Raw genomic sequence first — 57,671 nt, 5'->3', positions numbered from 1 at the left:
CAACATTTTCTATTCAGGATAAAGTCTATGTTTTTGTAGTGGATCAACAGAATAAAGTCAAGATGAAAAACATCACCATTGGCAATACATTCCGGGATTCTTACATGATTGATGGTGGCCTGAAGTCTGGCGACAGAATTGTTCTGGAAGGGACACAGTCTTTGCGTGATGGTCAAACAATCCGTATTAAATCTTAATAAACATTCTAAAAAAATAAGATTATGGTAGAAATGTTTATTAGACGAAAGGTTCTTTCGTTGGTAATTTCGATAGTTATTGTGTTGATGGGGCTTTTGGCATTACTACAATTACCGATTACACAATTTCCGGATATTGTTCCGCCTTCCGTTACGGTAACGGCAAAATATACAGGGGCTAATGCCGAAGTATCTGCCAATGCGGTGGCTTTACCTTTGGAACGTGCGATCAACGGTGTGCCGGGCATGACGTATATGTCCACAGTAACTTCTAATGATGGTTTAACATTAATTCAGGTTTTTTTTGAAGTTGGTGTCGACCCCGATGTAGCGGCAGTTAACGTACAAAACCGTGTGACGACCATTTTGGACGAACTTCCCGAAGAAGTTATTCGTGCCGGCGTTACCACAGAAAAAGAAGTTAACAGTATGTTGATGTATCTTAACATCACTTCCACAGACGATAGTCAGGACGAGCAATTTATTTACAACTTTACGGATATTAATGTTTTACAGGAATTAAAACGTATTGATGGTGTTGGGCGTGCCGAAATTATGGGGCAGAAAGAATACTCGATGAGAATTTGGCTAGATCCTCAAAAGATGACGGCGTACAAAGTTTCTGCAGAAGATGTTGTTAAAGCTTTGCAAAAACAAAACATCTCTGCGGCACCAGGTAAAGTTGGTGAAACTTCTGGTAAAACCACGAGTCAATTGCAATATGTTATCAAATACACAGGGAAATTTTTTGAGCCTGAACAGTATCAACAAATTCCGATTCGCTCGGATGCTAACGGTACGATTTTAAAACTAAAAGATATTGCTGAAGTAGAATTTGGCGCGATGAACTACGGAATGGTTTCCAAAACAGATGGTCGACCTTCGGCTTCTATTATGATGAAACAACGTCCAGGTTCTAATGCTTCCGAAGTTATTAAAAATGTGAAAGACAAAATGGCGGAACTCAAAGAGACCTCTTTCCCGCCAGGTATGGAGTTTAATATGGCTTATGATGTGTCGAGATTTTTGGATGCGTCGATTAGTGCGGTTTTAATTACATTAATAGAAGCCTTTATCCTTGTAGGAATTGTGGTTTTCATTTTCTTACAAGATTGGCGTTCCACTTTAATTCCTGTGCTTGCCGTACCTGTTGCCCTTATCGGGACTTTCGCTTTTATGCAAATGTTAGATTTCTCGATTAATCTTTTGACTTTATTTGCTTTAGTATTAGCCATCGGAATTGTCGTTGATAATGCGATTGTTGTGGTAGAGGCGGTTCACGTAAAAATGGAGGAAGGCATGGCGCCACTTCATGCGACAATAGAAGCGACAAAGGAAATTGCTGGAGCAGTTATTGCGATAACCATTGTAATGTCCGCGGTGTTTATTCCAGTTGCCTTTTTGGATGGTCCCGTGGGAGTATTTTATCGACAATTCTCTTTGACCTTAGCGATTAGTATTGTGATTTCAGGCGTTAATGCGTTAACTCTAACGCCAGCCTTGTGTGCCATTATTCTTAAACCGCATAAGCATGATAAAAAGAAAAATGCAGTTGACAGATTCTTTACCAAATTCAATATAGCTTTTGAAAAATTAACCAATGGCTACACCAATCTTTTATCCAAATTTGCGACAAGAACAACAGTTACGTTCGGAATGCTGTTTTTATTTATTGGATTAATGGTCATTACCGCACGTTTTTTACCATCTGGATTTATTCCAATGGAAGATCAAGGGATGGCTTATGTCAATGTTACGACACCACAAGGTGCCACTGTTGAGCGTACCGAAAAAGTTTTGGACGAAATTACAACGATTGCTAAAAAAATTGATGGTGTCGAAAACGTGACGACTTTGGCTGGTTATAGTATTGTTACTGAAATTGCTGGCTCTAGCTACGGTATGGCAATGATTAACCTTAAGGATTGGAAAGAACGAAACATTTCTGTTGACGAGCTTATCGCTGAATTATCAGCAAAAACGAAAGATATCTCAGACGCGCAAATTGAAGTTTTCGCGCCGCCAACAGTTCCTGGATTTGGTAACACGAGTGGTTTCGAACTTCGTCTTTTGGATAAGTCGGGTGGAAGTATCAGCAATACTGATAAAATCACCAAAGACTTTGTTAAAAAACTGAATGAAGCGCCTGAGCTACAGAATAACTTTACAAGTTTTGATGCTACTTTTCCGCAGTATTTAATTACAATGGATTATGATATGGCCGCGAAAAAAGGTGTTTCGGTTGATAATGCTATGTCAACTTTGCAGACTTTATTGGGCTCTTATTACGCGACCAATTTTATTCGATTTAGTCAAATGTATAAAGTGATGGTACAGGCGAGTCCAGATCAAAGAGATACGCCAGAAAGTATTTTGCAACTTTTCGTTAAAAATGATGCTGGCGAAATGGTGCCATTTTCAACATTTATTAACATCGAAAAAGTATATGGTCCCGAGGTTTTGACGCGATATAATATGTATATGTCTGCTATGATTAATGGAGAACCAGCACCTGGTTATAGTTCTGGCGATGCCATCGCTGCAGTGGAGAGAATTGCGAAAGAAAGCTTGCCGAGAGGTTTTGATATCGAATGGTCGGGGATGACTAGAGAAGAAATTTTATCAGGAAATCAAACCTTTTATATTTTTATCATTTGTTTAATATTCGTGTACTTGCTTTTAGCGGCACAATACGAAAGCTTCTTATTGCCTTTGCCAGTTCTGTTAAGTTTGCCAACAGGGATTTTTGGTTCTTACATCGCTTTGATGTTGGTTGGTTTAGAAAATAATATTTATGCTCAAGTAGCACTTGTCATGCTTATCGGTCTCCTTGCGAAAAATGCCATTTTGATTGTTGAGTTTGCGATACAGCGTAACAAAGAAGGTTATGACATTATTCCAGCAGCTATAGAAGGAGCGCGTCAACGTCTCCGTCCAATTTTGATGACCTCATTTGCGTTTATTGCGGGACTTATTCCGTTGGTGATAGCTTCTGGGGCAGGCGCCATTGGTAACCGCTCGATTGGTACGGCCGCAGCGGGAGGCATGTTGATTGGGACTATTTTCGGATTGGTAATTATTCCTGGTCTTTACATCTTCTTTGCAACACTTGAACAAAAGAAAGAACGAAAAAAGAAACAACATGTACAATAAACAATTAAAATATATAACATTAGGGATTGCAACTTTTTTTCTGGTGTCTTGTGCTACACCGCAAGTTACACCTCTGAAAAAGGCCAAAGATATACCTGCGCAGATTAGTGAAAATTCGATTCCACTTAATGTTAATGAACAAGTTGGGCTGCGATCTTATTTTAAAGATCCCGAATTGTTAAATCTTTTTGATGAGGTTGCGAAAGCTAATCCGGGTTTCCAAATGGCGCAACAGCGTGTGGAAATTGCTAATAGTTTTTTACAAAGATCCAAGATGTCCTTGTTGCCTTCTTTGGAAATTGGCGCAATAGTAAGTGGCGATCATTACGGAAAATATACGATGGAAGGAGTCGGAAATTACGACACCAACTTGTCGCCAAATGTTGCTGATAATCAAAAAATCAATCGTGATATAACACCCAATTATTGGTTGGGTGCGCGCTCTTCGTGGGAAATCGATGCTTGGGGAAAACTTAAAAATCAAAAACTAGCGGCACAAAAAAGATATTTAGCGTCATCCGAAGGACTCAAACTAATTCAGCTAGAGTTGTTTACGGATATTGCCAATCTTTATTATCAATTGGTTTCTTTGGATGTCAAATTGAAGATTTATCAGGAAAATTATAGACTTCAGCAGCGTGCTTACGAAATTGTCTCTGCACAACGCGAAGTCGGAAAAGCTACAGAATTGGCAGTGCAACAATTCCGAGCGCAAAATAACAATTGGCTTGCAGAGATTGAACATATAAAAGCCGAAATAGTTGCAGTAGAACAGGCGATCACGACATTAACAGGACGGTACGGTGGCGAAGTGAAACGCGGTGTAAAACTGCTTTCAACCAATATGGAACTTCTTAATCGTGCTATTGATGTTAATACGGTTATCCATTCTAGACCCGATGTTATCGCTACCTATTATGTTTTGGAAGCGTCACAAGCGGATGCCAAAGCAGCACGAGCGGCTTTTTATCCAAAACTGGATTTGAGTGGGGGCCTAGGATTTAATTCTTTTTCGGCGGAAACTTTTTTTAAACCAAGTTCTCTTGCTGGGCAATTGTTGGGTGGTTTTATGGTGCCTATTTTCAATAAAGGTCAATTAAAACACGATTTTAATGTGGCAAATAAAGAACAGGAAATCGCTTTTATCAGCTATCAAAAAAGTGTGACAACAGCTTATAATGAGCTGCAAGCTATTTTGAAACAAACGGAAATTTTCCAAAAAGTTTTGAAATTAAAAGCCGATGAGGTTAAGCATCTTGATAATGCGATAGAAGTGTCAAATGACTTGTATCTTACAGGTTATGCTAATTATATGGAATTAATTAGTTCTCAAAAAAGTAAACTCAATGCGGAATTGGACTTGTTGGAGTTTCATTTCCAGAATACCAAGAATAATGTTCTTCTTTTCAAAGCCTTAGGCGGAAAGTTAGAATATTAATATGTGATTTGGGGAGCCTAGTCGAGAGACTAGGCTTTTTATTTTTAGACATTTAATTTTTTTAGCATACATCAATATTTTAATGCAATAACTCGCGTATTTTTGAAGTGTTAAATAATTTTTAAACCGAATTTAAGTCGTTATTTAATCATTAAAATTTTAGAACTTTAAAACATTAAAATCGAAGTTTTATTTTTCAATGAATTTATAAATACTTCCTGATGGAGTTGTATTTTTGTTTAATTTAAATCAAAATAGATTATGTCAAATATTGGAATTATTGTCCCAGAAAGAGCTGCAGATATTGGAAACTTCATGGTTGGTAGGCTTCTGCCTTTTATCGAAAAACGATCTGTTGGACCTTTTGTTTTCATCGATCACATGGGACCAGCCGAGCTGAAAGATTATCAAAATCTTGATGTTCCACCACATCCACATATCGGATTGTCCACGCTAACTTACCTTTTCGAAGGTTCTATTTTTCATCGTGACAGCATCGGTTCGGCAGTGGAAATACAGCCTGGCGCAGTCAATTGGATGACGGCTGGCAAAGGTGTTGTACATTCGGAAAGAACTCCAGAATATCTCCGTCATACCGATAAAAAACTTCATGGATTGCAAATTTGGGTTGCCTTGCCAAAAGATTTGGAACAGTCAGAGCCTAGTTTTCACCACATCGAAGCGAAGGACATCCCAACTTGGGAAGAAGATGGTCTAAAAATAAAACTGATTGCTGGCAAAGCTTTTCATAAAGAATCTCCAGTGCCTGTCCACAGTCCTTTGTATTTTATTGAAATCATTAATGATTCTAACGAAACTAAAGAATTAAAAATTGGAGAACATCTTTATGGTGAAAGTGCACTTTATATTTTGGAGGGACAAATTAAGAATGACGGAAATGTTTACGATCCAAAGCAAATTTTGATAGCAAAAGATACGAAACTCTGTGCATTTGAGATGGCACCACATACGACGGTTTATATTTTTGGAGGCGAGGCTTTTCCTGAAGAACGTTATATACATTGGAATTTTGTGAGCTCTAGCAAAGATATTATTGAACAGGCTAAACATGACTGGAAGGATCAAAAGTTCCCGAAAGTTCCTGGAGAAACGGAGTTTGTGCCGTTGCCAGCATCATCTTTGAAATAGATGTATTACCCCAAATATAAAAAGCTGCCTTTTTTGAGCAGCTTTTTATTTTAAAATTTAACTTCAGAGTTTAATCCATCACTTGAGTGGTGGTGCCTAATTTCTGGGCTAGAACGAATTTCTGATTTTGCGATAATTTCGATTTCTTTTTTTAAAACATCAAACGATTTGGCCTCTTCGATGTTTATATTTTGAAAGAAATATGATTTTATGGCATTGTATTGTTTTAAAATTTCTTCTCCTTTAGATTTTTGCGTATCATTATCAGCTGCAAAGCTTGCCCAAAAGTTGTCCCTTCCTTCATTACTTTTGTAAATAATGTAATCCGAATCTCCAAATCCAGATTGTTCTAATGCATTTTTAAGATTTTGAAAATCATTCTGTTGGGACATAAGTCCTACGATAATATTTCCCATAGCAGTTGTTTTTGATAATTAAAATTAATCTTTTTTTTAATACAAATTCAAAATCTTTTTATAATTTGTGTAAGAATACATTTATGATGAAAAATTACGCATTATTACTAGCTTTTGTCATTGTTGCGTGTAACTCTTGTACGACGCAAAAGACTAAAAATATTAACGCCAATATCATTACCCTTCGCGATAGTTATTGTAAGGCGCCAACCAATTATGACTACGAGAAGGTTAATCTTCATGTTAATGCAGATTCGTTACTTAATGAAAAACAATACCTTAGGTCTATTTTTAACCAACAAAGTATTTTGATTCTTAATGCCTTAAACTCACTTGAGGATGTTGAAAATATTTTAGAATTGAAAAAAGATACAAGCATCGAGTCACAACTTAAAATCATGAAAATTAAGGATAAAATAGATGGCAGAATTACTTTAGCGCTAAGTGAAGTAGATGCTGTCGCTGCCGAATTTGACTGCGAAGGCGAACGTGTTTCGCAAATGGCAAACTATGTGAGTAGCCTTAATAGCAAGAAAAATAACAAGATGATTGTATATTCCATCGCTGTGGGAGCACTGGGTTCTATCGCTGGCGGATTTATAAAAAGTGATGGCTGGGACAAAGCCGTGGATATTGGTGGAGGTCTTATTGGTGCGGGTTTTGGTCTTGCTTTACTCAATCCGAAAGGTAAGAAAGTCGAGTTTATCCATGCTCGAAACATCCTTCGTGATATTTGGCAGGAGAAACTACAGTCGCGGAATTTTCCGCCATTTATTTGGTATATGTATACAGAGAAAAAATTTTCGAATATTAATGAACATTCAATTATACAGAATATGAAGCAACGCTGGATTACGTACCAATTCGATGGAGATGTTGATGCGGCCAACAATTCTCCGATCTTTAACGACGGCGGAAAGTACGACAGCGAGGCGCTTAACAATCGTGCGGCGATGCTTAACCAGATGCAATCGGCAACAAGAACTATTAACCAAAATATCAATTATCTTCTTATCGACCTTAACAAGTTGACGCGATAGTTTTTTTGTTTTTTAATTTTATATAAATAAAACTATTTCTCAAAAACCAAGTAATCATAAGCTTTTAGCGTAAATCTGCTATCGTCCATTAATTTTTGCTGAGTTTTTTTAAAAACATTTATATATTGACCTTCCACATCTTTTGAGTGGATGTTAAAGTCAACATCATTATCAGACATATTTAAAAATACTACAACTTTTCTATCGCCATTTTTTCGAAGATAAGCCATGACTTTGTCGTCTGCAGAAGTTTCTATCCAATGGGTGGTAGCGTTAGAATCACCACCCCGTAAAGCAGAGTTTTCGGATTTTAAAGTCAATAAAGTTTTATAAAAATCATCTAACTGATTTTGACCGTCCCAAGGAATTGGATCTTTCTCAAAAAATGCAAGACGTTTGGTTTTCATGGGAAGTTCTTGCCCATTATACAATAAAGGAACGCCATTCCAAGTGACAGAAAAAACAGCTAGCGCAGGAGCGAGATTGCCATATTTTTCATATTCGGTGCCGTTCCAAGTATTTTCCTCGTGATTGGTCGTGAACCAAGCTCTCATCGATTGATCTCCGATGTTAGAATAATGTTGAAGAAGATTTTTAAGATCCTGAAGGGATGCCTTTTTTTGATAAAAATCTTTGGTTAGGTGCATCCATTTCCAGGAATAACTAGCGTCAAAAATTTTTCCATATTCTGGAGAATCCAACTCATCGAATTCGCCTAGTCAAAACAAAGGTTTTATTTTTTCAACCTCTAGTCTGGCTTGTTGCCAAAAGTCAACTTTTACCCAATTGGCAAGATCGCAGCGGAAGCCGTCGATATTGGTTTCTTTAACCCAAAAGGTCATGGCATCAATCATGGCTTGGCGCATTTTGGGATTGCTATAATCCAGTTCGATGATATCGTCCATGCCTTCGGCAATATGGAATTTTCCATCGCGATCTTTTAGGTAAAATTCTGGATTGGTCTTGGTCCAATTGTGGTCCCAACCTGTATGATTGGCAACCCAATCTATGATAACATTTAATCCTAAAGAATGCGCTTTGTTTACAATGTCTTTGAAATCCTGTAAGTTCCCGAATTCTGGATTGATGCTGGTGTAATCTTGTGCCGCATAAGGACTTCCAAGACTTCCTTTTTTGTTTTGTTGCGCAATCGGCGTAATGGGCATCAACCAAATTGTTGTAACGCCCATAGCTTTGAGACGCGGAAGATCTTTTTCCACCACTTTTAAAGTTCCTTCTTTAGAATATTGCCGTATATTGATTTCGTAGATATTGGTAATATGTTTCCAGTCTGGTGGTTGCGCCATGGGTTTTCTAGTTTGGGTTGTACACGAGATAGCAAGGAGGCTAATGATGTTAGTAATAAAATCTTCTAATATCAAAAATAAACAAAATTAAAAAAGCCTGATGTCGTATCAGGCTTTTTTAACAGTATCGTTTTACTAATTTTTAATCTTCATCATCATCGAAGACATCATCATTGTAGCCTTCTTCTTCCTCTTCGTCGTCAAAATCGTCATCATCAAAATCAACAGATTTGAAATCATCATCGAATCCAAAATCATCATCCATAAGTGGCATTGTCGATTTTTTGGAACTGCTTCCAGCCGCATTTTTGCTCGGCGCTTTCAATGGGACATTTCCGAAACGATAAGCGGTAATAGGATAATTAACAGCTGGTTTTTCGTCAATAACATCGACCAATTCGCAGAAAAACTCCCAAAGATCTAAGAATCCGTACTGGAATCTCATCTTGTCACCTTTTTGCGAAAAGCCTTCGTTAACATATACGTCAGACATAATTTCTCCATCGCCGTCATCGCTCATATCTTCTAGCGGTACAGCACGCCCTTCTGACCAATCTTCATCAGAAAAATAAAAACTAGAAAGTTCATCTCCAGGAAGACTAAAGGCACTTTTGATGCCCAAATGCAAATTCCATAAAGTTTGTTTGTCTTTGATTTCGATGTCTCTAAAGATGCTTTCTTTGGCGTCTAGAATAACTCTAATTTTGTAAACCATTTTCTTCTTCTCTAAAACTACTTTTACATTAATTTTGCTGCAAATATAAAACAATTGAGAAAGGATAAAAACCCAAAAAAAGAATTTTTTGAAAAAATATTTTATTACCTTTTAGCCCCAATTCAGTGTTTTTATTTGTACTTTTTTGTTGCGATAAAACTAATATTTTTTTCTAAATTACAAAGCAATTTTTTCTAATCTGAACTTAAATTTTGTACCACTTAGATAAGCGCTTTCTACAGTAATGTTTTGGTGATGGGCTTCCAGAATGTGTTTCACAATGGCAAGTCCTAGTCCGGATCCGCCGTCTTTGCGATTTCTACTAGATTCTACGCGATAAAAACGTTCAAAAATTCTGGCAAGATTTTCAGGTCTTATTCCCATTCCGTTGTCTTCAACGATGATAACGACATGCATGGCTTCTTCCTTGGTGGTTACGTTGATGTGGGCGCCTTCGCGGTTGGCGTATTTTATAGCATTGGAAATAAGGTTGGTAAAGACTTGCGATATTTTGTTTTTGTCGGCGTGGACCATTAGTTTCTTCTGCGTCGTTTGCAATTCCAACTTCATTTGGTGACGGTCGGCTTCCAAATCGAGAAGGTCAAAAACTTCTTCTATTAATGCATTGATGTCAAAAGAGGTTAAATTTAATTCAATTTGTCCCGCTTCAAAGCGGTTAATCATATCCAAATCCTGGACAATGTTGAGCAACCTTTCGACTGAGTTTTCGATGCGTTGGAGGTATTTGTCGCGTACGTTAAGGTCTTCCACACCGCCGTCCAACAAGGTCGCTACATAACCTTGTATGGAGAATAAGGGCGTTTTCAGTTCATGAGAAACATTGCCGACATATTCTTTTCGGAAATGTTCCATTTCCTTCATCATATCCATTTCTACATCGTTTTTGGAACTCATCAAAGAGACACGTTCTCCTAGCTCTCGTAAGCTCAAATCGGGTTCGTGATCCAAAACAATATTGTCAGGAAGTATTTTTTTTATCCGTCTAATTTGTTTTTTACTATTATAATTAAATAAAAATTCAAGGATATAATAATTAAGTACCAATATTAAAGTCAGCGTGAAAATAATGAAGATGTTAAAATCTCGTGTTTTGAAATATTGGTCGTGGGTTTTGGTTTGGAAAATAATAACAACAATGCCAATAACCGCTACCAAAACGAAGGAAGCTAAGGCGGATACCCAATTTATTTTCAAGTTTTTTTTCGGCGTAGAATACATAAGATAAATTTATAAAAAAAAGATTTTCGTTTGAAAATCTTAAACAACCAATTTGTATCCTATACCTTTTAGGGTTTGTATGCTGTTGATACCTAGCTTTTCGCGAAGTCGTCGGATGTGAACATCGATAGTGCGCTCGCCGACAATAACATCGTTACCCCAGACTTTTTCCAAAATTTCTTCTCTTTTGAAAACTTTGTCCGTATTTGATGCCAATAAAAATAAAAGATCGAACTCTTTTTTTGGGAGTAAAAACTCTTCCTGACCTTTGCTAACTTTAAAATTATCTTTATCAATAATGAGATCGCCTAATGCAATATAATTGGTGTTTTCATTAGCTTTTGCGCCCAGTTGTAGAAGGGCAGCGACTTTCGATACCAAAACTTTAGGTTTTATTACTTTAACAATATAGTCGTTAGCACCGGCTTGGTATCCAGCGAGTTGCGAAAACTCTTCGCTTCTGGCAGATAAGAAAACAATTAAAGTCTTTTGTAATTCTTTTATTTGGCGCATTTCTTGACAGGTTTCGATACCGTCTTTCTCAGGCATCATCACATCGAGAAGAATAAGATCCGGAACAATTTCTTTAGCTTTGCTAATGCCTTCTTGCCCATTGGATGCGGTGTGGACTAGGTAACCTTCTTTTTCTAAGTTATAGGATAACATTTCTAGAATGTCCTGTTCATCGTCAACCAAAAGGATTTTTTTACGATTCATTTTTAGATTTTATGTTTCTCAAAATTAATAAAAATTGAATGGAATTTTAAGTAGTTTACATAAAATTAATATCAATGCAGGTTTGTTACGTCAAGTGTTAAATTCTTATTAACTCAAACTTAAATAATATTTTTAAATTTAAAATAATACAAATTTTAGTTACAAACAAAGTCTTGTTGTTAATATTACTAAAATATTTTGAAAGCTCTGCATTTTTAAGATTGGAATAATAGGACAAAGGCCTTTGCAAAATACAATTTTACCAAAAGACAAATTGTAGAATTTAACTCTAAAGTCGTAAATTTGTCGACTCATTATACAATTTTATGGAAGAAGAAAAAAAATCACTTAACTTTTTAGAACAAATTATTGAAGATGATTTGGCTAATGGTTTGGGAAAGGACAAATTGCGATTCCGTTTTCCGCCAGAGCCTAACGGTTATCTTCATATTGGTCATACGAAAGCTATTTGTATCAATTTTGGTCTTGGAGAGCGTTACGGCGCACCAGTTAATTTGAGGTTTGATGATACCAATCCAGAAAAAGAAGAACAAGAATTCGTAGATTCTATCAGAGAAGATGTGAAATGGCTTGGCTTCAACTGGGCGGAAGAGCGTTACGCGTCCGACTACTTCCAGCAATTGTATGATTGGGCTGTTACTTTGATTAAAGAAGGAAAAGCTTATGTTGATGAGCAATCCTCAGAAGATATTACGGCCCAAAGAAAAAATCCTTTCGAAGATGGTATCGATTCGCCTTTCAGAAATCGTCCAATCGAAGAAAGTTTGGATCTTTTTGAGCGTATGAAAAACGGGGAGTTCGAGGAAGGTACCATGAGTCTTCGTGCAAAAATCGACATGAAATCACCTAATATGAACATGCGTGATCCTGTTATGTACCGTATTCTGAAACGCCCACATCACCGCACTGGCGATACTTGGAAAATCTATCCAATGTACGACTGGGCGCATGGTGAGAGCGATTATTTAGAACAAGTTTCGCATTCTTTATGTTCATTAGAATTCGAAAATCACCGACCGCTTTACGAATGGTATTTGGAGCAAGTTTATGACCCAGGAAAAGTAGCGCCAAAACAACGCGAATTCGCTCGTATGAATGTGTCTTACATGATTACTTCAAAACGTAAATTACAACGATTGGTTGCTGAAGGGGTTACCACAGGTTGGGACGATCCAAGAATGCCAACCATCTCGGGACTTCGTAGAAAAGGTTATACCGCGAAAGCGATTCGTAACTTTATCGATAGAGTAGGTGTGGCAAAACGTGAAAATCTAATCGAGATCCAATTGCTAGAATTTTTCGTAAGAGAAGATCTTAATAAAATAGCTACTCGTGTGATGGCTGTTGTCGATCCCGTTAAACTAATCATCGAAAATTATCCTGAAGATAAAGAAGAATTCCTAGAAACTGAAAATAATCCAGAAGATGAAAATGCAGGTTCTAGACAAATTCCGTTTTCTAGAGAGTTGTATATCGAAAGAGAAGACTTTATGGAAGAAGCGCCAAAGAAATTCTTTAGATTAAGCCTAGGTAACGAAGTTCGTCTGAAAGCGGCTTACATCATCAAAGCATCACGCGTTGAAAAAGATGCTGACGGAAATATCACAACCATATTTGCAACTTATGACGAAGACAGTCGTTCTGGAAGCGGTACAGAAGCTAGCCAAAGAAAAGTGAAAGGTACACTGCACTGGGTTTCTGCAAAGCATGCGTTGCCGATTGATGTTAATATCTACGACAAGTTGTTCACTACAGAGCAGCCAGACGCCGAAAAAGACGTGGATTTCTTAGATTTTGTAAATCCAGAATCTTTGGTTGTTAAAAAAGGATTTGCTGAGCCAAGCCTTAAAAACGCAAGTTTGGAAGATCATTTTCAGTTTCAAAGAATTGGATATTTTATTAAAGACAAATTATCGACAGATGACAATTTGATATTCAACAGAACGGTTACACTTAAAGATAGTTTCAAACCACAATAACAAGAAAAGGTTCTCAATATGGAGAACCTTTTTTATTTTCTTTAAAATCGAATTTAATGTTTAAAACTATTTCTTAGCACCAACTTTTTGCCAAGTACTCATAATGTAAATAACGATAATACCGATAATAGAAGCAGCAATAGAAAACATAAACTTAGAATTTTCGTCCTCCAACATGCCCACATTCCAATTGATTCCATAGATGTTAATCCCGATAAACACTACGAATAAGACTAAGAATATTTTATAAAAAATCTGCATAATATTTTATTTTAAAATTGTACGTAATTCTGAACTAATTGTGCAAAGTTAGCAGTAAATAATTTAATAGAGATTGCTAAAAGGATAATTCCGAAAACTTTTTGTAAAATCTGTAAAGAACCTTCACCCATTTTTTTCTCAATCCATGGGGCAATTCTCAAGACGATATACACCAAAATTGTATTAAGAATAATTCCTAAAATAATATTGATTTCATGGAATTCTGCTTTTAAAGATAGCGTTGTTGTCAAGGTACCAGCGCCGGCAACCAGAGGAAAAGCAATTGGCACAATCGATGCGGCATTGGCTTGTGAGGATTTTTGGATTTCGATACCCAAAATCATTTCTATTGCGATGATAAAGATGACAAATGCCCCAGCAATCGCAAACGAGTTGAGGTCAACACCAATAAATTTCAAAATCTCTTTTCCTATAAAAAGGAAAGCTATCATTAGCAAGCCAGCAACGATGGCAGCCTTTTCAGATTCAATACGGCCAAACTTTTGACGAAGCGATACGATAATTGGTACAGAACCGATAATATCGATTACAGCAAACAAAACCATGAAACAAGTGAATGTTTCTTTCCAAGAGATATGTTCGAAAAATTCCACAGATATATTATTTAATTTTTCGCAAAAATATGAATTATTTCTTATTAATCCTCAATCGAGGAATAAACGATTTTAATTTGTTTTAAAATGGATTCTAAAATTACGTCGTTCACCATTGGCGAATATTTCTCGATATTAATTTTTTCCAGCAAAGATTTGTAATCCAGAGCTAACTTAGGATTCGTTTTCTCAAGATATTCTTTATAATCAATATGATGAAGTCGAGAGGATTTGGCATTAACCTCGTTGTCTAGATTTATGAATTCTTTAAAAAATTCCGAATACTTTTTTTGAATTAATAGATTTTCGATATAGTTGAAGTGGCTGCTAAGATTTAATGAAGATTTTTGTCTTAGTAAAGCTTCAGTTTCTTCTATGGTTGTTATTTTTGGCCGTGCTTTAAGTTGCTCTTCTTTGATGATGTTTGCTAGTTTTCTTTTTTGATAACGGTTTCTCACGAAATAAAACACCATACACATCGCACCAATTAGCGCCATATTTGCAAAAATAATCGACCAATTCATGCCTTTTGTTTTTTCTAGTTTCAAGGTTTCGGTTTGCAAAACAGGCGTGTTAACTTTATCCAAAACAGTGTTGGTATATTCGTTAACCTTTTGCATGGTTGATTTAGAATTTTCTATTTCGCCAGGTGTCATAGCACGAACAACAATTGATTTTTCACCAAGATCTTTGTATAATTTTTTTTCAGGATTGAAGAAGGCCATTTTTTCAGTTTTGATGGCTATATTGCCAGCCTTTTTCGGAATAACAACATAGTGTGCTTCAATATCGCCCACAATACCTTGTTTTTCGACTTTTAGATTTTTAACCAATTTTGGAGGGAAAACATCGTAATCTTCGGTAGCGATAATTTTCGGCATATGTTTAGCCGAAAGGTTTCCTCGGCCGATAAGTTTGACAACGATATCAATGGGTTTATTGATTTCTATAGGTTGTGGAAGACTTTCCACATTTGTCATATCCACACTGAAGTTTCCTACAAAATCGTTGAAATCCTCTGGAGCTCCCAGCGGAAGATGCATCACCGAAAGTTTAGTGCGATTGGATGTTAGCTTTGTTGTGCCATGATCAATAATCTCAGCTGTGAAGGATGGAATCTCTAACATGCCTTCTTCTTTTGGGAAAATAATAAACAGGCCAATAACTTGCGATAATAGTCCAGATTTAGCATCTTGCTCTATATCCGATCTATGCATACTAATGGGTTGCACAATGATATTTCCGTTTTTTGGAGGGCGGATGTTTTTTACTTTTCTAAAATTATCGACATCTTTGCTGATGACCGATAAGGTTGCGACAACAGCTTGGTTTTTGTAAACTTCGCGGTCATCTAGTTTGACGTTAAGATAAGTTTGGTTGTTATGACTGGCTAAACTTTTTGTGTTGTCTGGAATTCTTTTGGATACATCACGAACAGTAATGTCAAAAGGTTCGGATTTGTACATTTTGCCGCTCACTTTAACAAGTGCAGAACCTATTTTGATGGTGCCGGCTTGTTTTGGTTGTAGTAAAAATTGATACACCATTTGGTTGACTCTTACTTTTCGGATAGGATCAATAATGGTATTTTGTTCTGAACCGTAATCTAAAACTTCAAATTTTTGAAAGTCGGGAAGCTTAACTGGAGATTCCTGGATCATGTCTTCACCGCTGATTTCCAGAGCGATGGTTAGGCTGATGATATCATTGTTGGTGGCTTCTTTTACATTGGTTTCGGACGTAATGTACACTTGACCATAACTGCTCATGGCCGAAAAAAATATTAAAATGTACGAAAGCCAAATGTTCTTCATTACCAATCTTTCTCGTTGGACTGTGGAATAGAGTTTGCGTTTTTGTTGAGGATACGTCGTGCAGTTTCTTTTTCTTTGTCCTGTACTTTATTTAAAATGGCGTTTTCTATATCTTTTGGAATTTTATTTCCATTTTCTTTTGGTTGTTGTTGCGATTTTTTATCATTTGCACCTTCACCTTTTTGTTGTTGATCATTGGATGCGCCATTGGGCTGGTTAGCTTTTTGGTCTCCTTTGTTATCTTGTCCGCCTTCGTTATTTTTATTTTGTTGCTCGCCTTGTTCGCCTTGTTGTTTGTTTTCTTTTTCCTTATTTTTCAACTTAGCGATTTCATAGTTTTTTCTGATGCTTTCGTTGTAAGGGTCGTTCTTCAATGCTTTTTTGTACATATCCGCAGCTTGGTCGGTTTTTTCTGTTTGCATCAAACTGTTGCCGAGATTGTATTGTGCGGCAGCTTTGTCGTTTTTATTTTTAGCAAGATTTTCAGCTTTTTGAAATTCAGTTTTTGCCTCTTCATACATTTTCTTTTTGTACAAGCTGTTACCAAGATTGTAATGCGCTGTGAAATCTTTATCGTTAGATTGTGTAGCTTCCAAGAATTTGGAAGAAGAAGCCTCGTAATTTTTTTTGTCGAATTCTTTGTTACCTTCGTATACCAAAGTCTTGTAACTTCCCTGAGCTGACAAAATATGGCTTACACCTAAAAATAACAATAGACTGAAAATCAACTTAAAATTCATATCTGCAAAATTATTTCTTTAATTGTTAAAATACCATTCCTAAAAAGTTAAAATGGGTTAAATATCCCTAAAAATAAGTCTTTTCGGAAAAATTTCAGCATCGTTATTTAGAGTGATTCTACTTAATTAAAGACTTTGCTTTTAAAGATTTAAATCGCGTTTGGGATTAAAGAAATAAATAAGTAAAAATAAAGCTATAGAAATTCCTAAAAAATATTGATAGTAATGTTCTGCAGATTGCGCACTGATGTATGAAGTATTGCTGTTGGTTGACTTTTTCAAAACATCAGAAAGTTCATTTATCGCTTGATCCAAATTATTACCATCGATAAAAGTTCCACTTGTGCTGGACGCCATATTTTTTAAGGCTTTGGTTTCCAGTTTAGTCATCACCGTTTCGCCTGTCATATCGGTTTTGTAGCCCATAAGTTGTCCGTAATAATAATCCGGAATCGGCGCGCCTTGCTCCGTACCAATGCCGATAGAAGATATACTAATGCCTTCTTTTTGGGCTAATTTTATTGCAGCAGATTCATTGTCTTCATTGTTTTCGCCATCGCTAATTATGATAACTTTTCGGGCACCTTTTGGAATGGATTTAAATTTTCGAACAGCCATTTCCATAGCTTTCAAAAAGTCAGTTCCTTGTGTTTGTACAACGCTGGTTTCTATGCCAGAAAGATAAGATTGTGCGGCATTATAATCTGTTGTTAAAGGCATGATCGAGTTGGCTTCGCCCGCGAAAACAATGATGCCTACACGGTCGTTGTTCGTCTTTTGAAAGCTGTTGATGATGATGTCTTTAGCTTGTTCTAGACGGCTTGGTTGGATGTCTTGTGCGTTCATCGAGTTGGAAACGTCCAAAAGATAAATGACATTGTTGGTTTTTTGCTGGGTTTTTATTTCTTGTTTTCCGCCCAATACATCAATAATGGAAAAAATTAAAAATAAAACTGCTAAGAAAAATAAACTTGGAAAAATTTTAGAAAAACGACTTGTGTTTGCAAACAATTGTGGTTGGAATTGCAAATCTGCAAATAGAGCGCGTTTTTTTTTCTTCCATTTAATAAAGCTAAACAGACATAATCCAATTGCAGGAAGTAAAAGGAATAGAAAAATGTACCAATTATTTTCGATGTAAAAATCCATGTTGTTAGCTCAATATTTTGTATAAAAACCATCTCAAAAAGATGTCAAAAAGTAAAATGCCCAAAGCAATCCAAAGGAAAATTCGGAAATATTCTTGATATTGATAAAGTTTTGAAGTTTTAATATCTGATTTTTCTAAGCCATTTATTTCGTTATAAATATCTTCTAAACTGCCATTACTTGTCGCTCGGAAATATTTTCCTCCAGTTGTGGATGCAATATCTTTCAAAAGACTTTCGTCAAGATCGGTTTCTTTTTCTGTGAAAACAATATCGCCAAAAATATCTGTTGCTGTTGGGAACAGTGCATAACCACGACTTCCAATGCCGATGGTATAGACTTTTATACCGTTGTTTTTGGCCAGTTCTGCGGCAACTGCTGGAGGCATGGCATTTGTCACATTGTTTTCCCCATCGGTCATCAAAATAATGATTTTGCTTTTCGCTCTCGAATCTTTTAGATGGCTGACAGCAACTACAAGACCTTCGCCGATTGCTGTTCCTGGCTGCAATTCGGTGGGACTAAGTTCAGTAATTTCGTTTTTGATAACCTCGTGGTCAGTCGTCATTGGGACTTTGGTGTAAGCTTCACCAGAGTATGCCACCAATCCAATCCTGTCATTGGGGCGTTGATTGACAAAGTTTTTTGCAATTTTTTTAAGCGCTTCCAGACGGTCCGGATCGAGATCTTTTGCTAACATACTGAGCGAAACGTCAACTGTTAGCATGATGTCCAGGCCTTTTGTTTCGTCGCGATCATCGGATATTGTAAAAGTTCTGGGACGCGCAATCGCAATGATTAAAGCAGATAATATTAAATATTTTGACAATCTTAGAAAGGTCATGACAATTCCCAGGCTGCCAGCCGGACGCATGGCTTCCGTTGTAGGTACTTTGATGCCTTTCGGTTTTTTGCGCCCTAAATCTAAAATAATTAATGGGACAAAAACCAAAAATAAAAGCAAGAGCCACGGGGTATAAAATTCAAAATTGAAATTCATTATTCTGGAGTCAATCTAGCAATTAATTCATACTTCTTAACTGTTCGGCTTCGACATCTTTCGGAGAGCGGATTACCATGTTTTTAATAGCGCTAAAATCATTTTCCATCATCTCGCTATTGGGAATTGTTTTTGCAAATTTTACCAAATCGCCACGCTGGAAGATTTCTTCAACGGTTTTTTCATTTTCTTCCGAAATAATATTACTCGTTTTCATGTAATCAATAAGGTCGTCCGTTAATAATACATTGGCCGGAATTTTATACTGCTTGGTCAAAAAATCTCTTGTAATGTCTATTAACTCGACATAATAAAGACGGTAATTTCCACTTTGGATGTAGTTTTTTTTACGAAGGCGCTCAAGATCTTTCAATGTTTGGTTGGTCAAAATTTTAGGATTGTCTTTTGATTTTCGACCATATTTAACAAAATAAACAATTAAGAATATAATTCCTAAAGCTATCAAAGCCGCTAAAATATAAAATTTATACAGCTCCAAATAATCTTTTACATCAAGATTAACTTGTTTATTTTTCATGATATCGTTGATAACATCATCTTTTTTTGCTGTGTTGATGACTTCAACTTCGTACGGAATGGTCTTTTGAAATTGGTCTCCGATTTTAATTTCTAAAGCTGGAATTTTAAATTCTCCTTCTTCAAAAACCTGAAACTTTATTAATCGATAGTATTGATTGGCTTCTTTGGAAATGCTGTCGCTAACGATTTCAAAATGGAAAGGCAACAATTCGTTTTTGGGTGCAGCCACAACATTTTTGCCTTGTAGATTGTCGATTTTTAGTTTGTATTCGCCCACTTCGCCTAGTGCCAAAGTTGTATTGCTAAGGTTGGAGGAAAGCGTTTGTCCAAAAAGGATTTGGCTTAAAAAAACTAAAATTACGGTATATGAAAACTTGAAATATATCAAGGCTAAAAACGGATTTGGTTAAACTATTTTTTCTGAAAATATTGATACAAATATTTGCTGTAATCTTCATTGGTCGTCATGCTAATCAAGCTAGCCGAGTTGTTTTCAAAAGACTCTTGCAAATGTCTAAATTTTTTTTTCTGATGTTCTGCAAACTCATAACGCCAGCGCGAATTTGACGTGTTGACCCAGACTTCTTTTCCGGTTTCGGCATCTTGAAATAAGGCGTAGCCGACATTCGGGATATCTTGATCTTTTTGGTCATAAATTCTCAATCCCAAAAGTTGGTGTTTTCGTGAAGTAACACCAAGAATTTTGGGTTCAAATTCATCTTGAAAATCTGAAAATAAAAATAAAAATGACTTTCTTTTAAAAACACCCATCATGTAATTAAGCGCAGCGTCAAGATCGGATTTTCCTGGAATATAGTCTGCTGTTAAAATATTGCTGATGATTGATAAAACATGTTTGCGACCTTTTTTAGGTGGAACTACTTTATAGACTTTATCCGCGAACAAAATAAGCCCCACTTTGTCATTATTACCAACGGCAGAAAAAGCTAAGGATGCAGCGACTTCCGCGACAAATTCCCTTTTTAATCCATGTTGCGTGCCATAATCCATGGATGCGGAAATGTCCACCATGAGAATCATCGTCAACTCGCGTTCTTCTTCCATGACTTTTACAAAAGGCTCACGAAAACGTGCCGTTTTGTTCCAGTCAATTCTACGAATGTCGTCTCCAAATTGGTATGGACGCACCTCGGAAAATGTCATGCCTTGACCTTTGAAGCTGCTGTGATATTGTCCCATAAGGCTCGCTTCCGTCTTCTTGCGTGTGCGGATTTCGATTTGTTTTACTTTTTTGACAATATCTTTTATTTGCATTTTATTTTGTCGGTTGATGGTTGACAGTCTTTAAAGTAGAGCGTTTCCCCTAAACTAAAAACCATCAACTGTCAACCATTTTTTTAAGGTGCTTGTATTTTAGCTAGAATTCTGTCAACGATTTCGTCTTGGGAAACTTCCTCAGCCTCGGCTTCGAAACTTAAACCAATACGATGTCTTAAAACGTCTTTTGCGATGGATTTAACATCTTCTGGAATGACGAAAGCGCGTCCTTTTATAAAGGCATTAGCGCGCGATGCAATTGCTAAATTGATACTTGCTCTAGGCGATGCGCCGAAACTGATAAGGCTTTTCAAATCTTCTAAGCCGTATTTTTCTGGATAACGCGTTGCAAAAACCATATCTAAAATGTATTTTTCAATTTTTTCGTCAAGATAGATTTGATTAATCAATTTCTTTGCCTCGACAATATGCTCAAGCGAAATTACGGGTCGTATCGTCGGGATATCTTGTGTGGAAACCATACGCATAACTTTTCTTTCGTCCTCAAATTCTGGATAATCGATTTTGCATTTTAGCATAAAACGGTCTGTTTGTGCTTCTGGCAAAAGGTAAGTTCCTTCTTGATCAATTGGGTTTTGTGTGGCAAGGACTAAAAAAGGTTTGGGTAGTGCCATGGTCTCATCGCCGATGGTGACTTGTCTTTCCTGCATGACTTCCAAAAGTGCAGATTGTACTTTTGCTGGTGCACGGTTGATCTCATCCGCCAAAACGAAATTTGCAAATACAGGTCCTTTTTTTATTGAGAAATCATTTTCTTTAACATTATAAATCATTGTGCCTACAACATCGGCTGGTAAAAGATCTGGCGTGAACTGTATTCTCGAGAATTGTCCATGTACTGCCTCTGCCAATGTCTTAATAGCCAATGTTTTGGCGAGTCCCGGCACACCTTCCAGTAGGACGTGGCCATTGCCGAGCAGACCGATTAATAAGCGGTCTACCATGTACTCTTGTCCGATGATGGCGCGGTTGATTTCTTGTTTTAGTAGACTGAAAAAGTAATTTTGTTCTTTTACTTTTTCCATTAAATTTTTAATATCTTCAGATTGGTTCAGTTCTGACATAATTCGTTTAAATTATTCGGTAAAGGTCACACAAATCCGTGCATTAGTCAACATAAGAAATGCCAATTATGAGTTAAATATTTGTTAAAAATAAGAATAAACTCAAACTGAAAAAAACGTGTAAAGTTTTATGTTATAAAAGAATATTGTAATCTGTTGATGCTAAATGTTAAAGTCCTTGTTTAAAAGCTTTAGGTTTAGGAGATTCCTATTTGTCATATTCGTATAATTGGAGTAATTTTGGATTTTAAAAAATTGACTTAAAATGAATTATCATTTTTCGGCACATCGACAAGTTCGAAAAAACTTGTTACAGATTTTGCAAAACACGCCAAAGGAAGATCTTTTGTTGATTCCAGATGGTTTTAATAACAATATATATTGGAATATTGCGCATTGTGTAGCGACCCAACAACTCTTACATTATTACTTGAGTGGCAATGCTTTCCGTATCGATAAATATTGGGTAGAACAATATAAAAAAGGCACTTTTGCTAAAATGGATGTTGATAATACCGAAATGGAAGATTTGTCTTTTCTTTTAATTGAAACATCAAAAGTTTTGATGAAAGATTATGACAACGAATTCTTCACCGACTATACGCCTTATTCTACCAGTTTTGGTATTGATCTTAAAAATATTCAAGACGCCATTATTTTTAACAATATGCACGAAACCTTGCATTACGGATATATTTTGGCACAAAAAAGAGCCATACTTGGAGAAAGGCTAAGCTAGAGTTATGAAAAACTTCCTTTATGTCATCGTTATTGGATTTTTATGGATTGCAAGTCAGTCTGGGACAAGATCGATGCAGGTAAAGAAAGATCCAGAACGTTTTAAGTATTATCAAGCTTTAAGCAAAAAAAATGAAAGTTTGGAAGTTATCTACCTAACATGGCCTGATAAAAACTTACCCAATTTTGTAAAGCTTAACGATTATAAAAAATATGCTTCTACCAACGAGTTGATTGAGTATTGCTTCTATATCGATTCTAAGAAAGAACAAGGACCAGAGTTTTCTGATAAAATGCGAGATCAATTTATTAAGAAAATCCCTGTTAAATTAAAAGGGAAATTTTTCGTTACAAAACAATTTGATGATAACTTTCCGACCAAAGATTTTGAAGAATTACGCCGAATGAAAGAGCTCGGTTTTAAACTAGAAAATGACGATTACAAAGTTTTTGTCATTGATTAATATTATATTTTACTAAATGAAAGACGATTTTATATTTGGGCTGAGGCCAGTAATAGAAGCCATTGAGGCAGGCAAAACAATAGATAAAGTATTTGTACAAAATGCCTTGCAAGGTCCTATTTATGCAGAATTGAAAGCGCTTTTGTCAAAGCATAAAATTCGTCCTAACTATGTTCCTGTTGAAAAACTAAATCGCTTCACAAGAAAAAATCACCAAGGTGTGGTGGCTTTCATTTCGGATGTGCCATTTCACAGTATTGAAGACGTTTTACCTCAGATTTTTGAAGAAGGTCGTGTGCCGTTCATTCTTATTTTGGACCGTTTAACAGATGTCAGAAACTTCGGAGCGATATGCCGCACAGCGGAATGTGTTGGCGTAGACGCTGTCGTTATTCCAGAAAAAGGAGCTGCACCAATTAATTCGGATGCGATAAAAACATCAGCTGGTGCCATTTACAATATTAAAATTTGTAAAGAAAAAAACTTAGCGCATACTGTTGATTATCTGCAACAAAGTGGCGTATCGGTATTTGCTTCAACAGAAAAGGCGCAGAAATTGATATACGAGGTTGACTTTACAGAGCCTTGTGCGATTGTTATGGGGAACGAAGAAACAGGAATTTCCAAAGAAGTTTTACATCATAGCGATGAAAAAATAAAACTTCCTATCGAAGGAAAAACACAATCTCTCAATGTTTCTGTAGCTTGCGGTGCAGTGCTCTATGAAGCAATGAGACAAAAAATAACAAAAAACATTTAACATGAGTTAGAGCTTAACTCAAAAATTATTATTGATGAAAAAAATCATAGGTATAGCTTTATTTGCAGTTGCTTTAGTAGCTTGTAAAAAAGAAAATACAAAAACAGTTACCAAAGTTAATCCAGAAACAGGAAAGACCGAAACCTTAACTGTGGAAGTGCCAGAAGAAGAGAAAATAAAAGCTGCAATTGTAGATAGCGCAGGGATTTTTAAACAGAAATTTTATTTAGAAAAAGGCGTAACTTATCCATTGATAGCTTACCAAAGAGATATTCAGAATGTGTCAACACCTGACGGTAAATCTGTTTCTGGAACTTCTGAATCAACAGACGAAATGTCCGTAACGGTTAACGATTTTAAAGATAACGTTTATGACTTATCAGTTAATTTGATTGCAAAACGGAACAGTACAAGTGCCAATGGCAAAACGGTAGTATCTGACACAAAAGCAGCTGCCCCAAAAGAAGAGCAACTGAAAGGTATGTACACCATCAATAAAGCCATTACAGGTAACAAACTGACGATGAAAATGAATGTTGATGGAAAGATATTGTCCGTAACAGGTTTTGATCCAATCTATACTAAAATCGGTTCAGCTTTGGGAACTTTGGTAAAGGATGCTAAACAACGTGGTGAGATTGTTTCTAATTTTAAAAGAGGTTTTAATGAAGCAACAATCAAAGAACAGTTTGAGAAAAACCTTAAAATTTTTCCAGCAAAAGGTGTGAAAATAGGTGAGAAATGGACCGTGACAGAAGATGTTATCCCAGGTGCTGATCTTAAGCTAACTTCGAATTATGTTTTAACAAAAGTTGAAAACGGTAAAGCAGAGATTAGTGTTAATGGTAGTATCCCAACAAAGTCTGATAAGCAGTCGAAAGATGGTATCACCCATAGCATGTCATTAGGCGGTTCGCAAAATGGGAAAATCATTTTGGACAGCAATACTGGTTGGATCTTGCATGAAAATATTAGCATTAAAACCAACCAAAAGGAAACAATATCCGATGGAACAAAAAGTCAGAGTATGACACAGAATTCTACATCGTCGATTATTATGAATCCTTCTTACAAATAAGTTTTTGGCCAGGCTTGTGCTTGGTCTTTTTTTAGTAAAGTGTAATTATTTTTTTAAATTATGAAGTTTGTTATAGAATTGGTTCTGGGTACCATTATCATTTTCTTCGTTTGGAATATTTTGAAACGTTTATTTTTTAATTCGTTTTATAAAAATTTTCCACAACTCAATCCTCGCAATTATCAAAAGCAACAAGAGCAGCAATCTGCAAAAAGTGATAAAAAGCTTAAAGAAAAAGTCAAGTGGGATGCAGAAACCGTTGATTTCGAAGAAATAAAAGAAGAAAAGAAATAAAAAACGACCAATCTCAAATTAATATATGAAGAATAAGAATTTGATTTTTGCGGCAATTAGTCTCGTTATATTTGTGCTAATTGCTGTCTTGTACGCCAACCCTATAATATCAGGCAAAGAAATGATTCAGCCTGATATTGTGCATTATAAAGGTGGTGCTAAAGAACTTTTGGACTACAGAGCCGAGCATGGCAAAGAAACCTATTGGAGCGATGCGATGTTTGGCGGCATGCCAACATACCAAACTGGTGTGCAGTTTCGAGGCGATATCATCAAAAAACTGGATGATGTTTTCATGTTTTTGCCCAAGCCTGCCAATTATATTTTCTTATTGTTTGCAGGATTTTTCTTTCTAGGAATTGTAGCAACACGCAATTGGAAATATGCTTTACTCGGCGCAACTTTCTTCGGACTATCTACTTATTTTTATATTATCATAGCAGCTGGGCACAATGGTAAAGTCCATACGATAGCTTATTTTGCACCATTGTTGGCAGGGATTTTATTAGTCTATGTCAGAAAAAAATACATTCTTGGCTTTATAGTAACAACCATTTTTATGGCGTTGCAGGTTAGTTCAAACCATCCACAGATGACTTATTATCTGTTTTTAGCTTTAGGATTTTTATTCTTGTCAGAATTGATTCGTGCTTACAAAAAGAAAATCACTTGGAAGCATTTCGGGATCTCATCGGGTATTTTGGCTTTAGCTTTTGCGCTAGGAGTTGGGATGAATGCACAACGTATTATGGCAAATGCCGAATATGTGAAAGAAACGGTAAGAGGAAAGCAAATCCTCGATTCGGATAGACATACTTCTGGCAAATCTGGGATGGATCGTGCGAGTATCACGGCGTGGAGTTACGGAAAATTAGAAACGTTCAACCTCTTCATCCCAAGATTAATGGGCGGTGCTAGTCAGGAGCCAGGCTCAGACAAGATGATGGCGTACATCCAAGAATGGGCACAGTCCAACATTACTAGCCAGACGCAGTATGACCAGTTTATGAAAGGTTTTGTAAGTCCATCTTATTGGGGAGAACAGCCAGGAACATCGGGCCCAGCTTACCAAGGCGCCGTAGTGTGCTTTTTAGCTTTGTTAGGATTCTTTTTCGCTTGGAAGAAATATCGCTATTGGATTTTGGGAGCCACCATCTTAACGATTCTTTTGGCGTGGGGAAGCAATTTTGCATTCTTAACGGATTTGTTTATTGATTTTGTACCAATGTATAATAAGTTCCGTGCGCCATCTTCTATTTTGGTGGTTGTAGAATTATTATTCCCTTTCATTGCCATTATTGGATTGTATCGTTTTTTCACAGACGAAAAACTGGAGAACGATTACAAACAAAAAGTCTTATTATATACCACGGGGAGTGTTGTTGGGATTACATTACTGCTGATGTTCGTAGGGAAAGCTATTTTAGGCTTCCATACCGATAACGAAAAGATCTATTTGCAACCAGATTTGTTAAACTATCTAGTCGATGAACGTTTCAAAATGTTCCAGACGGATGCCTTCAAAGCCATTATTTTTGTATTGATAACGGCAGGAGCAATGTTTTTAAGTTTCAAGAAAAAATTATCAGTAAATATTGCGTTAGTAATTATTGGTTTGGTTAGCTTCTTCGACCTTTGGACGGTTAACAAACGTTACCTTAATGATGATAACTTTGTAGATAAAACATTTGCTCAAAATCCTTATCAAACCGAAAATTCGGAATACCTAATGGATAAAGCAGGCGATAACCAATACATCCAAGGCCTTTTGCAACAAGATAAAGTGAACAAAGTTTTGGAAACCATTGCTGAGAAAGACCAATCGCATTACCGAATTTTCAATTCTACTTTAGGAACATTTAGCGAAACCAATACATCTTATTTCAAATCTTCTGTAGGTGGTTATCATGCGGTGAAACTAAGACGCTATGATGACTTAATTAATGCTTATTTTTACCAAACAGATAGCATCAGAACGCCTCGTATTCTCAATATGCTGAATGCAAAATACTTTGTCGGCGGGGATATGCAGCAACCCATTAGCTATCCAAATCCAGAGGCCAACGGCAACGCATGGTTTGTATCTCAGGTGAAAGTTGCTAACTCGCCTAACGAAGAACTAAAATCTATTGGCGAATTGGATACCAAAAAGATTGCAATTGTAGGCAAAGAAGATCAAGATTATCTTAATGGAAAAACATTGCAAGCGGATTCTACAGCTTTTATTCAGTTGAAAAGTTACCAAGCCAATGCTATAGAATTTGAAGCCGAAACCCAAACACCACAGTTGGCAGTCTTTTCAGAAATCTATTATCCGCACGGTTGGAAAGTGTCTATCGACGGTACAGAAGTGCCTTACATCAAAGCCAACTATCTTTTGCGCGCGGTGCATGTACCAGCCGGGAAACACAACATCAGTATGAAGTTCGAGCCCGAAGTTATCGAGACGGGCAAAATGTATTCTTACGCCAGTGTTGGCGTATTTGCTATCCTCAGTTTGTTGTCGTTAGCGTGGTATTACAAAAACAAAAAATCGAAAGCCGTCGATGCCTAATCGATTCTGAAATATAATTAAAGCTGTTTCCTCGGAGGCAGCTTTTTTATTTGGGCGCCATTTCCGGCTGTCACTAGTCGCTGCGCCGCGCCCAGGCTATTGCCTGCGCCTGCGGCGCGAGCTCCAACAGGCCGTTCCATCCGGGGCGCGCCAGCTATGCACTTAGAAAACCAGTCAACAATTTTATACCTCAAAAAAATACCAAGCTTAGTTTTGACTAAAAGCAAGCTTGCTATCGATCAATTACAAGCTTGTTGTTGACCAATAGCAAGCTTGCTATTTTATAAAGTCTACGAATGAGCAAGTTTGCCTTTGGATAAAGTAGATGATAGAATTCATTTAATGCAAGCTTTTACATGTTTAATTTTAGCAGCATCAGACTTTCGTTTTATTTAGCAAATCCTTAGTTTAGAAAAGTATTTTAAACGAGAATATGTTTTGATTTAAGAACAAAAAAAAGGTTTAGCCAAATGACTAAACCTTCTTATTTTATGTTCAAGTTATAATTATCTGGCGATATTAACTGCTCTGGTTTCTCTGATAACAGTTACTCTTACTTGTCCTGGATACGTCAGTTCATTTTGGATTTTTTCTGAGATATCGTAAGACAATTGGTGTGCAACTTCGTCATTCACTTTTGCACTTTCTACCATAACACGTAGTTCTCTACCAGCTTGGATAGCATACGCACTAGATACACCATCAAAACTTAAAGCTGCTGCTTCTAGATCTTTCAATCTTTGGATGTATGATTCCAACACTTGACGTCTAGCCCCTGGACGCGCTCCAGAAATAGCATCGGCAACTTGGATAATTGGTGATAATAGCGAGGTCATTTCAATCTCATCGTGGTGTGCCCCGATAGCGTTGATAACTTCTGCATTCTCGCCATACTTCTCCGCCCATTGCATACCTAAAAGTGCATGTGGAAGTTCTGACTCTTGCTCTGGCACTTTTCCGATATCGTGCAATAGACCAGCTCTTTTCGCAAGTTTAACATTAAGACCAAGCTCTGCCGCCATAGTTGCTGCGATGTTGGCGACCTCACGAGAGTGTTGTAACAAGTTTTGTCCATAAGAAGAACGGAACTTCATACGTCCAACGATTTTTACCAATTCTGGGTGAAGACCGTGGATACCTAGATCGATGATGGTTCTTTTACCAACTTCGATAATTTCTTCTTCGATTTGTTTTTGCGTTTTTTGTACCACTTCTTCGATACGGGCAGGATGGATTCTACCATCGGTAACCAATCTGTGTAGTGATAATCTTGCAACTTCTCTCCTTACTGGGTCGAAGCAAGATAATAGAATGGCTTCTGGAGTGTCGTCTACAATAATCTCTACACCTGTAGCGGCTTCTAAAGCGCGGATGTTACGACCTTCGCGACCGATGATTCTACCTTTTATCTCATCCGATTCAATATTAAATACAGACACTGAATTTTCAATGGCTTGCTCTGTCCCGATTCTTTGAATGGTTTGGATGACAATTTTTTTGGCTTCTGTTTTGGCATTAAGCTGTGCTTCTTCCATAATGTTTTGGACGTAGGCTTGTGCTCTTGTTTTTGCCTCAGCGCGCATAGATTCTACCAACTCTTCTTTTGCTTCTTCTGCGGAATAGTTAGATATTTTTTCTAACATTTCTACTTTTTGAGCAGTGGCAGCATCTAGTTCTTGTTGTTTTCTGTCAACTAATTCTTGTTTTTTTGCGTAGTCGTTAAGTTGCTTTTCCAAGTCTTTCTCTTGGCGTGCCACTTTGCTAAGTTCTTCGTTTAGTTTGTGCTCTTTATCCTTGGTTCTTTTCTCGGTCTCTTGCATTTTTTTCTCACGAGATTGAATGTTAGAGTCGTGTTCAGCTTTTAGTTCCAAGAACTTTTCTTTGGCTTGAAGTTGTTTTTCTTTTTTAATAGTTTCAGCTTGTGTGGTAGCCTTTTCTATGATAGTTTCGGCACTTTTTTTGGCGTCTTCAAGGATGAATTTTCCTTTAGAATTTAGTGAGCTTTTAGAATACATAATTCCAATAACAGCACCGATCACCAAAGCAACTATACCGATAATAAGCGTGATTGCGGTCATAATATATATAGAGTTTATTTAAAAATTTTAAAACAAAAAAACCTACAACAATCCAAGTATTAAGAGTAAACTCCTAATCAACACGATTTGAACTGTTTTTCATTGTCTGTAATCTGCGACGAGGCAGCGCGCCATCTAATGAACTTTCGTTCGGCAATTGTTTAGCGTTGAGTTTACCTGCTGTGTTAGAATTATTGTAGGCAGCTTGTATATTTGGAAGTTTTTCTAGTCTTCCAATTCTTCTAATAACTTATTAATTTTTGTTAATCGGTCATTAGTATTTGTTAAATTCTTTTCATTATTGGTTAAGTGAACTTCGGCATTTGTCCCCAACTTTAGCGCACACATTGCAAGGGCGTCTTGCTTGTCGCGTATGTCGAAGTTAGCCTCGAATTCCTTAATCATCGTTTCAATTTGTTTCCCAACCTTACGTAGGGTTTCTTCTTCGGCAGCGGGTACATTAAGAGGGTACACTCTTCCAGCAATATTTATCGTAATTCTTCTGATATCCATGCTTATAATCCGCTATTTCTTAATTCGGCGATACAGAAATCGACCTCTTTTATCAATTTGTTGAGGTGGGTTTTCATCAATTTGTTATGTTCTGCATTGCCGCTTATGGCTGAATAAAGTTTTAAATCTTTTTGTTGTTCTGCTAAAACTCGATTTTTTTTCTTCTCTTCATCAAATTCATTCTGCAAGTGCTCATAATCTTTAGAAAGCTCTGCATATTTGTCCATAAGACTTATATGGGTCTTGTGCAATTTAAGAATCTTTTTTTCTAATTGCACGAAATTATTTTCTAATTCTGATAGCATCGAGTTTGATAAATTCTAACTATTACAAAAATATAAAAAAAGCTTAATAAAAAGAAAGAATTTTAGTATTTATTTAATGTTTTAAATAAAGTCGTTCAAATAGTTGTAAACGAATTGTTTAGGATTTGAATTAGGGGTGTAAAATAACAACTTCCGTCAATTGACGGAAGTTTTGTATTAAAATGGATATCCAAAAGCAAAGTTAAGCGTTGGTCGCAAAAGCTTGTTTTTATGGATTACCCAACGATCGCCTTCTGGCTGGTTAGGATCATAAACTTTGTAAGCCAAATCCAAACGGAATTTGATATATGCCACATTTAATCTAAGACCAAATCCGCTACCAACACCCATTTGTTTAATAAATTTACTGAACTTGAATTGATCGCCGTAACCATTGTCTTTTAGTCCCCAAATGTTACCTGCATCGGTAAAAATAGCAGCTTCAAACATATTATCAATAGGAAGTCGGTATTCGATACTCGTCGTTAATTTTACATTGTCCATCGCGTAAGATCTAACACGCTCATCAAGCTGAGAATCGGCAGGACCCAATCCTCCAAATGCTACCCAAGCGCGAATATCGTTCGATCCTCCATTAAAATACGAGCGGATAAAAGGCATGTTGTTGGAGTTGCCATAAGGAATTCCAATTCCAACGAATTGACGAATAGCCAAAGTATGTGGTCGAGCTTTTTCTTGGAAAAATGTAAAATATTTTCTAAAATCAAAATCAAACTTCACAAATTGAGAATAAGGAATTTTGAAAATCGTTTTTGTATTGTCTTGGATAATGCCGTCTTCTTTTGAGTTTTTAGAAACCAATCCTAAGAAATTCCCAGCAATCTCAAATTTGCCACTGAAATAGAAAGGGTTTTTATATTCTTTTTGCCCGATTTCGTTATACGTAAAATTATAAATCAAAGACGAAATAATAACGTCCTGCGTCTGGCGGTCTTTGTTGGTTAAGGATTGTCTAAAAGAGTTGAACGTGCCTGTCTGTTGTTGATCCAATCCAGCTTGGAAAGCGTTATCGCGTACAATAATTCGAGAAACATTGTCCATTGTAAGCTGCCCATTGCTGAACTGTGCTTGCACTTCGGGATGTTGTAAAAAATACAAATCAAATATTTGTTTACGAATCTCGTCATCAGCCAAGAATAATTGATAATAATTGTCTTTATTCTGTGTAAAACTGAATTGTGTATTAAACAATGTCAACTTGTGCGACACAATATCATTGACATTGGCCAAATAACTAAGGCCGGTGTTGAAACTAATACGTCCCAAACCAATATTGTTTTGCACGGCTGCACCTAAAAATAAACTTGACGTTGGAGAATAACGTTTTGGAATGACCTTCCAATAACGTTTGAAAGGAACCCAAAGTCTTGGAATTTGTAAAGCGGCTTGCGCTGACAATTCGTAAGCGTTAAAAAATGCATTTTCCTTTTCGGGGTCTTTTGTTGTTCCTACAATTCCCGAAAAACTAAGGTTTAGGTTTTCTGCACCTTTAAAAATGTTTCGGGAAGTGAGTTCCAACGATGGTGAAAATCCAAAATTTAGAATCTCTGAATAATGTAAGTCCATCCCAACTTTGAAGTCGTATTTAGGCAGTGGTTTCAGAATATATTTAACATCGATAAGACTATCAACTTCATTAGCTTGACCTTCATTACGAAGTTGATCTACAGCTTGCAAAACTGTGAAGTTGTTCATAGCCATAAGGTTACGTTTTGTAACATCAAAGTTGCGCTGTTCGTAAGCGTCACCAGGTTTGTAGATTATAGGCAGCCAGAGCGATTGTAATTTGTATTGCGCAGTGTCTTTTCTGTAAATATGAATGCCTCTGAGACTGTCTTTTTTTATAGTTTTTTCTTCGTATTCTTTAATATTATCTACAACGGCAATGTCAATATTTCCGATTTTTGGTTTAATAAAAGGACCGTCCAAAGAATCTCGATGAATATCCATGGTTACAGGAACTTGTTTGCGACTGTCTAGGGTGTCGGCGGTAAAGTATATTTGTTCACCAGATCCATTGAATTTGTAATAACCATTGTCACGCATCAATTGTGTAATACGTCTTACTTCGTCTTCCAGAACAGTTTGGTCAAGGATATTGTCTTTTTTTATTAAACTTTTTTTGATGTCGCGCTCATAGATTTGTCTTACGCCAGCATCAGAAATACTGTAATAATAATCTTTGATAAAAGTGGGGTCACGATGAAGGATGTTGTATTTGACTTGTGCTTTTTTAGCTGCAGAGTCTCTTTTGGCTTCATAGGTTACTTCGGAATCCCAATAACCTTTATAGACTAAGAAATTATTAATTTTTTCTATGCTGGTTTTGGTTTTCGCATCGCTGTAGATAACAGGCTTTTCTCCCACGGTGTGCCAAAAACGATTCCAAAAGAGATTGCGTCCTTTGTATTCTGGATGCCCATATTTAACAAAAAGAGAATCACGAAGGTTTTGGTTTCTCATTTCGTTAGGGTAGGTCATGTATTCTGTTAAGATACTATCGTATTTTGGGTTTGCATTATTGTATGCGAGAAGTCCAAATGGTAGTAAGAAGAATGTTTTTTTATTCGGTTTCTGTGCAGCGTAACTTGGGATTTTATCACTCAGGATTTTACCATCTAGATAACTGAACTCGTTCTTTGTCAAAAGATATTCGCCATCCGGAACTTTCTTTGTTGTACTACATGCATACAGTAATAACAACATTAGACTTGCTGATAAATAAAATATATAATACTTTTGGGAATATTTTCGAAAATGCTTACCTCTCATAAAATAAAAATAATACAATCTCTTGACAAAAAGAAATTTAGACAAAAATACAATTTGTTTTTGGTTGAGAGTAACAAGATTATTAAAGAACTTGCGAATTCTCGTGTTAAAGTTTTAGAAATTTATTCTACAAATCCTGAAGAACTGAAAAATGTTTTTGAAAATCTAAGTATTTTTGAAATTAATGAAAATGAACTTCGGAAGATTAGTTTTCTTCAAAATCCAAAAGATTCGGTGGCGCTTTGTCAGTTAGAACCCTGCCAAATTGATGATTCTAAAAGCATCCAGATTGTATTAGATGGTATTCAGGATCCAGGAAATTTGGGAACTATTATTCGGTTAGCAGATTGGTTTGGTATCGAGCAAATTGTTTGTAGTCAAGATACAGTGGACTTTTTTAATCCGAAAGTGTTGATGTCAACAATGGGTTCTTTTGTTAGGGTTAATGTTTGTTACACCGATTTGGAAAGTTATCTTAAAACCTATAATTATCCAATTATTGGGACAGATATGGACGGCGAAAATATTTATAAAAAAGACTTTCCTTCGAAGTTTAGTCTGGTAATGGGTAACGAAGGAAACGGTATGCGCCCGAAGGTTGAAAGACTTTTAACCGATATTGTGAGCATCCCGAGATTCGGAAAGCAACAGTCGACGGAAAGCCTCAATGTATCGATGGCGACGGGAATTATTTTAGGCGAAATATTTTCGAATCGTTCTTAATTGTTGATTCAAATTTTAAATTAAATTAGTTTTTCCAAACTCGAAGCAGTTTTGCTACGTTGGTAATCTTCTAGTTTTTCTCGGACAAATTTTAAAGCAATTGGTGCGACATAGACCAATGCAAGACCAATTATTTTTTTGTTCCAATTAGAATTATTAAGATTTTTTCGGGCGTAGTTACCAATCAAAGTTACTGCGCCCAGACGAACGGCAGTTTCTAGAAGTCCAGAATCTACAGTGTTGTTGGCAAGTCCCACAAGATTTTTTGGAGAGGTTGTCTCGCGAATACCTTGCGACACTTCGCGCATAATATTTTTGGTGTTAAGGCTTAATGTTTGATGTCCTTCTTCGTCTTGGGTTTCTTTAAGATATTTGTCTGTTATGCCGTTGGTTAATACACTCAAACTTTCTTTTTTGTTTTTAAAAGTGAGTAGATTTTCCATGTTTTGAATATCATCTCTTAGAAGTTGTTTTTTTCTTCTTAATTCATCCAGATTATTGTATTGATGTGACATAATTAACGATTTAAAAAGTTAAGAACATTGTTAGCTACAGATTTTATAATTTTTTTTCGCATACTTATTACGATAATCATAATCAATAGATAAAATCCTGCAACCAGTAAAAAACCATAAGAGTAATTATCTAGTGCTTGACCTATTAAAAATGCAATTCCAAAATTAAATAAGATGATGAAAAATGCAAAGACAATAACCATAGCTGCGATAAAAGCAATAATCCCCGAAGATAAAGACGATTTTTCTATTAATTCTAAACGAGCGAGGTCGATTCTTTTGTTGATGTATTCTTTTAAAAGGTCTATCATAGCTGATATTTTAGTAAAGTTACAAAAAATTACAAAAAAAGGAACTTAGTGGACTAAGTTCCTTGGTAATTCAGTCTAGGTTGGGATTATTTCAATCCGTCTAGTTCTGTTTCTACGTCTTTAACAACATCTGTAGCTTTAGAAACCATTTGGTCCTTATATTTATCATAACCTTCTTTAACAGAAGTAGCTACATTGTTAGCAGTGTCTTTCACTTGAGAGGATATGGTGTTGTATTTATCCTTCACTTGATCAGAAACTTGGTGATATTGTTCTTTAACTTTTTCTGATGTTTTGTGATATTGTTCGTTAGCTTGATCTTTAATATCTCCAGCTTTTTTCTTAATTTTTTTTCTGGTTTCTTTTCCTTCTTCAGGAGCATATAGCAATCCTAAAACTACGCCAACTGCTGCACCGGCTAATAAGCCTGCTAAAATTCCTGCTGAATTATTTTTTTTAGACATAATGTGTGATTTTTGATTAATGTTTAACTTGATTTATTATGGTTTTGATATTTGCAACAAATGTACCAAAGAAATTTAAGAATTTATAAACTTTGTTAAATTAGGTTTATTTAATATAGGAAATAATTAATTCGATGGTTTGTTCTTTTGTTAAGTCAGAATTGTCTATAAGAATAGCATCTTCCGCTGGTTTCAAAGGAGCTACATCTCTTTCGGAATCAATTTTATCACGATCGATGAGATTTTTTTTGACTTCTTCTATAGAGATATTTTCTCCAAAGCCTAATAATTCCAGGTGTCTCCTTTTGGCACGTTCATCTGGCGAAGCTGTCAAAAAGAATTTGTAATCGGCGTTGGGTAGGACAATAGTTCCGATATCTCGACCATCCATAATAACCCCACCTGTTTTTGCGATATTGCGTTGGGTGTCCAACAAAAAAGCGCGTACTTCTGGAAGTTTTGCCACTTGACTGACATTTTCCGAAACAATAGGTTGACGGATTTCTTTATCAATATTATTGCCGTTCAAAATTAATTGAAGCTCATCGTCTTTTTTTTCAAAAACCAAATTTATTCTTGGAAGGCTAAGGATAAGCTGTTGTAGATCCAAATTGTCATTGTTGTCCAAACAATGCATCAATCCATAATATGTAATTCCACGATAAAGTGCGCCTGTATCCATGTGGATAAGGCTAAGTCGTTTGGCAATGACTTTAGAAATAGAACTTTTTCCCGTCGAAGAATAGCCATCTATGGCAATTACCCAATTTTTTGTCATCTCAGAAATTCTGATGACAAATTTAAAAATTTAAAAACCGAAACTACTATTGCGGAATAAAGAATTTTTAAATAATCTTTTTTAACGACGGTTGCCACTCATCTCAATAAGGTCGAGGCTTAGTCCGAACATGTTGACATTGGAAGCGTTATGATAGCGTGCATGAGAATAATCGAATTTGAAATAAGAAATCTTTATCCCAAATCCTGCAGAAATCCCCGAAAAGTTACGCTGGTCAAGAATAGCCATTTCGTTGCCGCGTTTTACATTGTAACCAAATCTAAGATTGAAGGCTTGTTGCGGAAATAGCTCGACACCAAATGATACGTGGTCCAAAACTTTTCTTCCAAAGTTAATAGGTTGACCATTGATATTCGTGTCTTGAGAAATATTGAATTTTTGTAAATCGTGTAACGTTAAGGTAATGGCTGCTGGAAATTGTTCCAAAATTTTGGTGTAGCCCAAGTCAATTCGGAAGGGTAGATTTTCGCGAACACCATTGAAAGGTTTGAACTGATAACCAAAATTACGAGCGACTAATGATAAAGTTTCGTTTGTTCTTTCGTTATGGTAAGTCACACCGATATTTGCAGAAATTGCGCTGGAAGAATAAGTGTCAATTTTGGAAGTTACAAAATTAACATTGGCACCTATTGTCCAATCTTCTTCGAACTGATAAGCATAACCTGCTCCGATAGACGCATCCATGGCAGAAAATTCTCCAAGAATATTGGCACTTTCGTCAGTACGAGGCATTTTTCCATAATCCATATATCGTGCATTAATGGAAATTAAATGTCCAAATTCCAAATCTTTGACATAATTAATTGTTCCAATCTTGGAATCCGCAAGGTAAGATGCATAGTTGACAGAAAGCATATTGTCCATTTCCAAATTCATGAGTGATGGATTAATGGCTGACATGGAAACATCGTAATCTCTTATAGAAATCGCATCGCCACCCAAAGCAGATTGCCGCGCAGAAGTCGGAATGTTAAGGAAAGGATAAACATTGGTCCCGTCTTGTGAAAAAACCAAAGCGCTACAAACCGCGAAAAATAAAATAGAAATTTTCTTCAAAGTCACTTCTCTTATTTGCAAAAATAGACGTTTTTAAAATTTAACAAAATATTTCGGTGTTAAACTTATTTCTTCATAACGTAATTCTTCTGCTTTCCTTATATTTGCAGCAGCTAAATTTTTTACTAAAATGAAATATAAGAGAATCCTCTTGAAATTAAGCGGTGAAGCTTTAATGGGAAATCTACAATACGGAATCGATAATGATAGATTGAAGGAATATGCACACGAAATTAAAAAAGTTGTTGATAAAGGTTGTGAAGTTGCCATCGTTATTGGAGGAGGAAATATCTTTAGAGGTTTAGCAGGTGCTGCAAAAGGTATGGATCGCGTACAAGGTGATTATATGGGAATGTTAGCAACGGTGATCAACGGGATGGCATTGCAAGGCGCTTTGGAAGATGTTGGGGTTATGACAAGATTACAATCTGCAATTGAGATGGACAAAGTAGCAGAACCATTTATCAAAAGAAGAGCAGTTCGCCATTTGGAAAAAGGAAGAGTAGTTATTTTTGGCGCAGGCACAGGTAATCCGTATTTCACAACAGATACTGCAGCCACACTTCGCGCTATCGAAATTGATGCCGATGTTATTCTTAAAGGAACTCGCGTTGATGGTATCTATGACAGCGACCCAGAGAAAAATGTAGATGCTGTTAAATTTAATAGCTTGTCATTTGAAGATGTTTTTGAGAAAAACTTAAAAGTAATGGATATGACAGCTTTCACGTTGAGCCACGAAAACAAATTGCCGATTATCGTTTTTGATATGAATAAAGAAGGTAATCTAGAACGCCTTATCGACGGAGAATCTATCGGAACGTTGGTGAATGTGTAATTTCTTAATGATAACGGATTGGCAAACATCATCTGTTATCTGTATCAATTATTAAAAATGTGTTAATTATCAAATTTTAAATATACAATGGAAGAATTAGAACTCATCGTAGCATCGGTAAAGCAAGAGATGGATGCTGCAATCAAGCATTTGGATCATGCTTTTCAGAAAATTAGAGCAGGTAGAGCTTCAACATCTATGGTGCAAGACGTTATGGTAGAGTATTATGGCTCTATGACGCCTATCAATCAGGTTGCTAATGTTTCAGTTCCAGATGCCATGACTATTTCTATTCAACCTTGGGATAGATCAGCAATCAACGCTATCGAAAAGGCAATTATCAATTCTAATTTAGGCTTTGCACCATCTAATAATGGGGATGTTATCATTCTTAATGTTCCACCATTAACAGAAGAACGCCGTAAGGAATTGGCTAAACAAGCAAAGGGAGAAACAGAACAAAGTAAAGTGGTTGTTAGAAACGCCCGTCAAGAAGGCATGAAAGAACTTAAAAAATTGGATGGCGTGTCAGAAGACCTTGTGAAAGCTGTGGAAAAAGATATTCAAGATCTTACGGATCAGTATGTTAAGAAGGCGGATGATGCTCTTAAAATAAAAGAAGCAGAGATTTTAAAAGTATAATAAAAAAAGATTTAGAAATTTTCTAAATCTTTTTTTTATAACAAATGTCATGTTTTTTTAGGATTTTTTCAAGAAGAATATAAAGTTTTACATATATCATATATTCTTAATTTTATTTATGAATTTAAGATAAATTCATAAATTCTAATTTCATAGTCGTACTACGAAATTTTTATTGTTTTTTAAATATAAATATTATATTTGCTAGAATTTAATTTCCTTTTAGTAATGAGAGATAAATTCCTTACCTGGGGACTTGTTTTAGTCCTTTTCACGACTGTTGTCGCTGTGCTTATTAAAGCCCATTATTGGATTCCAATAACCTTAGCAGTTTTGTATGCAATAGGAATACATAATGTAATGCAAACCAAACATGCTATTTTAAGAAATTTTCCTGTATTAGGAGGTTTTCGTTATTTATTGGAAAGTATATCTCCCGAAATTCAGCAATACTTTATTGAGAGAGAGACGGATGGTAAGCCTTTTCCAAGACATCAACGTTCGGCTGCGTATCGTCGTGCAAAAAACATTAGCGATACTGTGGCCTTCGGAACTCAGTTAGAAATTAATAATAGAAAATACGAAGGAATCAAGCATTCAATATATGCTAAAACACCTTCGCATGAATTACCCAGAACTACAATTGGAGGTCCAGATTGTTTACAACCTTACAGCTCATCTTTATTTAATATTTCCGCCATGTCTTTTGGAGCATTGTCAGATAGAGCACATATCTCATTAAACAGAGGAGCTAAGAAAGGTCAATTTTATCACAATACGGGTGAAGGTGGTATTTCTCCTTATCATATGGAAGGTGGGGATCTATGTTGGCAAATTGGTACAGGTTATTTTGGATGCCGTGATGATGAAGGCAATTTTAATCCAGAATTGTTTAAAAAATATGCGACACTACCAAATGTGAAGATGATTGAGATTAAATTATCTCAAGGGGCAAAACCAGGACATGGTGGCGTACTTCCAGGTGTTAAGAATACACCTGAAATTGCAGCAATTCGTCATGTAAAGCCAGGGATTACAGTATTGTCGCCTCCAGGGCATAGTTCTTTCTCTACTGCAGCAGGTCTGTTACAGTTTGTAAAACAGCTTAGAGATTTATCTGGAGGAAAGCCAGTTGGTTTCAAACTTTGTGTAGGGGATACTAAAGAATTTGAAGAAATCTGTGCACAGATGAATGTTTTGAAAATTTATCCAGATTTTATCACAGTTGATGGAGCAGAGGGGGGAACAGGTGCAGCACCGCCAGAATTTTCGGACGGTGTAGGTATGCCTTTAGAACCTGCGTTGATCTTTATTAATTCAACACTTAAAAATTTTAATGTTCGTGACAAAGTAAAAATTATTGCTTCAGGAAAAGTCTTAACAGCACTGGATATTCTAAGAGCTGTTGCTATGGGAGCGGATGTGTGTAATAATGCCAGAGGATTTATGTTTGCATTAGGATGTATCCAAGCATTGCAATGTAATTCTAACACATGTCCAACTGGGGTTGCGACACAAAATAAAATGCTAATCAAAGGATTGGATGTTACAGATAAAGCGGAACGTGTTTATCATTTCCATAAAAACACCTTACATACTTGTAATGAATTAATTGCGGCGGCAGGTAGAAGCTCTTATGAGCAGGTTGACGCATCAATGTTTATGCGAGGTGACGAGTTTGAACATTTAGCAGATACTTATTTTCCTGATATTTTAGGAAATGTAAGAAAAAGTTAATTATTTAATAATCATATAGATTTGAAGACCTGAATTTTTTTAAATTCAGGTTTTTTTTGTTTATTTTTGTACATCTAAAAAAAAGTAAAAAGAAAGAATGAATTCCTACAAAAATCCTCTTGAAGAACGCTATTCAAGTGAAGAAATGCTCTATAATTTCTCTCCTAATAATAAATTCAGAACGTGGAGACAGCTTTGGATTGCTCTTGCGGAGATTGAAAAAGATTTAGGTCTTGAAATTACCGATGAGCAAATCAACCAACTAAAAGAGCACGCAGAAAACATCGATTTTGATGTGGCTGCAGCTTACGAGAAAAAATTCCGTCATGATGTGATGGCCCACGTTCATACTTACGGTGATGTGGCTCCTCTTGCAAAAGGAATTATCCATTTAGGAGCAACCTCTGCTTTTGTGGGCGATAATACAGATCTTATTCAGATTCGTGATGGTTTGTTGATTATCAGAAAACAATTGGTGAATGTCATCAAAAAATTATCTGATTTTGCCATCAAATACAAAGATATGCCAACACTTGGTTTTACGCATTTTCAGCCAGCTCAGTTAACAACAGTTGGTAAAAGAGCGACACTTTGGTTACAATCTTTAATTTTAGATTTTGAAGAATTAGAATTTTTCTTAGAAACCTTGAGATTCCGTGGTGTGAAAGGAACTACAGGAACTGCAGCAAGTTTCTTGGAGCTTTTCAATGGCGATTATTCCAAAGTAAAACATTTAGATAAAGAATTGTCGAGAAGATTTGGTTTCGAAAAAGTTTTCGGGGTTTCTGGACAAACTTACGATAGAAAAATTGATGCAAAAGTAACAGCTTTATTGTCGAATATTGCTCAGTCAGCACATAAATTCACCAATGATTTGCGTTTGCTTCAAAACTTAAAAGAAATTGAAGAACCATTCGAGAAAAACCAAATCGGTTCATCAGCAATGGCGTACAAGCGTAACCCAATGCGTTCCGAAAGAATCGGAGCTTTAGCGAAATATGTAATGTCTTTGTCTTCAAGTTCCGCAATGGTGGCTTCTACGCAATGGTTTGAAAGAACTTTGGACGATTCTGCGAACAAGCGTTTAACAATTCCACAATCTTTCTTGGCGATTGACGCTATTTTATTGATTTGGAATAACATTATGGATGGTTTAGTGGTGTACGAAAACCGCATCCACAAGCATATTATGGAGGAACTTCCTTTCATGGCGACAGAATATATTATCATGGAAGAAGTAAAAGCAGGAGGCGACCGTCAGGAAATTCACGAAATTATCCGCGTTCACTCTATGGAAGCTTCCAAAAAAGTGAAAATGGAAGGTAAAGAAAATGATTTAATCGAAAGATTAATGAACGACACTTCCCTGAAAATGGACAAATCCAAGATTGCTGAAGTTATGGATCCCAAAAACTTCATTGGATTTGCACCGATACAAACGGAAGAGTTTATCCAAAGCGAAGCGAAACCGATTACCGATAAGTATTCGCAGCTAATTGGACTAGAAGCAGATTTAAAAGTATAAATGTGATGCAGTCTTGTCGGCTGCATTTTTGTTTTAATTTGAAATTTTATTATTTGAAATTTGAAATTGATTTTTCACATTTTTGAAATCTCAAATCTCAAATCTCAAATCTCAAATCTTTATAATGAATAAAAGAATTTTTGTAGAAAAGAAAGGCTTGTTTGATGTGGAAAGTCCCAAGATTTTTTCGGAAATCCTGAATGTAACTTCCCAAGTTGAAGAAGTAAAAGTGTATAATATTTACGATATCTTCGGATTGGAAGATGCCGATTTTCAAAAGGTGGCCAATTCTACTTTTGTGGATCCAGTAACCGATATTTTGCATGAGGAAAATCCCGCGAAAGATACTTTTTTTGCCACTGAATTTCTTCCTGGTCAGTACGACCAAAGAGCAGATTCTGCGGAACAATGTATCGCACTTTTAACGCAAAACGGAAACGCAACGGTTAGAAGTGGAAAACTCATTGAAATTAAAGGTATTTCAGATGCTGATTTGGTGAAAATCAAGGATTTACTGATTAATAAAGTAGAATCTAAGGAAAAAGATTTATCAAAATTAGAAATTCCTATCGAGAATAATCCTCAACCAGTCGTAGTTTACGAAGGTTTTAAAGATTTTTCAAAAGATGAACTGAAAGCTTTCTACGAAAATCATGGTTTTGCCTTTGGTTTAGACGATTTGGAGTTTATTCAATCGCATTTTAAATCTGAAAACAGAAATCCAACCGAAACGGAACTGAAAGTTTTAGATACGTATTGGAGCGACCATTGCCGTCACACCACTTTCGAAACAGAATTGACGGAAATTGAATTCAAAGGTCAGTTTAAACAAACTTTGGAAACCATTTTCAATGATTATTTAGAAAAAAGAAAATTTTTAGGTCGTGAAGCGAAGCCTATTTCCATGATGGATTTGGGAACGATTGCGGCTAAATATTTCAGAAAAACAGGAAACCTAGAAAACCTTGTAGTTTCTGATGAAATCAACGCTTGTACCATAGAAATTGAAGCGGAATACGATGGTAAAAAAGAACCTTGGTATTTGCTTTTCAAGAATGAAACTCACAATCACCCAACAGAAATTGAGCCTTTTGGTGGAGCTTCAACCTGTCTTGGTGGTGCTATTCGTGATCCTTTGTCGGGAAGAGCGTTTGTATATCAAGCGATGCGTTTAACGGGAGCGGGAAATGTTTTAGAACCTATTTCTGATACCATTTCTGGGAAACTTCCTCAAAGAACGATTACTAAACAAGCAGCCAACGGTTATTCTTCTTACGGAAATCAAATCGGTTTGGCAACCACTTTGGTGAACGAAATTTACCATGAAGGCTACAAAGCAAAACGCATGGAAGTTGGTTTTGTGGTGGGTGCTGTTCCAAAAACTTGGGTTAGACGTGAAAAACCTGAAAATGGAGACATCGTGGTGCTTTTAGGTGGAGCAACGGGTCGTGATGGTGTTGGTGGGGCAACGGGAAGTTCGAAAGAGCAAGACGAAACCTCTATTCATACACTTTCTACGGAAGTTCAGAAAGGAAATGCGGTTGAAGAAAGAAAAATTCAACGTTTGTTCAGAAATCCTGAAGTAACAACTTTAATTAAAAAATCCAACGATTTTGGTGCGGGTGGCGTTTCTGTAGCAATTGGTGAAATTGCCGATTCTTTGGAAATAAATCTCGATGTTTTGCCTTTGAAATATGAAGGTTTGAACGGAACTGAACTTGCTATTTCTGAATCTCAGGAAAGAATGGCAGTGGTTATTGAAGCTAAAGATGAAGCGAAATTCATTGAGTTCTGCGAGAAAGAAAACATCAAAGCCGTTGTGGTTGCAAAAGTGACTGATTCTGGAAGAATGCAAATGTTCTGGAAAGGTGACAAAATTGTGGATTTAAGCCGTGATTTCTTGGACACCAATGGTTGTGCGAAAACCCAAACGGTAGAAATTTCTCATTTAGAAGAAGTTAGAAATGAAAAAATAGATTTTACAGAAGAAAATTTTGTAAAAATCTTAAAAGATAAAAATAACGCTTCCCAAAAAGGTTTGCTGGAAATGTTCGATGCTTCAGTGGGTGGAACAACCGTTGCAATGCCTCTTGGCGGGAAATATCAATTGACAGAAATGGAAGGAAGTGTACAAACGCTTCCAATTCTTCACGCCGAAAATATCGAAACGGTTTCTTTGGCGAGTTGGGGATTCGATGCGGATATATCTTCTCAAAATTCCATGATTGGCGCTGCAAATGCCGTGGTGGAAAGTGTTTCCAAAATTGTGGCGATGGGTGGAGATTACAAGAAAATCCGTTTGAGCTTCCAAGAATATTTCGAAAAACTGGGAAATCAGCCTGAAAAATGGGGTAAACCAATGGCTTCGTTGTTAGGAGCTTATAATGCTCAAATGAATCTTGGTTTGGCAGCAATTGGTGGAAAAGACTCTATGAGTGGGACTTTCCAAAATATTAATGTCCCTCCAACCTTAATTTCTTTTGCTTGTGCAAATGGGGTGAAACGTCACATTATTTCTCCAGAATTCAAACTTTCGGGAAATCATTTGTATCATTTCTACAATCAAGCTAACGAAGATGGACTTCCGAATTATGATGTATTGAAAGACGTTTACGAATTTATTCATGATGGAATTGTAAAAGGAAACATCATTTCTGCAAAAACCATCAAAGAAGGTGGAGTAGCGGTTGCTTTAGTAAAAATGTCTTTTGGAAACGGTCTTGGTGCGAATGTAAATCTTGACGAAATTCAAATTTTAGAGAAAAATATCGGAGGATTAATCATTGAATCGGTTAACGAATTATCTCATCCATCACTTACAAAAATCGGAAATGTAACTGATAACGGAAATTTAACCATCAACAATCTCGAATCTCGAATCTCGAATCTCGAATCTGTATTTACCGGAACTTTTGAAGGACTTTTTCCAACTTCAGAAAAGGAAAAAATTGTAGTGAATATTGATGAAAACTTGAATTCAATACATCCAAGAAATATCATCATCAAAAAACATGGCATTGCAAAACCGAAAGTTTTTGCTCCCGTTTTTCCAGGAACGAACTGCGAATACGAAACGCAAAATGCTTTCAGAAAAGAAGGTGCAGAAGTTTCAAGTTTGCCATTAATCAATCTTGATTTCAATAAATTGAATGAAAGTATCGATGCTTGGGTGAAAGAAATTGAGCAATCTCAAATTTTAGTTTTCTCAGGAGGCTTCTCAGCAGGTGACGAGCCGGATGGTTCCGCAAAATTCATCGTCAACGTTCTTAAAAACGAAAAAATGAAAGACGCTGTTCATGCGTTGTTGCAACGTGACGGAATGATTTTAGGGATCTGCAACGGTTTCCAAGCTTTGGTAAAATCTGGATTATTGCCTTATGGTGAAATCCGTGATTTGGATGCTAACTCTCCAACATTAGCGCACAACGCTATCGGAAGACATATTTCGCAAATGGTGAATGTGAGAGTAACGAATGAAAATTCGCCTTGGTTAAAAGGAATGAAAGATTTGACCTATACAATTCCAATTTCGCATGGTGAAGGTCGTTTTATGGCTTCGGAAGAGGTGTTGACAGAACTTTATAAAAACGGACAAATCGCAACTCAATATGTAGATTTCGACGGAAATATCGCGCACGGAATGCCGTTTAATCCTAATAACTCATTATTTGGAATTGAGGGTGTGACGAGTTTAGATGGTAAAATTTTTGGTAGAATGGGACATCCAGAGCGTTTTGCTGAAGGTTTGATGAAAAATATTCCATCTGCGAATTATCACAACATTTTCAAAAATGGTGTGGCGTATTTTAAATAAATTGTCTTAATAGAAGAAACTAATAAATATAGGAATTGTAGGCCGTCTACAATTCCTATATTTGCATTTGCAATCACTCTAAACTATGCGTGGGATAAAATTTGGTGTTTTAATTTTAATAATTCTTTTTGGGATTTATGCCGTTTCTATGACTTTTGTTGATGAAAGAAAAGAGTACAGCATTCATTCTAACATTACTTATCCGATAGATAAAGTTTTCCCACAATTTAATAATCTACAAAATTTTTCGCATTGGAATGATTTTTTCACCCAAGATAAAAATCTGGGATTTAGCTTTTTCACACCTTATTCAGGCAAAGATTCTTCGATGAAATTTTATAATAAAAAGCATCAAGATCAATTTGGGGAGATGTTTATTCGCTATGAAAATCCTATGAAGAGCCTTCGTTATCAATTGTTTTTGGAAGATGAATCTTACCCGTATTTGATAGATGTAAAATTTATTGGAAAAGGAGAATCTACCGAGATTAATTGGAAAATACAAACACCGAAACAGCCATTGCTTAGACGTTCGCTTAATTTGCTTTCCGAAACCTTATTTGTTGAAAATATTGAGAAAAGTATTAAGAATTTGACAGCAATTTTAGGTAACAAAGTAGATAAAGAAAATTTGATTGCTTCTATTAAATACGATAGTATAATGGTGGAAAATCAAGAAAGCGCTTTGCTGTTGGGCGTTAACGTGAGCACATCGAATAAAAAAGATGCCTTATTAAAGAATATTGTTATTAATCATAATAAAGTTGTAAATTATGTAAAACAAGATTTGGGTAAAAAAGATGATGAATTTGGAAGCCCAATTTTAATTACCAATCCTAATAATTTTAAAGATAAAGAAGTGTCCTATTTTTATGGTGTGGCACTTCCCAAGAGAATAAGCACTTCGGATAACAATTATACTTTCCGAACGCTCAACGGCGGCCAAACTTACTTTATGTATTACAAAGGTAGTTATGCAGGTCGTATAAAAAGTATACAACAATTAATACAAAAAGTCAAAAAAGATACCCTGCGACATGGAGATTTGCAAGAACAATTTTTGGAAGAGCCAGACGCTACTTCTGATGTCAAATTAAAACTGCAACTTCCTGTCTATCGATAAGTCGGACTTCGAAAAAATGATATTTAACATATTGTTAAAATGCATATTCGTTTGCCCGATTATAGATAAAAATTTAGTAAATTTGTTGGCAATATTTGATAATTTTTATAAACAGATAATCTGTAATAATGGATAAATTTTCGTTTCTAAATGCCGCACATGCTCAGTTGATTGATGACATGTACGAGCAGTACCTGAAATACCCAGATTCTTTAGAACCTTCATGGAAAGCTTTTTTCCAAGGTTTTGACTTTGCGAGAGAATATTATGGTGATGATGACAGCAATGACATGTCACCAGTTGTACAATATGCACAACAAAGTGTTAACAATGGCCAAGCTTCTGAAGATATTAGCAAAGAATTCAAAGTTCTTAATTTGATTGAAGCTTACAGAACGCGTGGACACCTTTTTACAAAAACCAATCCTGTAAGAGAAAGAAGACATTTTGCGCCGACTTTAGCGATTGAAAATTTTGATTTGACAGTAGCAGATCTTAATAAAAAATTCAACTCTGCCACAACAACAGGAATGCCTGGACCAGCGACTCTAGCAGATATTATTAAACATCTTGATGAGATCTATTGCGACTCTATTGGAGTTGAATATATGCACATTAACAATATCGAGGAGAAGCAATTCATAAGAGAATGGGTTAGTGTTAACGAAAATCATCCAAAATTGTCTGCGGATGAAAAAACAGAAATTCTTTTCAAACTTAACCAAGCGGTAGCATTTGAAAATTATTTGCATACAAAATTCGTTGGACAAAAACGTTTCTCACTAGAAGGTGGAGAATCTTTGATTCCTGCGCTTGACCAATTGATCACCAAGTCATCACAATTGGGTGTTGATGAGGTCGTTCTTGGGATGGCTCACCGTGGACGTCTTAACGTCTTAACGAATATTTTCCAAAAATCATACAAACAGATTTTCTCAGAATTTGAAGGTAAAGAGTTTGAAGAAGATGTATTTTCGGGAGATGTTAAATACCATTTAGGTTCTTCTAAAACGATTACAACAGCTAATGGAGAAGAGGTCGTTATCAATTTGACACCAAACCCATCTCACTTAGAAACTGTTGCTGCTTTGGTTGAAGGTATTTGTCGTGCAAAAGTTGACCACAAGTATAAAGATTACAAAAAAGTTTTACCAATTGTTATCCATGGGGACGGTGCAATTGCTGGCCAAGGTATCGTGTACGAAATTGCACAGATGATGACCTTGGACGGTTACAAAACTGGCGGAACAGTACATATTGTCGTTAACAACCAAGTGTCGTTTACAACCAACTATTTAGATGCAAGATCATCTATCTATTCTACAGATATTGCAAAAGTAACACAATCTCCAGTGATGCATGTTAATGCTGATGATGTTGAAGCAGTTGTACATGCCATTAGATTTGCTGCAGATTTCAGAGCTAGATTTGGGAAAGATGTTTATATCGATCTTTTAGGCTATAGAAAATATGGACACAACGAAGGTGACGAACCAAGATTTACACAACCTAATCTTTATAAAACCATTTCTAAACATCAAAATCCACGCGAAATTTATAAAGCAAAATTAATTCAGGAAGGTATTGTTTCTGATGAGGTTTTGAAAAGCATGGAGCAAGATTTTAAAAAGTTATTGGATGAAAACTTTGATGCTTCCAAAGGTATCGAGCGTAATACCATGACACCTTTTATGGAAAATGATTGGGGAGATTTTCCAATGGCGCCGAAAGGTTCAATTCTTAAGTCTGTAGATACGACTTATGACCTAGCTAAACTTAAAGAATTAGCCATTAAAATCTCTACTTTGCCTGGGGATAAAAAATTCCTGAACAAAATCACAAGATTGTTCGAAAACCGTATCAAAATGGTTGAAAACAATTCTTTGGATTGGTCAATGGGAGAATTATTAGCATACGCAACATTGTTGACAGAGCAATTCGGTATTAGAATTTCTGGGGAAGATGTTGAGAGAGGGACTTTCTCTCACCGTCATGCGGTTATTAAAACGGAAGATACAGAAGAAGAATATGTTCCATTAAAACATGTTTCTGATTCTCAGTTTGATATTTATAATTCACACTTGTCAGAATATGCCGTTTTAGGATTTGATTATGGTTATGCAATGGCATCGCCAAAAACGTTGACGATCTGGGAAGCACAGTTCGGAGATTTCATGAATGGTGCACAAATCATCATCGATCAATATCTTGTAGCAGCTGAAGAAAAATGGAAAATCCAGGACGGTCTTGTGATGTTATTGCCTCACGGATCAGAAGGGCAAGGTGCCGAGCACTCCTCAGCAAGAATGGAGAGATTCTTGACGCTTTGTGCAAATGATAATATTATCGTTGCGGATATTACTTCGCCAGCCAACTATTTCCACTTATTGAGAAGACAAATGAAATTTGGATTCAGAAAGCCTTTGGTTGTTTTCACACCAAAATCTTTATTAAGACATCCAAAAGTGGTATCAAGCTTAGAAGATATGGCACAAGGAGAATTCCAACCAATATTGGATGATCCAACAGCTGATCCTAACAAAGTAGAACGTCTTGTTCTTTGTACTGGTAAGTTGTATTTCGATTTATTAGCTAAAAAAGAGGAAAGTGGTGACGAGAAAGTTGCTTTGGTGAGATTAGAACAATTGTATCCACTTAATATGGATAAAATCAATGCAATATTCGAAAAATATAACAAAAGAACTGATCTTGTTTGGGCACAAGAAGAACCAGAAAATATGGGAGCATGGAGCTATATTCTAAGAAACTTTAGAGATACAGGTATCCAAGTAATTTCTCCAGTAGCTTCAGGTACACCAGCGCCAGGTAGCCACAAAATGTTTGAAAGAAATCAAACAGCCATCATCAATAGAATTTTTAATTGTGATGATGCGCCAACCAATAGACCAGTTACAGCTTAATTAAAAACTAACGATATTATATTAGAGTTTACAAACTCTGTTTAAAACAAAAAAATTACTCCTATGTCAATATTAGAAATGAAAGTCCCTTCACCGGGAGAATCTATCACAGAAGTTGAAATTGCAACTTGGTTAGTTAAAGATGGCGATTATGTTGAAAAAGATCAACCTATCGCAGAAGTAGATTCGGACAAAGCAACACTTGAGCTTCCTGCAGAAGAAAGCGGAATAATTACTCTAAAAGCTGAAGAAGGTGATGTGGTACAAGTAGGACAAGTGGTTTGTCTTATCGACATGAGTGGGGCAAAACCCGAAGGTGCAGCGGCACCAGTTGAAGCTCCAAAAGTTGAAGCTCCAAAAGTTGAAACGAAAAAAGAAGCACCAGCGGCTGCAACTTATGCAAGCAATACACCTTCTCCTGCAGCTAAAAAAATTCTTGACGAAAAGGGAATGGAGCCAGCGCAAGTACAAGGAACTGGTCGTGACGGAAGAATCACAAAAGATGACGCTGTAAAAGCTGTTCCAGCAATGGGTGCTACACCATCAGGTTCTGGAAGTCGCGCACAATCTACAACAAAACTTTCTGTACTTAGAAGAAAAATTGCAGCAAGATTGGTTTCAGTTAAAAACGAAACCGCAATGTTGACAACTTTCAACGAAGTGGATATGTCAGAAATTTTCAGAATCAGAAAACAATATAAAGAAGAATTCGCAGCTAAACATGGTGTAGGACTAGGCTTTATGTCGTTCTTTACCAAAGCGGTTACAAGAGCTTTAGAATTATATCCAGATGTTAATGCATCTATCGACGGTGATTTTAAAATTAACTATGATTTCTGTGATATTTCTATCGCGGTTTCAGGACCAAAAGGTCTTATGGTACCCGTTCTTAGAAATGCGGAAAATATGACGTTACGTAATGTTGAAGCTAACATCAAAGATCTTGCAACTAAAGTAAGAGATGGTAAAATTACAGTTGACGAAATGACGGGTGGTACATTTACAATTACCAATGGTGGTACTTTTGGTTCTATGATGTCTACACCAATTATCAATCCACCACAATCTGCAATTTTGGGTATGCACAACATTATCCAGAGACCAGTTGCAGTGGATGGGCAAGTGGTGATTCGCCCAATGATGTATGTTGCGATGTCTTATGACCACCGTATTATCGATGGTAAAGAATCTGTAGGTTTCTTGGTAGCTGTTAAAGAAGCAATCGATAATCCAGTAGAATTCTTGATGGGTGGCGACGAAAGAAAAGCCCTAGAACTTTAAGATTAAAATTCTCGATATATTATAAAATCCCGCTAATTTCGGCGGGATTTTTGTATTAGCTAAAATATAAACTTTAGCCATGGTCTCTAAAACTACTTCTCAGATACAGGTAACAGTTCATACAGAATATGACGCAAAAAACAGTTTTCCACTCGATTTTCGTCATACCTTTCGTTATTACATTATCATCGAAAATAAAGGTCAAGAAAAGGTGCAGTTGCTCCGTCGCAGATGGCAAATTTTTGATGTCGGTTTTGGACAGTCATTTGTCGAAGGAGAAGGAGTTATAGGACTACAACCAATCATAGAACCTGGACAAGTTTTCAAGTATTTTTCGAATGTTGTTCTGCAATCCGGAATAGGAAATATGACAGGTCAGTATCTTTTTGTAAATATTAATAGCAACGAAACTTTTGAGGTTGAAATTCCGAAATTTAGTTTGTTTTCTGAAATTTTAAATAACTAAAGTTGCTTAATGTTTTTATTGAAATAATCATTGATCTCGTCATTTCGTGTGAGCATCAAACGTTCAAATCCCAATAATGAAATTTTAGCACAAACTTCGGCATCGTCTCCTGCTCTGTGATGCTTGAAACTAATCTGATGTTGATCGGCCAAATTCCTCAAACCATAAGTTTTAAGGTTTTTCCAAGATTTTTTAGCCAAAGAAATACTACACAAATAATTGATTTTCGGTTTGAAAAATCCATAATAATCCAAACAACTGCGAAGGACTCCTGCATCAAAAGACGCATTGTGCGCGATCATAAGATTACCATACATTAATTCCTCAGCTTCATGCCAAATGTCTTCAAAACTAGGGGCATCAGCAACATCTTCTGGCGATATGCCATGTACTTCGATATTTCTCGGATGGAAATAAGGGAAACTAGGCGGTTTTATCAGCCAAGTTTTGGTAGTCACAATTTCTCCGTTTTCAACGATGCAAATGCCCATTTCACAAGCTGAGTTTCGCTCGTGAGTAGCAGTTTCAAAATCTATTGCGACAAAATCCATTTTCTTGAGATATCATTTTTTATAAACAAAAATTTATTTTAAGAAATGTTTAAAAATAAGCCATTTCGTTTGATAATAGTCTTTTATTTGATGCTTTTGACGACGTTTTAGTGTTCCTACAAATTCTGCATAAAATCCAACATGTGATCGTACAATGGCCCAAGTGTGAGAAAATCCATCTTTGAACATCATGTAGATTCCCGCAATACCATCTAAGCTAAGTCTGAAAAATATGAGATAAAGCTTATTAGAAGGTAAATTTTTTAGCATCATGCTGAGGTTATTTCGAAAGTTGAGGTAAGTTTTTTGTGGATTTTGCTTGTTCAAAGTTCCACCTCCAACATGATAAACTGTGGATTGTCCGCAATAATATATCTTACGATTATTATTTTTTAAACGCCAGCAAAGATCAATTTCTTCTTGATGGGCGAAGAAACGTTCATCAAATCCTTTCTCATTCCAGAAATCTTTAGCTCGGATAAATAAAGCACAACCCGAAGCCCAAAATATTTCCGTAATATCATTGTATTGTCCTTTGTCTTCCTCAATAGTTTCAAATTCGCGACCACGACAATACGGATAGCCAAGATTGTCGATTAAACCACCGCCGGCACCAGCAAATTCAAATTTTTTTTTATTATTAAAATCTAAAATTTTTGGTTGGATGGCTGCTATTTCACTATTTTCTGAAAACAAAGTCATGATGGGCTTTGTCCAATTTGGTGTCACTTCAACATCCGAGTTTAAAAGGCAGTAGATGTCCGCACAAATTTCTTTTAAACCTTCGTTATAGCCTTGTGCAAAGCCGAGATTGGTTTTATTAAAAACTTGTTTTATTTGTGGGTAATTTTTGTTTAACCAAATTACAGAATCATCGCTCGATGCGTTATCAATAACATATACTTCGGCATTACCAGAATATTGAATGATATTTGGTAGGAATTTTTCTAGCCAAGATTTTCCGTTCCAGTTAAGGATGACAATTGCTAATCTCATGGTGTTGCTTCGTATTGTTTGATAGAGCCTTGATATTTCCAACGTCTGTGTGACCAAAGCCAATTGGACGGGCGTTTTTCAATAGTATTTTCTAGAAGTTTATGAAATTTTCGAACCACTTCATATTGTTCAAATTTTTCAGCTTCAGGACATATTCTGTAATAATTAACTTGATAAAATCCACGTTTTACCTTTTTCATATCACAATAGATAAAGGCTAAATCTAATTTTTGTGAAAGTCTGTCGTAACCAATAAAAGCGGGTGTTGCTTGGTTTAAAAATTTAAGGCCATAGGTAATATGTGAAAAATGTGGCGTCTGGTCGGCCACAAACATATATATAGAATTTCCGTCATTAGGAGCTCGCAAGATTTGTTTGATAACTTCGTTAGCTTCAAGCGATTTGTTATTAAAACGGTTTCTAACAAATTTAATTTTTTCTTCCCAGAACTTGCTGTTCATTTTTCGATAAACGGGATGACAGTTTTCTTGTTCCACCAAAGTTGCCAATGCGTTGAACCATTCCCAGTTAAACACATGGCCAGAAAGCAAAATAATATTTTTTCCTTCTTCTTTTATTTCGTGAAAAAGATCGCGGTTAAGATGTTGTACACGAACTTTAAGCTCGGTTTCGGAAATTGTAAATGCCTTTAGCATTTCAACAATATAATCACAAAAATTGATGAAGAATTGCTTTTGAATTTCTACCAATTCTTCATGTGACTTATCTGGAAAAGAATTTTTAAGATTGTCGTACACAACTTGTTTTCTATAACCTACAACATAATAGTTAAGAAAAGACATGATGTCCGAAAAGATATACAATACCTTAAGTGGAAGGTGAGAAAGTAGTAATAAGAGACTAAATAATATTTGGTTCAAAATTTGTAAAAAGATTATCTGCAAAGTTAAGGAAAAGCTACTAATATATTCTTTAGTTTTGTAGTGGTAAAGTTATTTAAATATTATAATTATGCGAAAAGTAAAAAGCTTAATCTTAGGGCTTGGTGTGTTGGTGTTAGGAAATACGGTTCTCAAAGCACAATCTGCTGAAAAAACAGTCCAAACACAGGCGCAGTTGGAGGCAATTGCAAAAAAGAAAATTGTAGATGAGGAAAAAGCAAAATTAAAAAAGCCTTATGATGCCAAAGCGGATGCAGAGAAAGATATTGAAGCTTTGGTTGCACAAGCGAAAAAAGAAAACAAAAATATCATTTTACAAGCAGGAGGCAATTGGTGTATTTGGTGTTTACGTTTTAACGATTTTGTGGAGAAAACACCAGAATTGCAATCTATTGTAGATGAGAATTATTTGTATTACCATCTCAATTATTCTCCCGATAACAAAAACGAAAAAGTATTTTCAAAATACGGAAATCCAGGCGACAAATTTGGTTATCCGGTTTTCATAGTTTTGGATCAAACAGGAAAGATGATTCATGTGCAAGATAGCGCCGTGCTGGAACAAGACAAAGGCTATGGTGTAGAAAAAGTTAAAGAATTTTTTAACCAATGGAAACCAAAAGCTTAAATAAAAAGTCAAGATTTTTTCTTGACTTTTTATTTTCAAAAACTTAGATTAATTTCTTAATCCAATTCAATTTTTCATCAGAATAAGGCGGATATTTGATGTTGGCTTCGCCCCAAGTTGCGCGTTTCAAAATCGATTTTTGATGAGTAAATGCTTCAAAACCGAACTTACCATGATAATTTCCGATACCAGAGTTACCAACGCCTCCAAAAGCCAAATTATCATTAGCTAAATGCATAACAACATCGTTGATACAACCGCCTCCAAATGAAATTTGATTAATAAATTTTTTAATTTCTGAGTCTTTGTTTGTGAAAAGATAGGCTGACAACGGCTTTTCGTGATTTTGAATTTGATGTAAAGCTTCATCAAAATTCTCATATACCAAAATCGGAAGAATAGGACCGAAAATCTCATCTTCCATTATCTTGTCATTCCAATTGACAGGGAAAAGTAGGGTAGGCGCTATAAAAAGTTTTTCTTCATCGTATTTTCCTCCCAGAATAGTTTTTGTTTCATCAATTAATTCTGTTAAACGGTTAAAATTTTTCTTGTTGATAATCTTTGTATAATGAAGACTTTCAGCTTGGTAATTGTTAAATTTAATTTGATTTTTCAAAAGCTCTACAAAGTCAGCAGCTACCTTTTTATCCACCAAAACATAATCTGGAGCCACACAAGTCTGTCCACCGTTTAAAAATTTTCCCCATGTGACGCGTTTGGCAGCGATTTTTAGATTGGCATGCTCTGTTACAATCGCAGGGCTTTTTCCACCCAATTCCAAGGTTACAGGCGTTAAATGTTTTGCAGCAGCTTCGTACACAATTTTTCCAACACGGGGACTTCCTGTAAAAAATATCTTATCAAATCTCAGTTTTAGAAGTTCTGTTGTTTCCTCGATACCGCCTGTTTCGATATGTAAAAATGAAGAGTCAAAGTTCTTATTAAACAATTCTGCCATGATGTTCATGGAATGTTCTGCCACTTCGCTTGGTTTCAAAATGCAAGTGTTTCCAGCAGCAATTGCGGAAATCATTGGGCAAATCGACAGTTGAAAAGGATAGTTCCAAGCGCCAATTACCAAACTGCAACCCAAAGCTTCTTGATAGATTTTGGAGCTTCCCGGAAGATTGGCCAAATTGGTACGCACCGATTTTGGCTTCATCAACTTTTTTAAATTTCTAAGATAAAAGTCAATTTCGTTGTAAATAATTGCCAGTTCAGTTGTGTAGGTGTCAAATTTTGATTTTCCGAAATCTTTTGCAATAGCTTCGTAGAACAAATTTTCATTATTAGAAATGACTTGTTTTAATTTTCGTAATTGAGAAAGCCTGAAATCCAAAGACTTTGTTTTCTGATGATTAAAAAACTGGCGTTGAGATTCTAAAATTTGTTGAATGGACATGTTCACAAAATTATATTTAACGAATATAAAAATAATCAATTATGAATTCTTTCTTATTAGTTTTAATTATATTTATTAAATAAAGATTTATTGGTTTATGGATTTTAAAGGAAAGACGGTTTTGATAACTGGCGGCGCATCGGGAATTGGAAAAATAATGGGACGAAAAGTTCTTGAAAGAGGCGCTCGTCATCTTATCATTTGGGATATTAATGAAGCTGAAATGAACGATGTTAAAGCTGAATTTTCAAATTTTAAAACTAATGTTTCCGGTTACAAAGTTGACATTTCAAAACTCGGAGACATTCAGGAAAACGCCCAAAAAGTAAAATCCGAAATTGGCGACGTCGATGTGTTAATTAATAATGCAGGGATTGTTGTTGGGAAATATTTTCATGAACATTCTCATACGGATATTTCTCGCACTATGGCGATCAATACAGATGCCATTATGCATATTACGCTGGAGTTTTTGCCAGAAATGATGCAAAGTAATTCTGGTGCAATTTGTAATATATGTTCGTCCGCAGGATTGATTTCTAATCCGAAAATGTCGGTATATGCTGCGTCCAAATGGGCGGCGGTGGGCTGGAGCGATAGTCTTCGCCTAGAAATGGAGCAGCTCCAGAAAAATATTTCGGTTACCACGATTATGCCTTTTTTTATTGATACAGGAATGTTCGATGGTGTAAAGTCGAAACTTTTGCCAATTTTGGAACCCGAGCCTACTTCAGAAAGAATTATTAAAGCGATAGAAAAGAATACAAAAATGCTTGCAATGCCGCTTCCGTATTGGTTTATACGATTGAGTCAAGGGGTTTTGCCTTTAACAGTTTTTGATTGGGTGATGAGAAATATTTTCGGGATTTATGACACGATGAAAGATTTTAAAGGACGTTAAATTTTATTTTCAAATTTTGTAACGTCCTGAAAAAATGATACAGGATTAGACCAATAAAATTTTATTTTAAACAGTACATATATTCGTATTTGTACTGTTTTTCTTTTTGTACGATTTTGGTATTAAATCTTGTTGTTGGTGCATTTGCATCGGTGTTAAATAATAGTTTGACAAATGCGGTCTGAACTCATTATAAATCTCTACGGTTTGTTTGACCAAAATCTTTCTTGTATTCAAATCTACATTAGATTTATCAATATCATACTCTTGTTTTAAAATTCCATTGATTCTTTCGGCTATGGCATTCTCATAAGGATCTGATTCTTGTGTCATACTACAACGGATTTTATGCTTTTTCAATAGCTTTTGATAATCATCGGAACAATATTGTAAACCTCTGTCTGAGTGATGAATAAGACTCTTCGGGTTTTCTTTTTTCAATGCCATTTTTAGAGCATTTAAACAAGATGCTGTAGCCAAAGAATCCGACACATCAAAGCCTACGATTTTCTTAGAATAAGCATCGGTTATCAGGCTTAAATAGGCTGGGTTTTCTCTGTTTCCCAAGTAAGTTATGTCTGATACCCAAACATTATTAGGCTTTTTGTATTGATAATCTTTAATCAAATTTTTATGTTTTT

At 36.0% G+C, this 57,671-nt stretch carries 53 protein-coding genes (1 of these 53 running past the window's edge); 24 read left to right on the top strand and 29 right to left on the bottom strand.

Going from position 1 to position 57,671, the window contains the following annotated elements; genetic code table 11:
• The 4 genes from ACVFVN_RS11015 to ACVFVN_RS11000 form a co-directional block, all read left to right on the top strand.
• Positions 1-197, top strand: partial view of an efflux RND transporter periplasmic adaptor subunit gene (locus ACVFVN_RS11015; protein WP_456235287.1) — the 3' end only. 886 nt of this gene lie to the left of the window's left edge; the window shows 197 of its 1,083 coding nt (coding positions 887-1,083); its start codon lies beyond the left edge, outside the window; its stop codon occupies positions 195-197.
• A 24-nt stretch (positions 198-221) separates the two neighbouring features.
• Complete coding sequence (locus tag ACVFVN_RS11010) at positions 222-3,350, top strand: efflux RND transporter permease subunit (protein WP_165136856.1); 3,129 nt, start codon at positions 222-224, stop codon at positions 3,348-3,350.
• Entirely contained in the window at positions 3,340-4,788 is a 1,449-nt protein-coding gene (locus ACVFVN_RS11005; RefSeq protein WP_456235286.1) for a TolC family protein, read from the top strand. Before ACVFVN_RS11010 ends, ACVFVN_RS11005 begins: the two co-directional genes overlap by 11 nt.
• 261 nt (positions 4,789-5,049) lie before the next feature.
• Positions 5,050-5,937 (top strand): pirin family protein, encoded by an 888-nt coding sequence (locus ACVFVN_RS11000; RefSeq protein ID WP_456235285.1) that lies wholly within the window; start codon positions 5,050-5,052, stop codon positions 5,935-5,937.
• A 50-nt stretch (positions 5,938-5,987) separates the two neighbouring features.
• Here the strand turns inward: ACVFVN_RS11000 and ACVFVN_RS10995 are convergent, their stop codons facing one another.
• The gene (locus tag ACVFVN_RS10995; protein WP_456235284.1) at positions 5,988-6,353 is read right to left on the bottom strand and encodes a hypothetical protein; all 366 of its coding nucleotides are present in this window, start codon (positions 6,351-6,353) and stop codon (positions 5,988-5,990) included.
• An 83-nt stretch (positions 6,354-6,436) separates the two neighbouring features.
• Here ACVFVN_RS10995 and ACVFVN_RS10990 point away from each other — a divergent pair, with 83 nt between their 5' ends.
• Complete coding sequence (locus tag ACVFVN_RS10990) at positions 6,437-7,393, top strand: hypothetical protein (RefSeq protein ID WP_456235283.1); 957 nt, start codon at positions 6,437-6,439, stop codon at positions 7,391-7,393.
• 32 nt (positions 7,394-7,425) lie between these two features.
• Here the strand turns inward: ACVFVN_RS10990 and ACVFVN_RS10985 are convergent, their stop codons facing one another.
• The 5 genes from ACVFVN_RS10985 to ACVFVN_RS10965 all read right to left on the bottom strand — a co-directional run bounded on the left by ACVFVN_RS10985 (position 7,426) and on the right by ACVFVN_RS10965 (position 11,371).
• Positions 7,426-8,094, bottom strand: a complete 669-nt coding sequence (locus ACVFVN_RS10985) for an alpha-glucosidase C-terminal domain-containing protein (RefSeq protein WP_456235282.1) — start codon at positions 8,092-8,094, stop codon at positions 7,426-7,428.
• A gap of 18 nt (positions 8,095-8,112) precedes the next feature.
• Positions 8,113-8,700, bottom strand: a complete 588-nt coding sequence (locus ACVFVN_RS10980) for an alpha-amylase family glycosyl hydrolase (protein ID WP_456235281.1) — start codon at positions 8,698-8,700, stop codon at positions 8,113-8,115.
• Between the two features lie 142 nt (positions 8,701-8,842).
• Entirely contained in the window at positions 8,843-9,415 is a 573-nt protein-coding gene (locus ACVFVN_RS10975) for an IS1096 element passenger TnpR family protein (protein WP_456235280.1), read from the bottom strand.
• Positions 9,416-9,592: 177 nt separating this feature from the next.
• Positions 9,593-10,630 (bottom strand): sensor histidine kinase, encoded by a 1,038-nt coding sequence (locus ACVFVN_RS10970; protein WP_165136877.1) that lies wholly within the window; start codon positions 10,628-10,630, stop codon positions 9,593-9,595.
• A 63-nt stretch (positions 10,631-10,693) separates the two neighbouring features.
• Positions 10,694-11,371, bottom strand: a complete 678-nt coding sequence (locus tag ACVFVN_RS10965; RefSeq protein WP_165136880.1) for a response regulator transcription factor — start codon at positions 11,369-11,371, stop codon at positions 10,694-10,696.
• A gap of 326 nt (positions 11,372-11,697) precedes the next feature.
• Between ACVFVN_RS10965 and ACVFVN_RS10960 the strand changes: the two genes are divergently transcribed.
• On the top strand, positions 11,698-13,371 hold the full coding sequence (locus tag ACVFVN_RS10960; protein WP_456235279.1) for a glutamine--tRNA ligase/YqeY domain fusion protein: 1,674 nt from the start codon (positions 11,698-11,700) through the stop codon (positions 13,369-13,371).
• 66 nt (positions 13,372-13,437) lie between these two features.
• Here the strand turns inward: ACVFVN_RS10960 and ACVFVN_RS10955 are convergent, their stop codons facing one another.
• From ACVFVN_RS10955 to ACVFVN_RS10915, 9 genes are all read right to left on the bottom strand, one after another.
• The gene (locus tag ACVFVN_RS10955; protein WP_165136886.1) at positions 13,438-13,632 is read right to left on the bottom strand and encodes a hypothetical protein; all 195 of its coding nucleotides are present in this window, start codon (positions 13,630-13,632) and stop codon (positions 13,438-13,440) included.
• A gap of 11 nt (positions 13,633-13,643) precedes the next feature.
• Complete coding sequence (locus tag ACVFVN_RS10950; protein ID WP_165136889.1) at positions 13,644-14,246, bottom strand: MarC family protein; 603 nt, start codon at positions 14,244-14,246, stop codon at positions 13,644-13,646.
• Positions 14,247-14,290: 44 nt separating this feature from the next.
• Positions 14,291-16,060: a BatD family protein gene (locus ACVFVN_RS10945; protein ID WP_456235278.1), complete on the bottom strand. Its 1,770-nt coding sequence runs from the start codon at positions 16,058-16,060 to the stop codon at positions 14,291-14,293.
• Positions 16,060-16,800, bottom strand: coding sequence for a tetratricopeptide repeat protein (locus tag ACVFVN_RS10940; protein WP_456235277.1), 741 nt, complete (start codon positions 16,798-16,800; stop codon positions 16,060-16,062). Before ACVFVN_RS10940 ends, ACVFVN_RS10945 begins: the two co-directional genes overlap by 1 nt.
• Positions 16,801-16,941: 141 nt before the next feature.
• The gene (locus ACVFVN_RS10935) at positions 16,942-17,949 is read right to left on the bottom strand and encodes a VWA domain-containing protein (protein ID WP_456235276.1); all 1,008 of its coding nucleotides are present in this window, start codon (positions 17,947-17,949) and stop codon (positions 16,942-16,944) included.
• 4 nt (positions 17,950-17,953) lie between these two features.
• The gene (locus ACVFVN_RS10930; protein WP_456235275.1) at positions 17,954-18,949 is read right to left on the bottom strand and encodes a VWA domain-containing protein; all 996 of its coding nucleotides are present in this window, start codon (positions 18,947-18,949) and stop codon (positions 17,954-17,956) included.
• A gap of 22 nt (positions 18,950-18,971) precedes the next feature.
• Positions 18,972-19,874: a BatD family protein gene (locus ACVFVN_RS10925; protein WP_456235324.1), complete on the bottom strand. Its 903-nt coding sequence runs from the start codon at positions 19,872-19,874 to the stop codon at positions 18,972-18,974.
• Between the two features lie 26 nt (positions 19,875-19,900).
• A complete protein-coding gene (locus ACVFVN_RS10920; RefSeq protein WP_456235274.1) occupies positions 19,901-20,764 on the bottom strand; it encodes a DUF58 domain-containing protein in 864 nt (287 codons plus the stop codon).
• A gap of 83 nt (positions 20,765-20,847) precedes the next feature.
• Positions 20,848-21,852: an AAA family ATPase gene (locus ACVFVN_RS10915; RefSeq protein WP_456235273.1), complete on the bottom strand. Its 1,005-nt coding sequence runs from the start codon at positions 21,850-21,852 to the stop codon at positions 20,848-20,850.
• A gap of 265 nt (positions 21,853-22,117) precedes the next feature.
• Between ACVFVN_RS10915 and ACVFVN_RS10910 the strand changes: the two genes are divergently transcribed.
• Genes ACVFVN_RS10910 through ACVFVN_RS10885 form a run of 6 tightly spaced genes read left to right on the top strand, consistent with a single transcriptional unit; the run spans position 22,118 to position 27,740 of the window.
• Positions 22,118-22,591 carry a DinB family protein gene (locus tag ACVFVN_RS10910; RefSeq protein WP_165136907.1) on the top strand — a complete coding sequence of 158 codons (474 nt, stop codon included), beginning with the start codon at positions 22,118-22,120 and terminating at the stop codon, positions 22,589-22,591.
• Positions 22,592-22,595: 4 nt separating this feature from the next.
• Entirely contained in the window at positions 22,596-23,054 is a 459-nt protein-coding gene (locus ACVFVN_RS10905) for a hypothetical protein (protein WP_456235272.1), read from the top strand.
• Between the two features lie 16 nt (positions 23,055-23,070).
• Complete coding sequence (gene rlmB, locus ACVFVN_RS10900) at positions 23,071-23,814, top strand: 23S rRNA (guanosine(2251)-2'-O)-methyltransferase RlmB (protein WP_456235271.1); 744 nt, start codon at positions 23,071-23,073, stop codon at positions 23,812-23,814.
• 34 nt (positions 23,815-23,848) lie between these two features.
• Positions 23,849-24,892, top strand: a complete 1,044-nt coding sequence (locus ACVFVN_RS10895; protein WP_228455869.1) for a DUF6263 family protein — start codon at positions 23,849-23,851, stop codon at positions 24,890-24,892.
• 60 nt (positions 24,893-24,952) lie between these two features.
• Positions 24,953-25,186 carry a hypothetical protein gene (locus tag ACVFVN_RS10890; RefSeq protein WP_456235270.1) on the top strand — a complete coding sequence of 78 codons (234 nt, stop codon included), beginning with the start codon at positions 24,953-24,955 and terminating at the stop codon, positions 25,184-25,186.
• 25 nt (positions 25,187-25,211) lie between these two features.
• A complete protein-coding gene (locus tag ACVFVN_RS10885; RefSeq protein WP_456235269.1) occupies positions 25,212-27,740 on the top strand; it encodes a YfhO family protein in 2,529 nt (842 codons plus the stop codon).
• Positions 27,741-28,246: 506 nt separating this feature from the next.
• Here the strand turns inward: ACVFVN_RS10885 and rny are convergent.
• The 4 genes from rny to tamL all read right to left on the bottom strand — a co-directional run bounded on the left by rny (position 28,247) and on the right by tamL (position 33,429).
• A complete protein-coding gene (gene rny, locus ACVFVN_RS10880) occupies positions 28,247-29,818 on the bottom strand; it encodes a ribonuclease Y (protein ID WP_165136925.1) in 1,572 nt (523 codons plus the stop codon).
• Positions 29,819-30,043: 225 nt separating this feature from the next.
• On the bottom strand, positions 30,044-30,331 hold the full coding sequence (locus ACVFVN_RS10875; protein ID WP_165136928.1) for a cell division protein ZapA: 288 nt from the start codon (positions 30,329-30,331) through the stop codon (positions 30,044-30,046).
• A gap of 2 nt (positions 30,332-30,333) precedes the next feature.
• Positions 30,334-30,582: a hypothetical protein gene (locus tag ACVFVN_RS10870; protein ID WP_228455870.1), complete on the bottom strand. Its 249-nt coding sequence runs from the start codon at positions 30,580-30,582 to the stop codon at positions 30,334-30,336.
• 231 nt (positions 30,583-30,813) lie between these two features.
• On the bottom strand, positions 30,814-33,429 hold the full coding sequence (gene tamL, locus ACVFVN_RS10865; RefSeq protein WP_456235268.1) for a translocation and assembly module lipoprotein TamL: 2,616 nt from the start codon (positions 33,427-33,429) through the stop codon (positions 30,814-30,816).
• Here tamL and ACVFVN_RS10860 point away from each other — a divergent pair.
• Entirely contained in the window at positions 33,415-34,152 is a 738-nt protein-coding gene (locus ACVFVN_RS10860) for an RNA methyltransferase (protein ID WP_165136937.1), read from the top strand. The two genes, tamL and ACVFVN_RS10860, sit on opposite strands and share 15 nt — an antisense overlap.
• A 20-nt stretch (positions 34,153-34,172) precedes the next feature.
• On the opposite strand, the gene ACVFVN_RS10855 is transcribed toward ACVFVN_RS10860, so the two are convergent.
• The 5 genes from ACVFVN_RS10855 to porQ form a co-directional block, all read right to left on the bottom strand.
• Positions 34,173-34,667, bottom strand: a complete 495-nt coding sequence (locus ACVFVN_RS10855) for a phosphoribosyl-ATP pyrophosphatase (RefSeq protein WP_456235267.1) — start codon at positions 34,665-34,667, stop codon at positions 34,173-34,175.
• Between the two features lie 2 nt (positions 34,668-34,669).
• Complete coding sequence (locus ACVFVN_RS10850) at positions 34,670-34,978, bottom strand: phage holin family protein (RefSeq protein ID WP_165136943.1); 309 nt, start codon at positions 34,976-34,978, stop codon at positions 34,670-34,672.
• An 86-nt stretch (positions 34,979-35,064) separates the two neighbouring features.
• Entirely contained in the window at positions 35,065-35,442 is a 378-nt protein-coding gene (locus ACVFVN_RS10845; RefSeq protein WP_165136946.1) for a YtxH domain-containing protein, read from the bottom strand.
• Positions 35,443-35,548: 106 nt separating this feature from the next.
• Positions 35,549-36,220 carry a (d)CMP kinase gene (gene cmk, locus ACVFVN_RS10840; RefSeq protein ID WP_456235266.1) on the bottom strand — a complete coding sequence of 224 codons (672 nt, stop codon included), beginning with the start codon at positions 36,218-36,220 and terminating at the stop codon, positions 35,549-35,551.
• An 81-nt stretch (positions 36,221-36,301) separates the two neighbouring features.
• Positions 36,302-37,321 carry a type IX secretion system protein PorQ gene (gene porQ, locus ACVFVN_RS10835; RefSeq protein ID WP_456235265.1) on the bottom strand — a complete coding sequence of 340 codons (1,020 nt, stop codon included), beginning with the start codon at positions 37,319-37,321 and terminating at the stop codon, positions 36,302-36,304.
• 109 nt (positions 37,322-37,430) lie between these two features.
• Here porQ and pyrH point away from each other — a divergent pair, with 109 nt between their 5' ends.
• The 9 genes from pyrH to apaG all read left to right on the top strand — a co-directional run bounded on the left by pyrH (position 37,431) and on the right by apaG (position 51,647).
• Positions 37,431-38,138 (top strand): UMP kinase, encoded by a 708-nt coding sequence (gene pyrH, locus ACVFVN_RS10830; RefSeq protein ID WP_165136952.1) that lies wholly within the window; start codon positions 37,431-37,433, stop codon positions 38,136-38,138.
• An 87-nt stretch (positions 38,139-38,225) separates the two neighbouring features.
• Positions 38,226-38,780 carry a ribosome recycling factor gene (gene frr, locus ACVFVN_RS10825; RefSeq protein WP_456235264.1) on the top strand — a complete coding sequence of 185 codons (555 nt, stop codon included), beginning with the start codon at positions 38,226-38,228 and terminating at the stop codon, positions 38,778-38,780.
• A 228-nt stretch (positions 38,781-39,008) separates the two neighbouring features.
• A complete protein-coding gene (locus ACVFVN_RS10820; RefSeq protein ID WP_165136958.1) occupies positions 39,009-40,517 on the top strand; it encodes an FMN-binding glutamate synthase family protein in 1,509 nt (502 codons plus the stop codon).
• Between the two features lie 97 nt (positions 40,518-40,614).
• Entirely contained in the window at positions 40,615-42,042 is a 1,428-nt protein-coding gene (purB, locus tag ACVFVN_RS10815; RefSeq protein ID WP_456235263.1) for an adenylosuccinate lyase, read from the top strand.
• A 124-nt stretch (positions 42,043-42,166) separates the two neighbouring features.
• On the top strand, positions 42,167-45,856 hold the full coding sequence (locus tag ACVFVN_RS10810; RefSeq protein WP_456235262.1) for a phosphoribosylformylglycinamidine synthase: 3,690 nt from the start codon (positions 42,167-42,169) through the stop codon (positions 45,854-45,856).
• An 85-nt stretch (positions 45,857-45,941) separates the two neighbouring features.
• On the top strand, positions 45,942-46,979 hold the full coding sequence (locus ACVFVN_RS10805) for an SRPBCC family protein (protein ID WP_165136967.1): 1,038 nt from the start codon (positions 45,942-45,944) through the stop codon (positions 46,977-46,979).
• Positions 46,980-47,107: 128 nt separating this feature from the next.
• Complete coding sequence (locus ACVFVN_RS10800) at positions 47,108-49,900, top strand: 2-oxoglutarate dehydrogenase E1 component (protein ID WP_456235261.1); 2,793 nt, start codon at positions 47,108-47,110, stop codon at positions 49,898-49,900.
• 63 nt (positions 49,901-49,963) lie between these two features.
• Positions 49,964-51,181, top strand: coding sequence for a 2-oxoglutarate dehydrogenase complex dihydrolipoyllysine-residue succinyltransferase (odhB, locus tag ACVFVN_RS10795; protein WP_456235260.1), 1,218 nt, complete (start codon positions 49,964-49,966; stop codon positions 51,179-51,181).
• Positions 51,182-51,260: 79 nt separating this feature from the next.
• Positions 51,261-51,647, top strand: coding sequence for a Co2+/Mg2+ efflux protein ApaG (gene apaG, locus ACVFVN_RS10790; protein WP_456235259.1), 387 nt, complete (start codon positions 51,261-51,263; stop codon positions 51,645-51,647).
• Here apaG and ACVFVN_RS10785 read toward each other — a convergent pair.
• From ACVFVN_RS10785 to ACVFVN_RS10775, 3 genes are read right to left on the bottom strand one after another with little or no spacing between them, the layout of a single operon-like run.
• Entirely contained in the window at positions 51,644-52,198 is a 555-nt protein-coding gene (locus ACVFVN_RS10785) for a 3'-5' exonuclease (RefSeq protein ID WP_165136979.1), read from the bottom strand. The genes apaG and ACVFVN_RS10785 overlap by 4 nt on opposite strands.
• A gap of 33 nt (positions 52,199-52,231) precedes the next feature.
• Complete coding sequence (locus ACVFVN_RS10780) at positions 52,232-53,194, bottom strand: glycosyltransferase family 2 protein (RefSeq protein ID WP_456235258.1); 963 nt, start codon at positions 53,192-53,194, stop codon at positions 52,232-52,234.
• Entirely contained in the window at positions 53,191-54,078 is an 888-nt protein-coding gene (locus ACVFVN_RS10775) for a lysophospholipid acyltransferase family protein (RefSeq protein WP_165137757.1), read from the bottom strand. Before ACVFVN_RS10775 ends, ACVFVN_RS10780 begins: the two co-directional genes overlap by 4 nt.
• A gap of 88 nt (positions 54,079-54,166) precedes the next feature.
• Between ACVFVN_RS10775 and ACVFVN_RS10770 the strand changes: the two genes are divergently transcribed.
• Positions 54,167-54,724 (top strand): thioredoxin family protein, encoded by a 558-nt coding sequence (locus ACVFVN_RS10770; RefSeq protein WP_456235257.1) that lies wholly within the window; start codon positions 54,167-54,169, stop codon positions 54,722-54,724.
• 43 nt (positions 54,725-54,767) lie between these two features.
• Here ACVFVN_RS10770 and ACVFVN_RS10765 read toward each other — a convergent pair whose 3' ends face one another.
• A complete protein-coding gene (locus ACVFVN_RS10765; RefSeq protein ID WP_456235256.1) occupies positions 54,768-56,129 on the bottom strand; it encodes an aldehyde dehydrogenase in 1,362 nt (453 codons plus the stop codon).
• A 97-nt stretch (positions 56,130-56,226) separates the two neighbouring features.
• Here ACVFVN_RS10765 and ACVFVN_RS10760 point away from each other — a divergent pair, with 97 nt between their 5' ends.
• Positions 56,227-57,030, top strand: coding sequence for an SDR family oxidoreductase (locus ACVFVN_RS10760; protein WP_456235255.1), 804 nt, complete (start codon positions 56,227-56,229; stop codon positions 57,028-57,030).
• A gap of 66 nt (positions 57,031-57,096) precedes the next feature.
• Here ACVFVN_RS10760 and ACVFVN_RS10755 read toward each other — a convergent pair.
• The coding region (locus ACVFVN_RS10755) for an IS3 family transposase (RefSeq protein WP_456235254.1) at positions 57,097-57,671 on the bottom strand (575 nt) is incomplete at its 5' end.

The sequence above is a fragment of the Soonwooa purpurea genome, from assembly GCF_053891095.1.
The sequence above is the reverse complement of the archived record's forward strand: the minus strand, read 5'-3'. Positions and strand labels throughout refer to the sequence as shown.

Coding starts and splice junctions, on each gene's coding strand:
- ACVFVN_RS10990 (WP_456235283.1), top strand. CDS start 6,437: ATGATGAAAAATTACGCATTATTACTAGCTTTTGTCATTGTTGCGTGT.
- tamL (WP_456235268.1), bottom strand. CDS start 33,429: ATGAGAGGTAAGCATTTTCGAAAATATTCCCAAAAGTATTATATATTT.
- ACVFVN_RS10955 (WP_165136886.1), bottom strand. CDS start 13,632: ATGCAGATTTTTTATAAAATATTCTTAGTCTTATTCGTAGTGTTTATC.
- ACVFVN_RS10760 (WP_456235255.1), top strand. CDS start 56,227: ATGGATTTTAAAGGAAAGACGGTTTTGATAACTGGCGGCGCATCGGGA.
- rny (WP_165136925.1), bottom strand. CDS start 29,818: ATGACCGCAATCACGCTTATTATCGGTATAGTTGCTTTGGTGATCGGT.
- ACVFVN_RS10890 (WP_456235270.1), top strand. CDS start 24,953: ATGAAGTTTGTTATAGAATTGGTTCTGGGTACCATTATCATTTTCTTC.
- ACVFVN_RS11000 (WP_456235285.1), top strand. CDS start 5,050: ATGTCAAATATTGGAATTATTGTCCCAGAAAGAGCTGCAGATATTGGA.
- ACVFVN_RS11010 (WP_165136856.1), top strand. CDS start 222: ATGGTAGAAATGTTTATTAGACGAAAGGTTCTTTCGTTGGTAATTTCG.
- ACVFVN_RS10945 (WP_456235278.1), bottom strand. CDS start 16,060: ATGAAGAACATTTGGCTTTCGTACATTTTAATATTTTTTTCGGCCATG.
- ACVFVN_RS10940 (WP_456235277.1), bottom strand. CDS start 16,800: ATGAATTTTAAGTTGATTTTCAGTCTATTGTTATTTTTAGGTGTAAGC.
- ACVFVN_RS10860 (WP_165136937.1), top strand. CDS start 33,415: ATGCTTACCTCTCATAAAATAAAAATAATACAATCTCTTGACAAAAAG.
- ACVFVN_RS10935 (WP_456235276.1), bottom strand. CDS start 17,949: ATGGATTTTTACATCGAAAATAATTGGTACATTTTTCTATTCCTTTTA.
- ACVFVN_RS10820 (WP_165136958.1), top strand. CDS start 39,009: ATGAGAGATAAATTCCTTACCTGGGGACTTGTTTTAGTCCTTTTCACG.
- ACVFVN_RS10780 (WP_456235258.1), bottom strand. CDS start 53,194: ATGAGATTAGCAATTGTCATCCTTAACTGGAACGGAAAATCTTGGCTA.
- ACVFVN_RS10785 (WP_165136979.1), bottom strand. CDS start 52,198: ATGGATTTTGTCGCAATAGATTTTGAAACTGCTACTCACGAGCGAAAC.
- ACVFVN_RS10960 (WP_456235279.1), top strand. CDS start 11,698: ATGGAAGAAGAAAAAAAATCACTTAACTTTTTAGAACAAATTATTGAA.
- purB (WP_456235263.1), top strand. CDS start 40,615: ATGAATTCCTACAAAAATCCTCTTGAAGAACGCTATTCAAGTGAAGAA.
- ACVFVN_RS10975 (WP_456235280.1), bottom strand. CDS start 9,415: ATGGTTTACAAAATTAGAGTTATTCTAGACGCCAAAGAAAGCATCTTT.
- ACVFVN_RS10800 (WP_456235261.1), top strand. CDS start 47,108: ATGGATAAATTTTCGTTTCTAAATGCCGCACATGCTCAGTTGATTGAT.
- odhB (WP_456235260.1), top strand. CDS start 49,964: ATGTCAATATTAGAAATGAAAGTCCCTTCACCGGGAGAATCTATCACA.
- ACVFVN_RS11005 (WP_456235286.1), top strand. CDS start 3,340: ATGTACAATAAACAATTAAAATATATAACATTAGGGATTGCAACTTTT.
- ACVFVN_RS10845 (WP_165136946.1), bottom strand. CDS start 35,442: ATGTCTAAAAAAAATAATTCAGCAGGAATTTTAGCAGGCTTATTAGCC.
- ACVFVN_RS10995 (WP_456235284.1), bottom strand. CDS start 6,353: ATGGGAAATATTATCGTAGGACTTATGTCCCAACAGAATGATTTTCAA.
- ACVFVN_RS10805 (WP_165136967.1), top strand. CDS start 45,942: ATGCGTGGGATAAAATTTGGTGTTTTAATTTTAATAATTCTTTTTGGG.
- ACVFVN_RS10850 (WP_165136943.1), bottom strand. CDS start 34,978: ATGATAGACCTTTTAAAAGAATACATCAACAAAAGAATCGACCTCGCT.
- ACVFVN_RS10770 (WP_456235257.1), top strand. CDS start 54,167: ATGCGAAAAGTAAAAAGCTTAATCTTAGGGCTTGGTGTGTTGGTGTTA.
- ACVFVN_RS10875 (WP_165136928.1), bottom strand. CDS start 30,331: ATGGATATCAGAAGAATTACGATAAATATTGCTGGAAGAGTGTACCCT.
- cmk (WP_456235266.1), bottom strand. CDS start 36,220: ATGACAAAAAATTGGGTAATTGCCATAGATGGCTATTCTTCGACGGGA.
- ACVFVN_RS10885 (WP_456235269.1), top strand. CDS start 25,212: ATGAAGAATAAGAATTTGATTTTTGCGGCAATTAGTCTCGTTATATTT.
- ACVFVN_RS10930 (WP_456235275.1), bottom strand. CDS start 18,949: ATGAATTTCAATTTTGAATTTTATACCCCGTGGCTCTTGCTTTTATTT.
- pyrH (WP_165136952.1), top strand. CDS start 37,431: ATGAAATATAAGAGAATCCTCTTGAAATTAAGCGGTGAAGCTTTAATG.
- ACVFVN_RS10905 (WP_456235272.1), top strand. CDS start 22,596: ATGAAAAACTTCCTTTATGTCATCGTTATTGGATTTTTATGGATTGCA.
- ACVFVN_RS10765 (WP_456235256.1), bottom strand. CDS start 56,129: ATGTCCATTCAACAAATTTTAGAATCTCAACGCCAGTTTTTTAATCAT.
- ACVFVN_RS10980 (WP_456235281.1), bottom strand. CDS start 8,700: ATGGCGCAACCACCAGACTGGAAACATATTACCAATATCTACGAAATC.
- frr (WP_456235264.1), top strand. CDS start 38,226: ATGGAAGAATTAGAACTCATCGTAGCATCGGTAAAGCAAGAGATGGAT.
- ACVFVN_RS10910 (WP_165136907.1), top strand. CDS start 22,118: ATGAATTATCATTTTTCGGCACATCGACAAGTTCGAAAAAACTTGTTA.
- apaG (WP_456235259.1), top strand. CDS start 51,261: ATGGTCTCTAAAACTACTTCTCAGATACAGGTAACAGTTCATACAGAA.
- rlmB (WP_456235271.1), top strand. CDS start 23,071: ATGAAAGACGATTTTATATTTGGGCTGAGGCCAGTAATAGAAGCCATT.
- ACVFVN_RS10895 (WP_228455869.1), top strand. CDS start 23,849: ATGAAAAAAATCATAGGTATAGCTTTATTTGCAGTTGCTTTAGTAGCT.
- ACVFVN_RS10810 (WP_456235262.1), top strand. CDS start 42,167: ATGAATAAAAGAATTTTTGTAGAAAAGAAAGGCTTGTTTGATGTGGAA.
- ACVFVN_RS10965 (WP_165136880.1), bottom strand. CDS start 11,371: ATGAATCGTAAAAAAATCCTTTTGGTTGACGATGAACAGGACATTCTA.
- ACVFVN_RS10915 (WP_456235273.1), bottom strand. CDS start 21,852: ATGTCAGAACTGAACCAATCTGAAGATATTAAAAATTTAATGGAAAAA.
- ACVFVN_RS10855 (WP_456235267.1), bottom strand. CDS start 34,667: ATGTCACATCAATACAATAATCTGGATGAATTAAGAAGAAAAAAACAA.
- ACVFVN_RS10920 (WP_456235274.1), bottom strand. CDS start 20,764: ATGCAAATAAAAGATATTGTCAAAAAAGTAAAACAAATCGAAATCCGC.